This window comes from Archangium violaceum (genome assembly GCF_016887565.1).
GTDB lineage: Bacteria > Myxococcota > Myxococcia > Myxococcales > Myxococcaceae > Archangium > Archangium violaceum_B.
In genome coordinates, this window is the sequence record NZ_CP069396.1 from 10,912,867 (window position 1) to 10,970,189 (window position 57,323).

Sequence of the window (57,323 nt, forward strand, 5' to 3'; positions counted from 1 at the left end):
GAACCTGCGGCAGGTGAGCCTGCGCGGGGCGAACCTGCGGGGCGCCAACCTGGAGAACATCAACCTGGCCGGTGCCAACCTCCACGAGGCCAACCTGCGCGGCGCGAACCTGGAGAACGCCGACATGCACGAGGTCGTCCTGGCCGGCGCCAACCTCGAGGGATGCAACCTGGAGAATGCCCGGCTCATCGGCGCCAACCTCGTCGGCGCCAATGCCCAGGGGGCGAACCTGGAGGGCGTGGACCTGATCCGCGCGAACCTGGAGGGCGCCAACCTCGAGGGCTGCAACCTGGAGGATGCACGGATGAGCGAGGCCACCCTGACTCGCGTGAACCTCCGGCGCGCCAACCTCGAGGGCGTCGACCTCGATCGCGCGAACCTGACGTACGCGAACTTCCGCTCCGCCAACGTCGAGAAGGCCGACCTGCGCGACGCCATCCTCGAGGGCGCCAACTTCCGGAGCGCCAACCTCGAGCGGGTTCAGTTCGACCGGGCGAACCTGACGAATGCCTGCTTCGACGGCGCCAACCTCGAGCGCTCGAGCTTCTCGGCCGCGACGCTCACCGGCGCCACCTTCCACGACGCGAACCTCCACCGGGTGAAGGATCTGCGGATACCGACACCCGGTTGAGGCCGCCTACCACCGGGGACCGGGCGGGCCATGACACGCGCCCGCCCGGCCCGCTCCATCATGTAGAGCGGTATCTCGTGCGGTGGAGCGCGCGCAAGATGAGGAGCAAGACGCACGCTCCCACGAAGGCGACGATGATGGTGGACACGATGCCACTTCCGGGAGCGCCGACTCCAAGTGCCCGGAAGAGCCAGCCACCCAGGAACGCGCCGACGATGCCGACGACGATGTCTCCGACGATTCCGTAGCCGCCCCCCACCACCGCCGAGGCGAGCCACCCCGCGATGAGTCCGACGAAAAGCCAGATGATGAGTGTTTCCACTGACATGTGTGTTACCCCCAGGAAGGAGTCCCCCAACAGGTAAGCACCCGGGTAGGAGAGGCCGAGGGAACAGGCAGGCAGGAGAGCGCCGCATCGTCCGCCTGGCGGGACTCAAACCGGCCGGCGGTGCTCCACCCCCTCTGGGCTGGCCACCACCAGTTCCGAAGTAAGGCCAATGAACAGTCCATGCGCCACGATGCCGGCCCGCGCCTCCAGCTTCGCGGCCAGTTCCTCCGGGCGCTCGATGGGGCCGAAGGCACAGTCGAAGATGAGGTTGCCCTGGTCGGTCCGATAGGGCGTTCCCCCCGGGCCTTCGCGCCGGGTGATGCGCGCGCCCAGCCCCTCCAGGAAGAGCGCCTGCGAGCGCCAACCGAAGGGCAGCACCTCCACGGGGACGGGCCAGCGCGTCCCCAACCGGGGTGACAGCTTGCCCGCGTCCACCACGATGATCTCCCGCCGGCTCGCCTGGGCGACGATCTTCTCCCGCAGCAGCGCCCCGCCCCCACCCTTGATGAGGCGCAGCTGGGGATCCACCTCGTCCGCCCCGTCGATGGTGAGATCCACCACCGGGTGCTCCTCCAGGGTGGTGAGGGGCACTCCCAGCGAGCGCGCCAGCACCTCCGTCTCCACCGAGGTGGGCACGCCCACCACGTCGGTCAGCCTGCCCTCCGCGCGCAGGGCGGCGAGCCGGCGCACCACGAAGGCCGCGGTGCTGCCCGAGCCAAGCCCCACCACCATGCCCGGCTGGATGGAGTCCACCGCGCGCTCGGCGGCGAGACGCTTGAAGCGGACGACCTCACTCTCATCGGATGCGGACGTCACGGGACCGGGTGATCCTCCTTCAGCGCCTCGCTCTTCGCGTCGATGCAGGCCAGCAGATCATGCCAGGACTTCGAGAAGGAGTCCGCGCCTTCGCGCTGGAGCTGCTCGGCCAGCCCGTCCAGCTCCACGCCGGCGAGCTTGAACTCCTCCAACACCTCGTCGCTCTCCCACTCCTCGTTCGTGAGCAGGGAGCCCACCCGTCCGTGGTCCGCGAAGGCCAGCAGAGTCTTCTCCGGCATCGTGTTGATGGTGTCCGGCGCGGCGAGCGCCTCCACATAGAGCGTGTCTGGCGCGGTGGGGTCCTTGGAGCTGGTGCTCGCCCAGAGCAGCCGTTGTATCCGAGCGCCCTCGGAGACCAGGCGGCAGACACGTGCGCTCTCACACAACTCGCGGTAGGTCCGGTAGGTGCGCTCTCCCACCGCGATGCCCAATCGGTTGCGGAGCGACTCGGGCACCTGTCCCTCCACGGCCTTGTCCCATCGGCTGACGAAGAGGGAGGCCACCGACGGCACCTCCGGCGAGAGCCCCGCCTCCAGCCGCCGCTCGAGCCCCTTCAGGTATGCATCCGCGGCCGCCAGGTACTGTTCGGACGAGAAGAGGAGCGTCACGTTGATGGGGACGCCCGCGAAGATGGCCTCCTCGATGGCTCGCAGGCCCGGGCGTGTTCCCGGAATCTTGATGAAGAGGTTGGGCAGGCCGGCCTGCTCGTGCAGGGAGATGACTTGGTCGAGGGTGGGCATCGACTGGAAGGCCAGCAGGGGCGACACCTCCAATGACACCCAACCATCCAGGCCCCGGGTGCGCTGGTGGATGGGGAGGAAGAGGGCCGCCGCGCGGGACAGGTCCTCCAAGGCGACCCGGAAGAAGAGCTCCTCCCCCAGCCGCCCGCGCGATCGCTCAGCGAGGATGGAGGCGTCGTAGGCATCGCCGCGCCGGATGGCCTGGTCGAAGATGGTGGGGTTGGAGGTGAGCCCGGTGACGGACAGGTCGCGGATGTAGTGCTCCAACCGTCCCTCGTCGAGCATCTGCCGGGTGATGTTGTCCAGCCAGAGCCGCTGGCCGGCCTCGTGCAATGTCTGGGTCGCGAGCATGGCCCTGGACTCCTGTCATGAGGCGCGGGCGGCCCGCGCCCCTGTCCAACATTCAAGGTGTGCACCTCACCATGGGAACGCAGGGCGAGGACGGAGGGCGGGCGCGGGAGAAGGCGCTCGACGCGCGGCAACTACGGCATGGCGAAGCGGCGGAAGAAGCTCTGCTCGTTCCAGCGCGGGCGCTCGGGCGCATCCGCCACGGCGCGGGTGAGCGCGGTGAACATCCGGACGAACTTCGCCGCGCCCTCCTTATCCACCGGCTGCGAGAGGTCATCCGCGGGCCCGTGGTAGCGCTCGCTGTACCACTGCTTCTGGAGCTTCTCCTCCTTGGAGCCCGGCTCGAAGCCGAACTTGAAGGCCAGCGCGGGCACGCCCTCGCGGATGAAGGAGTACTGGTCGCTGCGGATGAAGCCCATGCGGTTGGGCTGCGGATCCGCCAGCACCTTCACGCCCTGGGCCCCGGCCACCTGCCGCAGCGGCGCGGCGAGGGTGGACTCGTCCATGCCGAAGGCCACCACGTGGGTGAAGGGGAAGAGGGGCAGGAACATGTCCAGGTTGAGGTCCGCCACCAGGCTCTCGCGCGGCACGGTGGGGCGGGCCGCGAAGTACTTCGAGCCCAGCAGGCCCTTCTCCTCGCCCGTCACCAGGGCGAAGAGCACCGAGCGCCTGGGCTTCGTCTCCGAGGCCTGGAGCGCCCGCGCCAGCTCGAGCACCGCCGCCACGCCCGAGGCATTGTCCATGGCGCCGTTGTAGATGCGGTCCCCCTTCACCGGCTCGCCCACACCCACGTGGTCCAGGTGCGCGGAGACGACCACGTACTCCCGGGCGAGCGTGGGGTCGCTCCCGGGCAGCACGCCCACCACGTTGGCGGACTTCACCGGCTCGGTCTCGAAAGCGAGCTCGGCCTTCAGGCGCGAGGGAAGCGCGAACCCCGGCAGCGGCTTGTCCGCGTTGGCCAGCGCGACCAGCGCCTCATAGGTGTGCGGTGCGCCCGCGAACAGCTTCTGGGCGCGCGCCGTGTTGACGACGACGCTCACCTTCAGCCCCTGGTCATCGTTGAGGGTCGGGTCGGCGAACATCATCGAGGCCATCTTGCGAGACCCCGCGGTGCGCTCCCAGGGCACCTCCATGAGCTTGGGGTTCTGCAGCATGACGAGCCCCATCGCACCCGCCTTCTTCAGCGCCTTCACCCGCTCGCTCATGGAGCCATGGTGGGCCCGCAGCGTGCCCGGAATCTTCTCCGGGCCACCCTGGAGGATGACCGCGACCTTGCCCTGGAGGTCCACCCCGGCGAGCTCATCGTGGCCCGCCTCGGGGATGGAGAGGCCGTAGCCCACGAACACCATCGGGGCGTCGACCTTGCCCGACTCCCCCATGCGGGCGGAGATGATGGCGTCCTGGCCCAAGGTCAGCGGCAATTCCTTGCCCCCGCGCACCAGCACCAGACGCGAGCGCTCCTCCACCAGCCGGCGCGACACCAGGTCCATCTCCTGGAGGTAGCCCTCGCCAGCCCCCGGCTTCACCCCGGCGGCGGCGAGCTGCTCGGCGACGTAGGCCGCGGCCTTGCGGTAGCCCTCACTGCCCGTGTTCCGCCCCTCCAGTGCGTCACTGGCGAGGAACTCCACGTGCTTCCACCACCGCGCCCCCTCCGACACGGGCGCATCGGCGGCATGGGCGGCGGGGACGGAGAGGAGGGAGAGCACTGCGAGGAGAGAGGCGGAGGTACGGGGCATGGAGGACTCGTGTCGGGTCGGGCAGCGGCCCCCCAACGCCAGATGGGCGCGTTCATTCCAGGCGCGGTGGCGTGCTATCGCGCACGCAGCTGGGCGAGGAGCGCGTGGGCCTGCTCCCTCGTGGAGACGAAGTGGATCTTCGCCAGGACATTCACATCCGCCATCTCGGTCAGCTGGGACGCGAGGACGATGCCCCGGGCCAACGCTTTGTGCACGAGCCGCGCGCCGATGTAGACGATGCCCTGGATCCACTCAGTGCGGACGTGCTCGCTGATGTAGCGCCCGGTCTCCGGGTCGAGCGGTTCGGCCGCCTGCATCTCCGCCACCATGAAGAAGGGTCGTGATTCGCCCAGCTCCCGGTAGAGCGCCACGAGGCGGGTGGCCCCCTCCAGGGAGAGCGCTCCCCGGAACTCCGCCCAGAGGAGATCAGGCGGCTCGAAGCGGAGCGCATTGTTTCCAATCGTCCACTCGCGATGGATGGGCGTCATGGCTGCCTCCCGGAGCCACCAGCCTACGCGAGCCCGTCACGAGTCCGTGGCCCGCCCCCCGACAGACATCCCCCTCGCATGTGACCGGGACACACACCCGGAGCGCCAATCCCTGTCGTTTGACAAGCCCCCTCTCAACCTCTTAGAGCTCGTTTCAAAAATGGACCAGGGAGCCTAGGTCATCTGACCTGCCTCCCCGGGATTGTTTCATAAATGAACCGCAGAGGTATCCAGACTTCCCTCTACGTACCTGGTGCTCATCCTCGCAAGCATGAGGCGCGAACTGGTCCCGGACGAGCTGTGGGCGAGGGTGGAGCCGCTGCTGCCACGACATCGCCGCAAAGGGAGAAGAGGTCGTCCATTGCGCGACGATAGGGCGTGCCTGCGGGGCATTATCTTCGTGCTCAGGACGGGCATCGCCTGGAGAGACCTGCCAGCCGAGGTGTTCGGGTGCAGCGGGGCGACGTGCTGGAGGAGGCTGCGAAAGTGGAGCCGAGCAGGAGTCTTCGAGAAGCTCCAGCGGGTGTTGCTGAACGAGTTGGGGCACAAGGGGCTCATTGACTGGAGCCGGGCCTCGTTCGACTCCAGCAGCCTACGGGCGATAAAAGGGGGGCCCAAACAGGCCCGAATCCAACGGACAGAGGAAAGGCGGGCAGCAAGCACCACCTGGTCGTAGACCGCCGGGGCCTGCCGCTGGCCACCTTGCTGTCGGCCGCCAACGTGCACGACAAGCGCGAGGCGCTGCCGCTCCTCGACGCCATCCTCCCCATCAAGGGGCCACGAGGCAGGCCACGCAGGCGTCCGGCGAAAGGGCACGGCGACAAGGGGTACGATTATGCCGATACCCGCCGGGGATTACGGAAGCGCCACATCGTTCCCCGCATCGCCCGCCGAGGCGTGGAGTCGAAGGAGCGTTTGGGACGCCATCGCTGGGTGGTGGAGCGCTCCCTGGACTGGTTCCACCAGATGAAACGCCTGCGGATTCGCGAAGAGCGGAACCCACAGATGCACCTGGCACTCCTTCGCCTTGGCCACTGCCTCCTTCTCTATCGCGTGCTTGAGCGCCATTTACGAAATGGCCCTGAATAGGCAGGGCATGTTACCTGACCTCTCAGGTCCATTTTTGAAACGAGCTCTTAGGGTGCAATAATCCTTTCAGAGGGGAATTTTCGTGCGACTTTGGAATCTCGGTGCGTGTGTACTCGCGCTCCTGGTGGTGTCCTGTGGCGGGGAAGTCGGAGGGGTGGAGCAGCAGGAGGCGGGTACGCTGCAACTGCCGCTGACGTCGTCGTCTCCGGACGGCAGGACCTATCGGCTGGTGGGGGCGACGTTCACCATCAAGGGGCCGCAGACGGTCACCCTCACGGACACGTCGGCGGACACCGTGCATGCGACGCTCACGGCCGGGCCCTACACCGTCCAGCTGGGCGGCGAGTGGCACCTGGAGGCCACGGATGCACCCGGGACGGCCGTGTCGGCCCAGTTGCTGTCGCCCAATCCCCTGCCCTTCTCCGTGACCCGGGGAGAGCTCACCCAGGTGCGCTTCCAGTTCAAGCTGCCCGGGAGTGGCGACGCGGACGTGGGCATCAAGGTGGACAACGGCGGTTGGATCGCCGGCACCCTCCAGTTCACCGAGCGCGAGAACCCCTCGAGCGGCGTGAGCCCCTTCGATGAGCTGGTGGGCAAGAGCGTGCCCTTCCTGATCAGCTACGAGTCGTCCTCGCTCTCGCGGGAGGGCTACTCGGGGAAGATGCTGCTCGTGCAGACCAGCCCTGTCACCGTCCAGTTCGGAGGCGCGCCTTCCGAGATCCTGGAGCGCGTCGCTCTGACCATGACGGGCTCGCCGCTCTTCTTCGGCCTGCGGGCGGACTCGAATGGCTTCATCCAGTTCGATGGCCTCCGCATCAGGGACTATGCGAACACCTTCGAGCTCGATCTGTCCCCGAGCATGCCCTTCGTGGGAGCGGTGGACCGCGAGGGCTTCCCCGCGGCGCGGGCCTTCCAGGTCGAGGTCACCGGCGCGCTCCGGGGCACCTACTCCACCGCCGGCTATGACGGGGTGCGGGGCCCGGCGAACGTGAACGGCCTGCCCTGATCCATCTCGTGGTGACGGCCCCGCCGTGCTCAACGTCGTGCGAGTGCCGACAGCCTCACAGCCCCGCCAGGAACTCGAGGAGCGCCGCGTTCACCTCCGCGGGGCGCTCCTGCTGGGTCCAGTGGCCGCATCCCGGAAGCATCAGGGTACGGCGCAGCCCGGGAACGTTCTGCCGCAGGGCATCGAGGGAGCCGGGCTGCATGGCCAGCACCGGCTCGCGCTCTCCCGCGATGAAGAGCGCCGGCTGCTCGATACGCCTGTCATCCCACGCGCGAGACAACTCCCAGGTCGTATCCGCGCAGCGGTACCAGTTCAACCCGCCGCGGAAGCCCGTGCGCTCGTACTCGGCCGTGTAGAAGTCGAGGTCCTCCTGGGTGAGCCAGGACGGGAGCACTTCCGGCTGAAGCAGGTGCTCGAGCATGGTGCCGTTCCTGGGCCCTCCCGCCAGGCCCCGCAGCACCTGGAACGGCGGATCGCCCGAGAGCGAATAGAAGAAGCCGCGCAGGAACGTGCGCACGTTCGCATCCAGCTCGGCCTCGGCCTTGCCGGGCTGCTGGAAGTAGAGGAAGTAGAACCACTGGTCGCCGACAGCCTGCTTCAGGACCCGCGTCATCGGCATGGGTGCACGAGGTGTCCAAGGCACGCCCAGCACGGCCACGGCGCGGAAGCGCTCGGGCCGCCACAGCGCCGCGTTCCAGGCCACCGGGCTGCCCCAGTCATGGCCCACCACCACGGCCTTGTCCACGCCGAGCGCGTCGAGCACGCCCACCATGTCTCCCACGTGGTGGAACTGCGTATAGGCATGCACCTCCGCTGGCGCCTGCGTCTGCCCGTAGCCTCGCATGTCCGGCGCCACCACCCTGTAGCCCGCCGCGGCCAGTGCCGGGAGTTGGTGGCGCCACGAGTACCAGCTCTCGGGGAAGCCGTGGCAGAGCAGCACGACGGGGCCCTTCTCGGGTCCCGCCTCCACGAGGTGCACCCGAAGACCCTTCGCATCGACGAAACGGTGGCGTAGCTCGGTCATGCGGGGAAGTGCAGGCGGTGTCCACCCCACTTGTCAACGCCAGACAAGAAGAGCTCATGCCGGTCCGACTGTTTCAATGCTTGCCATCCAGGAGCCAGTCGCGCACGGCGAGGAAGCGCGCCGTGGGAGCCGCGGCCCGGCGCCATGCGAGCCACAGCGTGCCTCGAGGGCGCCGCAGGGAGCGCCGGCCGGACTCCGGCGCGAGCGTCACCACCCTGCCCGCGCGCACCGCGGACTCCACCAGGTAGTCGGGCAACACGGATAGACCCGCCCCCGCCTCCACCAGTGCCAGCATCTCGTCCAGGTTCGTGATGCGGCACACCACCCGCTCGGGGAGCGACTCCTTCGGACCGAAGGCCACCCGCCACCAGGGAGCGAGCATGGCCAGGTCGGAGTCGAACGCGATGAAGCGATGGGCCGCGAACTCTCGGGCGCTCCGGGGCGTTCCCCACCTTCGAAGGTAGGCGGGCGCGGCCACCGCCACGAACTCCTCCTGCGCCACGGGCCGCACCTCCAACCCCGTGGCCTCGGGTAACAGGCCCATGATGGCCAGATCCACTTCGCCCGACAGGAGCCGGCGCACGAGCAGGCTCGGCACGTCGAAGCGGACGCTCAGCCGCAGCTCCGGATGGCGCTCCAGGAGCGCGGGCATGCGCGGGCGGAGCCAGAACCGGAAGAAGGGCCAGGGACCGCCCAGGGACACCTCGCCGCGCACGGCGCGTTGGGCCTCGGACGCCTCCTCGAGCGCCGCGTCCAGGGCGGGCAGGTGCTCCCTCAAGCGCTCGACGAGGGCCGCTCCCGCGGGGGTGAGCCGGGCCCGGCGCCCCACCCGCTCGAAGAGCGCCACGCCCACGCGCCGCTCCAGCGCCTTGAGTTGCTGACCCACGGCGGAGGCCGTGATTCCCAACCGCGCGGCCGCGGCGGCATGGGTCCCCGCGCGGCTCACTTCCCAGAGCGTCCACAGTGCCTCGTGATTGCCAAGCATGGCTTCACATTATGCGAAGACCCTCCTGGTTTTCTTGAGTCCGGGCGGGCGGTACTCCTTCGCCCATCGCCGCCACGCGCGGCGCTCACGAAGGAGCACACACCATGAAGGCACTGACTGCCGTGAAGATCCTCCTGATCGTCACCAGCCACTCGCAGTTCGGAAACACGGGAGAGCAGACGGGATTCTGGATGGAGGAGCTGGCGGCCCCCTACGAGGAGTTCACCCGGGCCGGCGCTCAGGTGGACATCGCCTCGCCTCTCGGAGGCAAGGCCCCGGCGGACCCTCGCAGCCAGAAGGAGGAGTCCGAGGCCACACGCGCCTTCCTCGCCGATGCCCAGGCGACGAAGAAGCTCGCGAACACGCTGGTGCTCGGGAAGGTGAAGGACACCTACGACGCCTACTTCGTGGTGGGCGGACACGGCGTGATGTGGGACCTGGCGACGCACTCGCCGCTGCACCAGTTGCTGTCGGCGGCGTACGCGCGCGGCGCGGTGGTCTCGGCCGTCTGCCACGGACCGGCGGCGCTGGTGGGCGTCAAGGGTCCGGATGGCAAGCCGCTCGTGGCGGGCAAGCGCGTGGCGGCCTTCTCCAACGCGGAGGAAAAAGCCGCGAAGTTCGACACGATCGTTCCCTTCCCCCTGGAGACGCGGCTGCGGGAGCTGGGCGCCCGCTACGAGTCCGGCCCGCTGTGGGGCAGCTTCGTGGTACGCGACGGGCGGCTCGTCACCGGGCAGAACCCGGCGTCGTCGGCGGCCGCCGCGCGTGAAGTGCTCTCGGCTCTGCGCGAGAAGTAGCAGGACGCACGCTGAACCTCGTCGGCACGAGAGGGTTCGACTCAAGGCGGCGGGAATCGACCGCCGCATTCCGTCCCGTGCCTCTGGATGTCCACAAAACCGGGGCAGGCCTGTGCCCCTGGCCCATGAAAGAGCGCCCGCCCTCCCGCCAGCGGGGGTGGCATCCGTGGAGGGCATCCAGAGGCCCCGCTCGCGGGTTCGAACCGAGTGTTTCCGCACCAACACACGCTCCATGTGAGCCTGTGGACTACCCGGCAGAGGATGCGCACCCTCGCTGTTATTGCGTCGACGAAGCCCGCCACTGCGTCACCGGTTCTCACCCGATGAGTCAGAGTCCCCCTGAATCCAAGGCGCCCACCGCCGCCACGGAAGTGCTCGCGGGCGGAGGGGAGATGGGCGCGCTCATGCGCGACATCGACTGGTCTCGCACGGAGCTCGGGCCCGTGGAGACGTGGCCCGCCTCCCTGCGCACCATGGTGGGCGTGGTGCTGGGCAGCAGATTCCCCATGCTGATGTGGTGGGGAGAGCGCATGGTCCAGGTCTACAACGACGGCTACCGGCCCATCCTGGGGGACAAACACCCCGCGTCCATGGGCGCGCGGGGGGCGGACGTCTGGAAGGAGATCTGGTCCACCATCGGTCCCATGGCCAAGGGCGTCCTCCGGGGCGGCCCGTCCACCTGGTCCGAGCACCTGCTGCTCATGCACCGCAAGGGATTCTTCGAGGAGGCCTACTTCACCTTCTCGTACAGCCCCATTCCCGACGACACCGGAGGGCGTGGGGGCGTGCTCGTCACCGTCCAGGAGACCACCAGCCAGGTCCTGGGCGAGCGGCGGCTGAACACCCTGCAGCGGGTGGCGGCCGACTCGTTCCAGGCCCGGAGCGTCGAGGAAGCCGCCCGGCTGGCGATGCGGGCGCTCGACGGCAACCCGAATGATCTACCCTTCGCGCTCCTGTACCTGTGCGACGCGGACGGTGGACACGCGTCGCTGGTGGCGACCCGAGGGCTCCGGGAGGAGCGCCTCTCCTCGCTCCCGCCCCTCCTGGACCTCGCCGCGGCCCAGGACGACTGGCCGTTGCACGAGGTGCTCGCGACACGCCGGCCCGTCCAGGTGGCGGCACTGCCCCAGCGCCTGCGCCTGGCGCTCGCGAGCGAGGACGCTCCGGCGCCCACCCGGGCCCAGGTGCTGCCCGTGGAGGGCGAGGCTGGCGGCGCCCTGGCGGGCTTTCTCATGGTCGGCCTCAGCCCCCGGCTCGAGCTCGACGACAAGTACCAGGGCTTCCTGCGGCTCGTGGCGGGGCACCTCTCCACGGCGCTCGCCCACGCGCGGGCCTACGCGGAGCAGAAGCAGCGCGCGGAGGCCCTCGCCGAGCTGGACCGGGCGAAGACGGCCTTCTTCAGCAACGTCAGCCACGAGTTCCGCACGCCCCTGACGCTGATGCTCGGACCGGTGGAGGACCTGCTGGCCAGGGGCCAGCTGCCGGACACGGCGCGCGAGGCGCTCGAGCTCGTCCACCGCAACGGCCTGCGCCTCTTCAAGCTCGTCAACACGCTCCTGGACTTCAGCCGCCTGGAGGCGGGCCGCGTCCAGGCCAGCTACCAGCCCACGGACCTCGCCGTCCTCACCGCGGGGCTCGCCAGCTCGTTCGACTCGGCCATGGCGAAGGCGGGGCTGCGCCTCGTGGTGGAGTGCGAGCCCCTGCCGGAGCCCATCTGGGTGGACCGGGAGATGTGGGAGAAGGTTGTCCTCAACCTCGTCTCCAACGCGTTCAAGTTCACCTTCGAGGGGGAGATCGCCGTGCGCCTGCGGTGGCGGGGTGACCACGTGGAGCTGTCCGTGCGCGACACCGGCACGGGCATCCCTCCCGAGGAGCAGCCGCGCATCTTCGAGCGCTTCCACCAGGTGCGGGGCGCGCGGGGCCGCAACCATGAGGGCAGCGGCATTGGCCTCTCCCTGGTGCAGGAGCTCGTGAAGCTGCATGGCGGCACCGTGCGGGTGGACAGCGCGCCGGGCCAGGGCAGCACCTTCACCGTGTGCATTCCCACCGGCTGCTCCCACCTGCCGCGCGAACGGCTCGACGCTCCGCGCACGCAGGCCTCGACGGGGCTCGGCGCAGCGCCCTTCGTCAACGAGGCCTCCAGCTGGCTCGCCACCCCTCCCCCGGTGCCCTCCGGCCCCACCGCCGCGCCGGAGGCTCCGCCCGCGCGAGCCCTGGCACCGGGCGGCCATATCCTGCTCGTCGACGACAACGCGGACATGCGGGACTACGTGCGCCGCCTGTTGGAGACGCGCTTCACGGTCGACGCGGTGGCGGATGGGTTGGCGGCGCTCGCGGCGGTCGAGGCCCGGGTGCCGGACCTCGTCCTCTCGGATGTGATGATGCCGGGGCTGGACGGCCTGGAACTGCTGCGCGAGCTTCGGGCCAACCCCCGCACCTCGGCCATTCCCATCATCCTCCTGTCCGCGCGAGCAGGCGAGGAGGCCACGGTGGAGGGCCTCCGGTCCGGAGCGGATGACTACCTCGTGAAGCCCTTCAGTGCCCGCGAGCTGCTGGCGCGCGTGGAAGGCGCCCTGCGTCTGGCGCGCGAGCGGGCCGAGCGCGAGCGGCTGGCCGTGGACCGCGCCGAGTTCGAGCAACACCTCATCGGCATCGTCAGCCATGACCTGCGCAACCCGCTGGCCGCCATCTCCGTGTCGGCCGCGACGCTGCTGCGCGGAGCGGAAATGGAGGAGCGGCAGCGCAAGTCGCTCGGGCGCATCCTCACGTCGGCGGAGCGCGCCCACCGGATGATCCGGGATCTGCTCGACTTCACGAAGGCCCGCCTGGGTGGGGGCCTGCCCATCCAGCGCGTGCCGCTCGACTTCCACGCCCTCAGCCGGCAGGTGGTGGACGAGCTTCAGGCCTCACACCCCGAGCGCGTCATCCTGCTCGAGCAGCACGGCGACGGACAGGCCGTCTGGGACGGAGACCGGATGGCGCAGGTCCTCATCAACCTCATTGGCAATGCCGTGCACTACAGCCCCCCGGGACCCCCGTCCGGGTGAAGACCCACGGGGAAGTGGAGGACGGGGTGTTCGAGGTCCACAACGAGGGAGCCCCCATCTCGGAGGAGCTCCTCCCCCGGCTCTTCCAGCCCATGCAGCGCGGGGAGACGGCGGGGGACAACGCGAGCCGCAACGTGGGGTTGGGGCTCTACATCGTGGACCACATCGTGCGGGCGCATGGCGGCAGCGTCGAGGTGCGTTCGCGGGAGGGAGAGGGGACGACCTTCCGGGTGCGCCTGCCACGCGGGGACTTCGAGCCCGCCGCCCAGGAGAACGCGCGGCCTTGAGCTAGAACCCCAGCCGCTCCCCCAGGTAGTGGTCGAGCTGCCGGTACCAGGTGGGCCAGTCGTGGGGCATGTCGTGGCCCCAGATGTCCAGGTTGTGGGGGATGCCACGCTGGTGCAACAGGTGGCTGAGGTGCTCGGAATACCCGGGGTTCTCCCACGCGCCGCGGCTCGTCACCAGGTGGATCTGGCTGTGGTGCCGCAGGAGGTCCATCCCAGACCCCTCGGGCAGATTGGGAACGTAGGAGACGGGGTTGTTGAAGTAGACCTCGTCGCTCCAGTAGCCGTGGAGGAACTCCGGCTGGAGGTCGTAGAAGCCGCCCAGCCCGAGCAGCAGTTCGAACTGGTCCGGGCGCCGGAAGAAGGCGTTGGCGGCGTGGAAGGCTCCGAAGCTGGCTCCCACCGCGCCAATGCGTGCGTGGTCGTTCCCCAGGCAGCGGCGGATATGCGGGACGACTTCCTGCTCGACATAGTCCGAGTAGCGCACCTGGTTGTGGGCCTTCTCGTGGATGGGCATGCCAGGGTTCATCCACGCCCAGGGATTGATGCTGTTGATGCTGAAGATCTGCACCCGGCCGGCGAACAGGTGGTGCGCGACGGACTGGATGAGCCCCATGCGCTCGGCCTCGAGGAAGTCGCCTCCGGCGGTGGGGAAGAGCAACAGGGCCGGGCCCCAGTGGCCATAGCGCACGATGGGCATGTCCATGCCCACCCGGGGGCTGAACCAACCGAAGAGCTCACGACGCAGATTCGGATCGACGTTCGACATGAGGGGCAGATTCCAGAAGAACCTCCGGGCTGTAAAGGCGATTCATTGGGAACCGCCCCTCTCGGTCGGCGCGACCAGGCTCCCGCCGCGCTACGCGGCGATGGCCACCGGCAGGGTGGCGATGTATCCCGCCGTGGTGCTGCCCGTGACGCTCGCCATCTGGAGGGTCGTTCCGTCCCTGAAGACGTTGTCCTGGGCGTAGCTCATCCTGGAGAGGTTGCTCGCGCTCGTGGAGTACCCGGTGGTGGCGTACACCGTCTTGCACGCGTCCACCGGCAGGGCGAGCTGCGAGGTCTTCAGCTTGTTCGCGGCCGAGGTGGCCTTCGCGAGGCTGGGGTAGACCTCGAAATGGATGTGAGGCATTCGTCCGGCGTAACAACCGGGGAAGATGGTGGTGAAGGTCGCCACCCCGCTGCTGTCCGTCGCCTGCACGCCACGCAGGTAGTTCTGGGCGGGGAGGTCATACATCGAGTACTTGCCGTCACGATCGCAATGCCAGAGGTAGATGGCATATCCCGACAGGGGAGCGCAGCTGCGCGTGCTGCTCACCAGGGTGAGCTTGAGCGTGAGCACGATGCCCGCCGCGGTGCCGGTCGCACTGCCGATGCTGGAGCGGATGTCACTGCGTACGATGCCCGACAACGCGAGCGCGTTGGGCCCGTTGGAACCATCACCCGGGTACGGCCCCTGCGTCTCCTCCGGGATTGTCGAGCAGGTGGCCAGCGCGTCGGTGCCGACACCCTCGGTGCCGATGCCCTCCGTGCCAACGCCACAACCCACCAGGAGCGTGGCACCCGCCATCCACTGCAAGAGTTGTCTGCGGTCCTGTCGCAGCGCCAGGACTCTCAGATCGTGCTGGAGACCTTTATCGTGACTGTGGTTGTCGCTACTCATGTCGCCTCCCTGTGAAGAGGCGGACGAGAGTAGGGGGCATTTCTTAAGAACGTCTTAAGCCGACAAACACATTAATTCAACTTTATTTGAAAAATCCGCTTTCCGTGCAAGGTGGCCCGGTCCACGGCCCTCCCCTGCCTCCTCCCAGGGCCCGTGCACCGGGCTCGAGCCGAGGGTGCCCGTCGGCCTCCGCTATTTGATAGGAAACCCCCATGACCGAACACCGCTCCATCGCCGAAGGCTTCATCACGCACCAGGTCACCAACCAGGCCCCGCCGCTCACCTATGACGCCTGGGCGACCGATACGGTGTTGCGTGAAGCCGTGACCCGGGAAGGGGGCGCCTGGGCGGAAGCCGAGCTCGCGAAGTACGGTCCCCTCGTGGGCGGTGAGATGATGCAGCTCGGGTTCGTCGCCAACGAGAACAAGCCGAAGCTCAGGACGTTCGACCGGTACGGCAACCGCCTGGACGAGGTGGAGTTCCATCCCGCCTACCACCGCCTCATGGAGCTGGCCATCGCCCATGGCGTGCCGAACTTCTCCTGGCGCCACGAGGACAGGCCCGGTGCACACGTGGCCCGCATGGCGCTGTTCTATCTGCACAACCAGGCCGATCAGGGCACGAGCTGCCCCCTGACGATGACGTACGCCAGCGTGCCCGCGCTGCGCCGCCAGCCCGAGCTCGCCCGGGAATGGCTGCCACGCGTGAGCTCGGCCACCTATGACTCGCGGTTCATCCCCGCGGCCCAGAAGCGGGGTGCCACCCTCGGCATGGGCATGACCGAGAAGCAGGGCGGCTCGGATGTGCGGACGAACACCACGCGCGCCCATCAGCTCGGGAGCCGGGGGCCCGGGCAGCCCTATGCGCTCGTCGGCCACAAGTGGTTCTTCTCGGCCCCCATGAGCGACGCGTTCCTCGTGCTCGCGCAGGCCGAGGGGGGATTGTCGTGCTTCCTGCTGCCGCGCTTCACGCCGGACGGCGAGCGCAATGCCATCCGCATCCAGCGCCTCAAGGACAAGCTCGGGGACTGGAGCAACGCCAGCTCCGAGGTCGAGTTCCACGGCGCCACCGCCTGGATGGTGGGCGAGGAGGGCCGCGGCATCGCCACCATTCTCGAGATGGTGGCCCTGACGCGCCAGGACTGCATGATCGGTTCGAGCGGTCAGATGCGCCAGGCGCTCGTGCAGGCCATCCACCATGCACGGCACCGCAAGACCTTCGGCAAGTGGCTGAGCGAGCAACCGCTGATGCTCAATGTGCTCGCCGACCTGGCGCTCGAATCGGAAGCGCATACCGTGCTCACCGCGCGCGTGGCCCGGGCCGTGGATGCGAGCCACCGGGATGCCCGGGAAGCGGCCTTTGGCCGTATCGCCACGGCCATCGGCAAGTACTGGGTGTGCAAGCGCGCTCCCGCCTTCATCAACGAAGCGCAGGAGTGCCTCGGCGGTGTCGGCTATGTCGAGGAGTCGAATCTCGCGCGGCTGTACCGGCAGGCCCCGCTCAACTCCATCTGGGAAGGCAGCGGCAACATCCAGTGTCTGGACATGCTGCGCGCGGCCACGCGCGAGCCGGCCAGCCGCGATGCCCTGTTCGAGGAGCTCCTCGCCGCCCGGGGTGGTCATCCGGCGCTCGACGCCGAGGCCGCGCGCCTGACCAGGGAGTTCGACGACCTGAGCACGCTCGAGTCGCGCTCGCGGTTCATCGTCGAGCGGCTCGCGTTGGCGCTGCAAGCCTCCCTCCTCATCCGCGCTGGCAACACCCAGGTCGCGGACACCTTCTGCGAGTCACGTCTGGCCGGTGCACACGGACAGACGTTCGGCACGCTCCCGGCCCACGCCCCGATGCATGCGCTCATCCAGCGCGCCTTCGCGGAAGGAGCCGAGACCCCTCGGTGAGTGGTGGCCTTCCATCCGAGGTCGCCGCGCCAACGCGGCGGCTCGGCTCACGGGCAATACGGGCACGACACCGTCGCCTCGAGCGAATCGTAGACGAGGCAGTTCTGGTCCGCGGCGCTGTTGTTCTTCTGCTGGCATCGGTAGTTCCACACGGATGCGCACTGCGTGTAGACCTGAGCATCGCCGGTGGGCCCCTGGTAGGTGGACGTGCACACGCCGGAGCCGCCCGAGCTTCCACCCGGGACGGTGCAGCTGTTGGGATCGGTGCTGCTCGAGCAGTTGAAGCCGGAACAGGTGGTGCCGCTGCCCATCCACTTGCCCGAACAGCTGGAGGCCCCCGAGCGCTGCTCGCAGAGCACACGGTTCAGGTTCGACGCGTAGTAGGCGCACGCGCCGGAGCCGCCGCCGGACGAGCCCGTTCCTCCCGAGGGCGTTCCCCAGCTCCACTCGGGCGTCCTCGGCTCCGAGTAGGTATCTTGGGAGGACGTGCCGTCCGGAAAGCCGACGTCCTCACACGTGTCGCCCGCGAAGTAGCCGCAGTAGTCCCAGTCCTCGCACCAGAAGTCGCGGCACTGGTCCTCGCTGTCCTCCGAGCAGAAGTACACGTTCGAGCCGTGGACGCACGCGCCCTGCTCGAAGACGCCGCACCCCGGCAGGAGTACGATGCCGACGACCGCGAGGGACACGGCGAGTGCGGATGCGATGACCGGGAGATGGTGGGGTGATTGGCTCATGCGGCGGAATGGTACTCCATCCGGAGCTCAACGCTTCCGAAGCTCGGTCAGCTACGGCGTCTGTCCGCCCGCCCGCGAGAGACTCCAGTCCCAGCCCACGACCGCCCACTCGTCCGTCTCATCCCTGTAGGTGTGGAGGGTCTGGAAGCCGACCCGCTCATGCGCCCGCAGCGAGCGGTGATTGCGGACGGAGACCTCTGTCACGATGAGGTCGAACCGCTGCTGATAGAGCTCGCGGTGCTCGTGGTAGAGCCGCTCGAACAGCCCCCTGCCACGGTGGGCCTTGTCGATGCAGATCTGCCCCATCACGTAGAAGCGGTGCTCCTTCAGGGGCTTGCCCCGGTACTCGAGCCGGTCCAGGAGCTCGAACATGGGCACCAGCACGGGCATCAAGTCACGGCACTCGCGCGGCATCATCAGGGCATAGGCCACGAGCTCATGGCCCTGATGGGCGACGATGCTGGGAGCCAGGGCATGCATCCGCTCCAGCTCCGGCAGCTCGTGCCGCACGGTCACGAAGCCTTGCGAGCGCATCTCCTCCGCCGCCAGCTCCTGCTTCAGGTTCTTCCGCTGCAAGACCAGGATCTGCTCGAGCTCCGCTCGGTGTTGCACGGCGGAGACGCTGTAGGGGCTTTGCATGCCCTGAAGATATACCAAAAAGGCATGCGTCGTCCCCGTCGGGAACTCAGCACTGCATCCAGTGGTCCCGAACACCAACGAACCATCGCGGGAGATGCGCATGCGCCCATTTCGCTCCAGCCCTCTCGGGCAGCCCGGCGTTGGGAAGAATGCAACCTCGGACCGATTTGCCCAGGGGGGAAACACATGCCGTGGAATGACACGGGCCGCGGCCGGCACCCAAACCTAGATTCCGCTTCGCGGCCCTCAGTCATCACCCCGCCAGACACGATGAACTACAATCTCGCGCTCCCGCTCCATCGCAACAGCATCGAGTCCCCGGACAGACTGGCGCTCTCGGCCGATGGCGAAGAGCTGACCTATCGCGAGCTGGCGACACTGGCCCGGCGGGTCGCGTGCGTCCTGGCCACCACGCTCGCTCCTGGTATCCAACATGAGCGGCAATGGCGTGTCGGAATCCTGGCATCGCGCAGCATCGAGGCCTGTATCGGTGTCCTCGGTGCGGCATGGTCTGGCGCGACGTATGTCCCCCTGGGTTCGAGACTTCCGGAAGAGCGGCTGCGGACCGTGCTCTCGCTGTGCCACCTCGATGCCCTGATCACCGACGCCGAAGGCGCACGCCTGTTGTCGGAGCGCGTGCTCGAGGCCTGTCCCAACCTGCTCCTCGTGCCGGATCCGGCCGTCCTGAAGAAGACACCCGCGATGCGCGGCAAGTGGCTCCATGGGCTCCGGGCGTTGCCGGATGCCAGGGCGCTCGATGCCCCCGCCCACGTGTCGGCGGACGATCTGGCCTACATCGAGTTCACCTCGGGAACGACCGGTGTTCCGAAAGGGGTGATGATCTCCGCGGGAGCCGTCCATCACTACCTGACGATGATGATGGACCGCTACCGGTTCACGCCCGAAGACCGTCTCCCCGAGACCTGCGAGCTGAACTTCGACGTCTCGGTCCACGACATGTTCCTGACCTGGGGCGCTGGCGCGTCGCTGCATGTGCTGCCGCGCAACCAGATCATGAACTCGGTCAGATTCATCCGTGACAAGCAATTGACCGTCTGGGTCTCCGTTCCATCGATCATCGGGTTGGCGCAGCGGACACGGGCGCTGCGCCCGGGCGTGCTCCCCAGCCTCCGCTGCTCGATGTTTGGCGGTGAATCCCTGTCGGTGGCCGCCGCGAGGGCGTGGGCGGAAGCGGCGCCCAACAGTGTGATTGACAACCTATACGGGCCGACCGAAGCCACCGTCACCTGCACGGCACTGTGCTACAGCACGCATCCCATCCAGACCCCCGGGCGCGATGTGATCGCGATCGGCATGCCCCTGCCCGGTACGCAAGTGGCGATCGTCGACGAGTCACTGAACTTCCTCGCCCCCGGCCAGGATGGAGAGCTGGCGATTAGCGGGCCACAGCTCGCGCGAGGCTACCTGGGAGAGCCCGAGCTCACGGAGTCCCGGTTTCCGACGATCAATGGCAAACGTTGGTACCTGACGGGCGACCTTGCCCGCCGCGACGAAGCCGGTTGCCTGCATCACCTTGGCCGGGTCGACCATCAGGTCAAGATCCTGGGCCACCGGGTGGAGTTGGAGGAAGTCGAGGCGCACCTGCGCGTCGTCACCCAGGCCGGGTTCGTGGCCGCGCTGGCCTGGCCCATCCAAGGAGCCGCCCAGGGAATCGTCGCTTTCGTCAGCGGCGAGATGCCTCCCGTGCGGGATGTCCTCGCCCGGATGGCGCAGCGGCTGCCGGAGTACATGGTTCCTCATCGCATCGAGCGGCTCTCCGACATGCCGCTCAGCCCGAACGGGAAGGTCGATCGCAAACAACTGCGGGGCCTGCTCGAGGAGGAGAGCCGATGAGCGCCACCCTGACTTCCGGCGCGGCCGTTCCGGCGAAGGCACTGGAGAGCGGGCAATCCGGCATCCGGCGCCTCTTCGCGGTGGAGGCCCAGCCCCGGATCGTCGAGCTCTCGCGGACGACCCTCGGCCGCCTGCTGATCATCCTGGGCTTCGGGACGCTGCTGTCCCTTCAATACTCCTGGCGGTACTGGCTTCCGGTGATGCTCGGCGCCGCCGCATGCGCGTATGTCGCGGAGCATCGGATGAAGCTGGTCGCGTTATCGACCTTCGCCGTGCTCGCACTCGGTCCCTTGTGGTTCAACTCGCTCGACGCCGTGGGGGGGCTGGCGAAGAACGCGGGCATCGAACATCCGAAGGCCGTTCTCTTCCTGGGGTATGGCGCCACGCTCGCGGTCTTCGGGCTCGCGACCGCGCTGCTAGCGCTCCACCGGCGGTTCATCGACTCGAAGCTCGCGCATTGGCCGGTACTCCTGTTGCTGGGCATTTTCTCGCTCCTCGTGGCGGCCGCGACCGCCACCACGGGCCGTGTCGAAGGAATCGCGTTGTGGGCGCTGGCCATGACGCTGGGGGCCTACTTCTGGTTCATCTGCTACGCGCTACGCGACCAGGGCTCCAGGAAACCGGTCTCCGTGGTCGAGCACCTCGGACTGTTCCGGCCGTTCTGGGGCTCGACCAGCGTTTCCTTTGGAAAGGGCGCGGCCTATCTGGCGAGATTCGAGGCCAGGACCGCCGAGGAGCTGGCGGTGACCCAGCTCAAGGGCCTCAAGCTGCTGCTCTGGGCGCGCGTGCTCCTGTACGCCCGGGAGGCATGGAGCACCCTTGTCCACCAGGAGCTGGGTATTCCCTGGTTCGCCGAGGCCATCGCCTGGCTCACCGGGGGAAGGAGCTTCAGTCCATGGACCGGCTGGGCGAGCCTGGTGCTCTCCAGCGTCGACCTCGCCCTGGGGATGGCGATCTTCAGCCATACGATCATCGGCTCGGCCCGGATCGCGGGATTCCGGCTGCCGCGGAACATGTGGCGTCCCCTGGAGGCACGCTCGCTCGCGGAGTTCTGGAACCGGTATTACTTCTACTTCAAGGAGTTGCTGGCCGACTTCTTCTTCTATCCGACCTTCCTGCGGTGCTTCAAACGTCACCCCCGGTTGCGGATGTTCTTCGCCACCTTCATGGCCGCCGGAGTGGGCAACGCGCTCTTCCACTTCATGCGGGAGATCGACGAGGTCATCAAACACGGCTGGTATGGCGCGGTGGCCGGATACCAGAGCTACCTGTTCTATTGTCTGGTTCTGGCGCTGGGGGTGGGGATTTCACAGAGCCGCCAGAGGAAGAGTCGACCCGGCGGTTCGTTCGTCAGGCATTGGGTGCTTCCTTGCACCGGAGTCTGGCTCTTCTTCCTGGTTCTGTATGTCTTCGGACATGAAGACAGAACGCTCTCCCTGTCGGAACGCTTCAGATTCCTGTTCTTCATTTGTGGAGGGGCGACATGAGCGGTGATGCGAAACAGAAAATCCGGGGCTTCATCGCCGGACTGCTGGAGGGGCATGCCGGCAACACGGACTTCTCGGACTCCGAATCGCTGTTCCAGAGCGGACGACTGGACTCGATGTCGGCCGTGGAGCTGGTGACGTTCCTCGAAACGGAGTTCGGAATCGATTTCGCCTACGTCGACTTCGACATCGCGATGTTCGATTCGGTCGATTTGATCGAAGGATTCGTCGCCCCGATGCCGCGTCCAGCGGCGGGAGGCATGTCGGCCAGGCGTTGAGGGGGAGCGACGCGGAGACGCTACGCGCCGATTGCCGCGCCGGGATTCAGCCGCTGAAGGAGAGGACGCCGCGAGTCGAGGGCGGCCTCATCACCACGCTCGGCTAGACAGGCCCTTCTGCCGTGCCTAGTCGTCCTGGGTGAGGTACTTCAGCAGTTCGTCCTCGTCCTTGGAGATCATCCGTTCGAAGCCATCGGTCCGGGCGTGGCGTTGGATCTGCATCAGTCCCACGTTGCTGCGCACGAGCACGCCGACCTTCCGGAAGCCGCCGGTCCAGCGAGGGCGGTGGTGGCGCTCCATGACGGCTTCGAACTCGGGATCGTTCCGGCCGGGGCCAGCCCGGAGATCGGCGAGCAGTGCGTACCGCGAGCGCCCCAGTGCATCCAGGGCGGCACCGAGCCGCGCGAAGATGCCGTCGAGCTCCTCGAGTGAGGCGAAGGGTGTGCTGCTGCGAACGGTGCGGACGATGCTCCTCCGCTCGTCGACGAGGACGGTGAAGTACGCGTCCTGGAAGACCTGCTTGTCTGTCATGGGGCTTGCTCCGGTTACGTGGACAGTAGGGTTCACCGTAGCTCGCGCTCACGGAGCGAGGCCTGGACGAAGGCATCGAGGAAGCCCAGGTGCCGGTGATCGGCATTCAGCGGGAGCACGAGCGCGGTCCGCTCGCACCTCGAACAGACGACCCGCAACTCGTCGAGGAAGGTGCCCCACCACTGCCCGGCGGCCTGGAAACGTTCCTTCTGGGTCTGTGTGTGCATGGTGGGCTCGAACACTCCCCCTGCCCTCAATCCATCCAGCGCCGGAGCCCGTGCGGAGTGGCATCGCAGAGCGGACTATACTGAGTCCTCCCTGGAATGCACCAGCCAGTCCATTCACAATCGAAGACGGCGATGCGGCATGCTCGGACTCCGAGAATCTTGGGAAGGTCTTCACAGGCCGCACGGCCAGGGAGAGTGCTTGCCGGGGTTGACGCGGCTGTGTTCTTTTGAGTGCCCGGCGGACCGGGACAATGCACCGCCGCGATGGGCAAGGAGAGCAAGAGCCATGCTGATACTCCCCGGCGGTCGCGTCATTCGCGTGCCAAGCGCCACGATTCCGTTCGAGCTCTTCGGGATGAAGATCTCCGTCACCACCACGGGAGGCGGCGCGAAGGTCAGCGTCAAGCTCGATGATGTCGGCAAATACATCGCGCGAGAGTACCTCGGCCGGATCTTCCCAACTTCGGCGTTGACCGATCTGATCAATTCCTATCTGGATATCAAATTCAAATGCAACGCCTCGCTCAGCTATAATTTCAAGAAGCCCAAGCGGGAAGGGGTGGGCGGTCTGCTATCCACCATGGTGAACAACGGCCTGGGGGAACTCCAGGACGCGATGTGGGGAGAGTATACGGGAGCCCAGCTGGAGATCTGGAACACGAAGGATGACCTGACTGGCGGCGTGCGTCCGTGGCGGCCGACCGATCCGATCCGGACCTGTGCGATGAAGCTCGTCGGTACGTTGGCCATCACGCCCAAGACCGGATGGGTGCCCTTCAACGGCCAGCTCAAGATCCTCTACTCGGCCGTTTACGAAGAGTACATCGACCGCATCGAGATTCACCTCGCCGATATCTCGATCGCCGGCGGCCTCAAGTTCAGCCCTGACTGGAGCATACCGTTCACCCGGCCCACGACGGTACTGGAGGGCCAGGATCCCTTCGCCCTCCAGTATCCCACGAGCGGTACGATGGCCCTGCCCTCACGTCCTCCGCAGAAGCGCCGCGGCGATGACATCCAATCCGCCATTCCAGTGAAAGGCAGCGTCAAGCTCAAGCAGGTGTCGCTGAAGGAAGAGCTCAACGCCGCCACGTTCACCTACAATCGCCGAACCGGCACCTATGGCTTCTCCAGCATCGGTGAGCAGCAGTTCCGGGTCCTGGTGTCGCTCGTGCTGCTGTTCTTCTTCCACTTCACGTGCTCGTACACGAATCTCTCCAAGGATCGTGAGTGGTAGGGGCCACCGGAAGGCAGCGAGGCCCCGCTCAGAAGCTCAGGATGGGGGGCGGGAAGCCCACCGCCGCTCCCCGCACCAGGCTCGGCGAGCCGGCTGAGGGCATTTCCCCTCCCTTCGGTGGGGGCGATGTCGCGGCGTGGCTTGGTACTCCCCATCCGTTGCGGTTCTGACTGCAACGCTGACTCGTCCTGAGGAGGTCCGACCATGGCTACCCTGCAAGTGGGCGCGAGCCTGAACCGATGGTGCGCTCGAGCCGTTTCGTTGTTCGCCGCCGTATCGATGTGGGTCTCATTCAGTGCCGCCGCCCAGACGCCGATGCGCGACGTCCTGCTGGTCGGCAACAACTGGGACGGGACCGCCGACGTCATTGACGTGCAGACCTACCAGCGGCTTCGCCGCATCAACGTGGTTCCGGACCATGGCGAGCGGATGACGGAAATCATGCTCGACCCCGCGCGCCTGACGTACTTCCTGCTCATCCGCGAGCAAGTGGGCGAGGGCCACGATCAGTTCGTGGATGACATGTTCGCCTCGAAGGACGGGCAGGTCATCTACGTCTCGCGACCCAGCTTCGCGGACGTCGTTGCCATCAATCTGAGCACCGGCAAGATCCGCTGGCGGACGCGGGTCGACGGTCAGCGCGCCGACCACATGGCCATCTCGCCGGATGGTACCCGGCTCGCCGTCTCGGCCTCGACGGCGAACCGCGTGAACATCATCGACACCGCCACGGGGAACATCGTCGGCTCCTTCTCCGCGGGGGACAGCCCGCACGAGAACAACTACTCCCGCGACGGCAGCAAGATCTTCAATGCCAGCATCGGCTTCGTCTACACGCCGTTCGATACCCCAGAGATGGACGGCACCAAGGGTAATCGCATCTTCCAGATCGTCGATGCGAACACGCTGCAGGTCCTCAAGAGGCTGAACATGCGCCAGAAGCTTGCCGCGATCGGGATGCCCGACATGAGCGCGGCGGTCCGGCCGATGGCGCTGTCCCCCGACGAGCGGTTCCTCTACTTCCAGGTGTCGTTCTTCCACGGTTTCGTGGAGTACGACCTGGAGGAGGATCGCGTGACGCGGCTTGCCCACCTGCCGGTCTCCGAGGAGGCCCAAGCGCTGCGCCGCGACCAGTACATCCTCGACTCCGCCCACCACGGACTCGCGATGAGCGGCGATGGGACCAAGCTCTGCGTGGCGGGAACGATGTCCAACTACGCGGCGATCGTCTCACGCGAGACGCTCCGCTACCGCATCCACCCGCTCGGCGCGCGGACCTACTGGGCGACGAGCAGCACCGACGGAAACTACTGCTATGTCTCGGTGGCTGGCGACGACACCGTGTCGGTCATCTCCTACGCGACCGAGCAGGAGGTGGCCCGCATCCCCGTCGGCGACCACCCGCAGCGTGCGCGCACCGCGAAACTCGCGGCGTCGCTCTTCCCCTGAAGAACTGGCAGAAGAGGGCCCGGACCGGTGAGTGGTCGGGTAGGCCAGGGAGGTCACCCTCCCCGGCCCCCCACGGGTCGACCCTGTGCAATGGGAGCGAGCCGCGGCAGGGCAACTGCGACTCCTGGGTGACCGGGTATGAGCAGGCGGGCGCCTACGTCATCACGGCCACGAGCGCCGACGGCCAGCGCGCCGCGCGGCAATCCGTCTCGGTGGACGATGGCAAGTGCCACGTCCAGTCCCAGAGCGTGACGCTCACCCTTCCGGACTGAGCCACCGCCGCCCCTTCTTCCGTCTCGGTGAACTCGAACTTCACGTCGAGCCCTCCTTCGCGAAGAAGGCCGCTGCTTTTTTCAGGAAGTCGCGCTCCATCTGCAGCTGGGGTTATCCTTGGACACTACCTCTCGTGTAGCCGACTTATTGGGTGTGTCCACAAAATCGGGGCAGGCTCATCCGCCGCCGGGTCTGATCAAAAGGTCACACCACCCCTTCCGCGGAGCTGATGCAAGGGGGCACGAGGAGTCATGCTGCTCCCCCCGGAGGAACGACCATGAGGGCAGCGGATCAGGCGAGCCCGCGCGGAAACGTGATGCTCCCGGTGCGCATCCTGGGCACGGCCAGCGTGCTCCCGGAACGAGTGGTGACCACGGCGGAGCTGGCACGGGAAGTGGGGCGAGATCCCGAGGCGCTGGAGCAGAAGACCGGGATTCGCACCCGCCGCTGGGCCCCACCCGGCACGCGCATGGCTGACCTGGGCGCCCAGGCCCTCCGCCTCGCCCTGGAGCAGGCCGGGCTGGCCGCGACCGAACTCCGCCGCATCCTCTTCGTCTCCTCGTCCGGCGGAGACACCCTCGTGCCCGCCACCGCGAACCGGGTGGCCGCTGCGCTCGGGCTGTCCGGCTCGTGTGACGCGTTCGACCTCAACAACGCCTGCATGGGCTTCCTGTCCGCCTTCGATGTCGCCGCGCGCTCGGTGGCGACCGGACTGGGTCCCGTCGGCATCGTCACGGTGGAGTACAACTCGAGGGCCATCTCCCCCACCGAGCCGCGCCCCTATCTCATCTTCGGGGACGTAGCCTCGGCTGTGGTGCTGGGGCCCGGGCCATGGCCCGGTGAGGGAGTCCTCGCGGCGGCGTTCGGGAACGATGGCAGCCAGCCGCCCGATACAGTGCTCGAACATCCCCTGCGCACCGGGCGCGTGGAGGGTGTCCGGTTCCACACCGTCCCCCGCGACATGCTCCGCGTGGTCTTCGAGGCCCTGGACCGCGCCACCTCCCAGGTGTTGGAGCGCTCTGGCTTCCAGCTCGGTGACATCGAGTGGGTGCTGCCACACCAGCCCAACGGCACCATGCTCCTCGGCATCATCGAGCGGTATGCCATCGAGCCGGCCAGGGTCGTGCCGGTGGTGGAGGAGATCGGCAGCGTGGCGGCGGCCTCCATCCCCTTCAGCCTCGATCGCCTCCTGCGCACCCGCCCCGTGCGCCCGGGTGACCGGCTCCTCATGCTCGGCGTGGGAGCCGGAATCTCCTACGGGGCCATCCTCTACCAGGTGGGTGGATGAAACGTGATGGGAGCACCCTCCGAACGGCCTGGCTGGCCACTTTCGGGCTGCTGCGTAGGTACCACCGCTACCGGATCCTGGGCCTGGAGACCCTGCTCGAGCCGGGCACCCGGCTCATCGTCGCCTACCACGGCCGTCCCCTGGCGTTCGACCAGTGCATGCTCACCACCGTCCTCCACGAGCGGCTGGGCTACCTGCCCCATGGCATCATCCATGAAGCCTTCGACCAGCATCCTGCGCTCCGCTGGCTGAAGGAGGGCCTCGGCTTCGTCACGCGGGACGGGCCAGAGCTGGCAGCGGCGGTGGCGCGCGGCGAGCACATCCTCGTCCAGCCGGGAGGGACGCGCGAGGGCTGCCGGAGCTTCCGTCACCGCTACCGGGTGGATTGGGGCGAGCGGCTGGGCTACCTGCGCCTGGCCATCCGCTACGGCCTGCCCATCGTCCCCGTCGCCGGGCATGGGATGGACGACGCCTTCATCGGGCTCAACGATGGATACCAGCTCGGCCGTCGGCTCGGCGCGCCCTGGGGGCTGCCGGTCTGGTTGGGTCTCGGCGCCACCGGGCTCTGGCCCCTCTCGCTCCCGCTCCCGGTGCGGATGACCCAGTGCGTGGGCCAGCCCATCCACCAGCACCTCGGCGGGCGGGTCGACCCCAATGACCGCGCGGCGCTGATGGAGCTGCATCGAGAGGTGGGCGGAGCGGTCCAGTCCCTGCTGAACCGTGCACGCACGATGGGAGATGACACATGAGTCAGGAGCAGTGGGCCATCATCCTGGGCGCCTCTTCGGGGACGGGCGCCGCCATCGCCCACCAGGTGGCCAGGCAGCCCGGACTGCACGTCTTCGGCATGCACCGGGGCCGCTACCTCGAACAGGCCGCCGAGGTGGAGCGCCAGGTGCTCGCCACCGGCAGACGCATGCTGATGGTCCGCGCGGATGCCGGCACTCCAGAGGGAGCGGCGCAGGGAACCGAGACCCTGCTCGCCACCGCGGGACCCCGCTCCATCAAGCTCTTCGTCCATTCGCTCGCCAGTGGCTCGGTGGGGCGCTTCGTCTCCGACGGGAAGAATCAGCTCCACCCCCGCCAGCTCGCGCGCACCTTCGAGGCCATGGCCCACTCCTTCGTCTACTGGGCCCAGGCCCTGGTAGCGAAGGATCTCCTCGCGCCTTCTGCCCGGCTGCTGGGACTGACCAACCCGCTCACCGAATCCCTCCTGCACAACTGCGGTGCCATCACCGCGGCCAAGGCCGCGCTGGAAATCTACGTGCGCCATCTGGCTCTGGAGCTCGGCCCCCTGGGGCACCGCGTGAATCTGCTCAAGTTCGGGACGGTGATGACGCCCGCCATCCGCCACGTCTATGCCCCGGACGTCCTGGCCCGGCTGGAAGAGGCCCACTGCCAGATGAATCCGGCCGGACGCATGTGCACCCTCGAGGAGGTGGCCCGCTTCGTCTCCACGCTCGTGGGGGACGAGACGGAGTGGTTCAACGGGGCCACCATCGACTTCACCGGCGGAATGACGCTGCGTCTTCTCGACCTCCTGCTCAACGAGCGCAGGTGACCGGCTCCTCCGGCCGCATCCGGAAGGAGAGACAGAAGTAGAAGCGGCTGAGCTGCTCCTCGACGATATCCACCGCCGCCGGAGGCAGCAGCTCCCGCGGGCAGTGGGGCTCCCGCGTGTAGAAGGTGAGCAGCCGGAAGGCCACCCTGTCTCGGAGGGAGCGCGCCCCCGCGTCGAGCTGCTCGTCCACCACCACCAGGGGAGTGCCAGGACGAGCCACCCGCGCCATCTCCGCGAGCGCACGCCCCGGATTCCGGTAGCCGTTGATCCCACCGATCTCGAACACCCGGTCGAAGGTATGGTCCGCGAACGGCAGGGCATGGGCATCCGCCAGGAGCAGGCGCACGCCCCAGTGGCCCTCCCGAGCCAGGCGCTCGCGGCAACAACCGAGCATGCCTGTACTGAGATCCACCCCCCACACCTCCACCTCGAGCCCGGGGGGCAAGGCCCGGGTGAGGAGCGGAAGATTGGCGCCGGCGCCGATCCCCACCTCCAGGATGCGCAAGGGCTGCCCCCGAGGTCGCGGCACCAGGGCGTCCAGCTCGAACCGGGACACATAGCGCTCGCGGAGCTCCGCCTCCGAGCGGCCCTGCAGCAGGGGTGTCAGGAGGGTGGTGAGCGGATCATGCAGCGAAGGGAGCCCGTCGTAGATGGCGCGCAGGAGGCGATCCTTTCCACGAACCTCCTGCTCCCGGAACAGCCGGGGCAGGCCCTCCACCACCGGCCAGCAGGAGCCGCACCCCGAGCAGAACAGCCAGCCCTCCTCGAGCAGCCCTCCGCTCGCCCTCCCCTCCCGCGCGAGCTTCCCCAGGCAGGCGGGACAGGCCAGCACCTCGACGTCACCCACCGGCACCGTACAGGTCATCGGGCCAGCTCGGCCTCGACTCGGGTCAGATCATCGGCGGCCTCGAGCTCAGCGAAGAGCTCCCGCGCACGCAGCAACTGGGCGCGCCGGGCCGGAGCCTCGCGGGGAAGATGGCGCCCCAGCTCGAAGCGACCGCGGCCTTCCTCGTAGGGCATCCCCAGTGCCACGGCGCGCTGAACGCAGCGCCTCCAGGCGCGGTGCGCGGCCTCGGAACGCCCGGAGAGCCAGGCCTCGAGCCCGTTGCACAGCAGAGCGAACGGCTGTCCGAAGGGGAAGGCGCGGGCGAACGCCCTCATGGCCTTGCAGGCCTCACGCGCCGCACGCACCAGTTCCTCCTGGCCCGGCGGAGTCCCGCCACCCCGCTGCGCCCAGACCGTCAGGTAGACCTCGGCCACCTGACTCACCCCGGTGTGCATCCAGTACGCCACCGGTCGCATGCCCCGCAGCAGGTCCAGGCCCCGCTTCGCCACCTCGAGTGCTTGTGCTTCCTGGCCTCGCCGCAGCAGTGCCAGGGCCAGCACCCCCTGCATCACCACCTTCTCCGAGACACCAGCGTGGGCTTCCATCCAGGGCAGCTCCACATCCAGCTCCTGGAGCGGCTCCTCGGAGCGGCCGAGGCGGACCAGGGCACCCGCCCGAACCAGCACACCCCAGAGCCGCGTCTGCATGGCGCCCCTCCGCCGCGCGGAAGCCTCCAGCTCATCCGCAAGCTGGATGCAGCGCCGGAAACGCCCCTGGTACTGCACCGCCATCGACATCACCACGCGGCTCTCCTCCGACTGCCGGAAGTCCCGGGCCTCATCCGCGAGCCGCCGGGCCCGTTCCACCCACACCTCCACCTCTCTCCACCGGGCCGGCCCGATCCCGCAGACGGCGCTGCGCACCAGGGTGAAGGCGAGGTCGGCGGGGGTCCCCACGCGCTCGGCCATCTGCACGGCGCGCGCGCACCAGGACTCGACCACCGGACGCAGCACCGGCAGGCTGCTCAACACCGTCGCCATGGAGATGTAACCCCGTGCCAGGCACGGCGACGGACCATTGGGCTCCAGGACGTTGAGCATCCGAAAACCCGACCAGAGGAGGTGGTCCGGCTCCTGGAGGTAGAAGAAGAGCTCGCATATCCGCACCATCAGGTGCCCCGCCTCGCGGCGCTTCAGACGCTCCTCGCTCGACTTCACCGTGAATGCCCAGGGGGTGGCGAACTGGAGGACCCGCTCGAGCACCTGAAGGGGGAAACCCAGCCGCCAGCCCCTCTGGCTCCGAGGGAGCGGCCAGCCCAGATGCCGCAGGGCACGCTCAGCATGGACGCGGCATTGCTGCAGGTCTCCGACGAGGAACCAGGTCTCCGCCAACCTCCCCTCGAGCTGACCGAGCCGCAGGGCCCCCTCCCCCCTGGACCCGGCGAAGGCGAGGGCTCGCTGGAAGTACGGGATGGCCACCGCGCAGGCATACACGGACATGGCCTGCTCGCCCGCCAGCTCGGAGTAGTGCGCCTCGCGGGTCTCGTCACCCGCCTGCCCCCAATGGTGGGCGAGCGCGGCCACCCACTCCGCCGCGTCCCGGTGCACCGCGCTGATCACCTCCGCGGCCTTACGGTGCAGCGCGCGCGTGAGCTCCGGGGAGAGGCTGTCCACCAGACCTTCCCGCAGCTTGTCATGCGCGAAGCGCCATCGGTTTCCGGTCACCTCGAGCACTGCGGCGTCGGCGCACTCGCCCAGCCAGGCCGGCAGATCCACCGAGGGTTCGGCCGCACGCAGCAGGTCCTCGTGAATGTCCCGCCCGATGATGGCTGCCAGTTGGAGCAGTTCGCGCGCGCCGGGTGGGACCTTTCCGAGCCGCCGCTGGACGATGGAGCGCATCCCGCCGACGAAGGCCCTGTCGGGCAGGGGCTCGTGGCCAATGCGGTTCAACATCCCGCTCTGCTCCGCCAGGGCGCGGATCACCTCGACGAGGAAGAAGGGATTACCCTCCGTCTCCCGCTCGAGCAGGGAGAGCACGCGGGGCGACTGCCCGCCCGGCCCCACCATGGACTCACTCAGCGCCGCTATCTCCGCGGACGAGAGCCGCGGCAGCTTCAGCACCTGGATCGAGGGCAACTCCCGGAGCAGCGTGGGCCGCTCGTCATCCCGGTAGCTGGCCAGCAGGAGCAGCCGCGCCTTCGGGGCCGAGCTGGCGAGCCGGGACAGCAAGGACAGGGTGGCACTGTCCGCCCACTGGAGATCCTCCAGGATGATCACCGTGGGATGGGGCAGCCGACTGAAGATCTCCTCTACCGTGGCGAGCAGGCGATGGTGGGCCACTTCCGCACTGAGGGGCTCGGGCTCGGGAACCTCGCGCTGGAGCAGCGCGCCGATGTCCGGCACGAGCGGCTTGAAGATGCTGGCCTCCCGCCCCTCGAGGACGGAGAGGAGGGCCAGTTGCCGCAACACCTCCCGCCAGGGCTGATAGGGATTGCCTCCTCGGTTGATGGCCTGCCCGCGCAGGACCGGCACGCCCCGGACCAGCGCCAGGATGCGGAACTCGGCCAGCAAGCGGGACTTGCCCACGCCGCTCTCTCCGGCTACCAACCACGCACTCCCCCGGTGCTCCCCCTCCGCGGCGTCGAGCGCCTGCCCCAACCGCGACAGCTCATGCTGCCGTCCGATGAAGCGAGCCGCTTGCAGGAAACTCTCCCGGGTGGCGACCGTCTCCACGGGGAGAGCCTGCCCCACGGATTCACAGAGCGCGGCAATCGCCACCTCGGCGCTCTGGAACCGGTCATGCGGTGCGAACGCCAGCAGCTTGCGGAGGAACCTCGCCAACTCCGGCTCGAGCGCATCAACAGCATCCGAATCCTGGTGGAGAGTCATCTCGAGCGCCGCCTCGAATTCCTGCGTGAGAGAATGAGCTGCGAACCAGGCGAGGTCCGACTCGAGGCTCCCATCGTCCACTTCACGGGGGAGCCCTCGCCGTTCGTCCGGATGCCTTCCCAAGAAGAGCTCATGGGCGATCACCCCGACGGCATAGAGATCCGACAGCACGGAGGGAGGCTCCCCCCGGAGGAGCTCTGGAGCGAGGTAACCCCGTGTTCCCGAGCGCAACGAGCGGGCCCGCTGTTCCGGGCCAATCGCCAACCCGAAGTCGAGCAGTTTGACCTGCCCATCGACCACCAGGACATTGCCGGGCTTGAGGTCGCGGTGGATGATGCCGCGCCTGTGCAGGTAGAGGAGCGCTTGGAGCATCTGGTTCAGCAGCTCCGCCTGCACCTTCCTCGGCAGTTCCCAGGCCGCTTCGGTGATGGTCTGGGCGCCCTCGAGGAACTCCAGGACCAGATAGGGCCGCCGCTGACCGTCGAAGCCATAGTCCAGCACGCTGATGATGTTCGGATGCCTCAACGAGGCGAGGAGCTCGAACTCGCGCGCCAGTTGAAGGGCTCGTCTGTACGGACCTGGATGGAGCTGCTTGAGGGCCACCAGACCGCCGAGCCGATCCCTCGCCAGATAGACGGACCCGAATCCACCGTGTCCCAGCTCCATGAGCAGCCGATACCGGTTGCCCACCTCGAGGGGCCGAGGAATGGACGGAGGGCCCCATTTCTCATTCCCCGCGGAAGGCGAATCCAACGGCACGGCGTGTCCAGCCATCTCGGTCTTCCCTCAACCCAAACTCCCTCTCAATGAATTGACGGAGAACGGACTCGATTCCTGCCGAGTCCGCCGGGCTGAAAGGTGCCATCCCCTACGTTCAGTGCTCTGACTGCGTACGAGGAGGCGGCGTCACTCACAAAAAACGATCTCGTGTCCCTCCCTATTGAGAGGTGACTTGATGAACTTGACGAGATTCACCCGAGCACGCCGTCCGTCACGAGAGAGACTCCACAGGACGAATGTGAGCGAGTTGCTGCTGGCCCATGCGAAGTCACTGGCCGCACTGAATCACTCCGATCTATCAGGTCTTGGCCCCTCGTTGCTGTTGCAACTGTTGCGCTCGAGCCAGACCCGGCCATGCCAGCCAGGAGAACGGCTCTGCGAGGTGGGAGAGAAGCTCTCCGGTTTCTGGGTGGTGCTGGATGGGCTGCTGGAGCTGCGGTCTCGCTCCGGAACCAGGATCGCCACCCTGGGAAGAAGCTCCGTCTTCGGAGTGGAGGAGAGCCTGGAAGAGGCCACGGCGCCTCTGTCCCTATATGGCGGATCGCCAGACGGGGCGCAGGTGCTCTTCGTCAGGTGTGAGGACGCCCATCACCTGTTCGCGCAAGCCATCCCCCGATGTGCCGCCCTGGGGGAGCGTCTCCAGGTCGCCCTCGCCGAGCATCCCGAGCAGTTCGATGTGCTCCGGCTGACCGGCCCGAGGGGGTTGAACCTCCCGGCGCTGACGGAGCTCCTGGCAAGAACCATCGCCGCCGATTTCGGGGACAGGGTCCTGCTGGTGAGAAAGGGCAACCGCCGGGGTCTCACGCCCAGGGGGAACACGCGCCCAGGTCTGCTCCAGGTCTGGATGGTGGATGAGCGCCTGCCCTTCGATCCCAGCGCCTTCGACTACATCTTCGCCGACGAGGACTCCGCCCAGCTCCTCGCGCGCCATCCAGCGGCCCACCCACTCACCATCCAACTCACCCGCGAGCTGCCGTCACGGTCCGAGCGGGACAACGGGCAGGACACCCTCGTCACCATGCTCATGCCGATGTCCCAGAGACCCTTGCATGCCGGGCTGGAGGGAGCGTACAGCCCAGAAGAGCTGCTGCTGCATCAGCGCGGCTGCTGGCTGCATCTTCCGAACGAGGTCCTCCAAGGGAGCGACACCGATCCGGATGAGCTCGAGGGCCAGGCGCGGGAGGAGCTCTCCCGGTGGGCCCGGGCGGTCACCCACCGCCGCGTGGGCCTCGGCCTGAGTGGAGGAGGAGCCTGGGGTTTCTACCACTATGTCATCCTCGAAGAGCTGACGCGCAGGAAGGTCCCCATCGACGTCATCACCGGCAGCAGCATCGGCTCGGTGATGGGGGCGTACTACAGCGTGCGCGGAGCAGCCGGGCTGCGGCTCTTCCGGGAGCGGTGCACGCAAGGGCAGGTCAGCCTGCTCGTGCTCCTCAACATCCTCACCACCCTGCCCATCGAGTACCTCCTCGAGAAGGATCTGGGCCCGGTCCAGTTGGATCAACTGCCGGTGCGCCTGCACCCGGTGGCCACGGACATCACCTCCGGCAAGGCCATGGCCTTCACCCGGGGGCCGGTGTCCCTGGCGGTCCGCGCCAGCAGCTCCGCACCCGGCATGTGGGGACCCACCCTCCTGCCGCCACGGCACTTCGTGGACGGAGGCACCGCGGACAATCTACCTGCCCTGTGGCTCCCCTACTTCGGAGCGGATCTGACCTTCTCCTGTAATTGCTACCCGGCGCAGATCCGCCGCTACCGTCAGCTCATCCCCGGCCCCATCGGACGATTCATCAAGGGGATCAATCCCATGGGCCGATGGCAGGATCTGCTCTCCAGCGGGAGCCAGATGCTCCATGCGAACGGTGGGCTCGGGGCCAGGATGAGCACCAGTGCCTACCAGATCTCGCCGCACGAATCCTCCCCGCTCCGGGCCACCGAGTTCCTCAGACCGGATGAGTTCATCCAGCAGGCCCAGAGGGATGAAGCACTGCTCGCGAAGGTCGAGGAGTTCGCGGCGCACTGGGAGGCACTTCGCAGTACCCACGGTCAGGTCCGCGGGGCTGACTCCCGGCCCTCGGTTTCTTGAGAAGAACGAGGTGAGGTGTGTTGTTGGAAGAGCAGATGGAAAGGACGATGTGATGTTTGGAGAGAGCGGATTCGATGCTGCGATGGAGCGTGTAGCCTTGCAAAAGAATGGAGACAAGTCACTCAAGGCCATTCTCAATAACGACGACCTCAAGAAGCTCCGCCAGGACTTCAAGGAGCAGACCCTGCTAGACAGCGCACGCACGGGAATCGGGCAGAAGCTCCCGGACTCGATGGGGTTCATCAACACCCTCGAGGAGCAATTCTACAAGCCGGCGAACCAGAGCCAGGAGCAGTACAGGGAGCTCGCACGCCAACGCGAATCCCAGCTCATCACCCTCTTCCTGGTCTACGCCCGAGGCCAGGGCTTCTTCCTGGGCATCCACTTCTACTGGGGCCTGATGATGGGCTTGAGTCTTTCGGATGTCGCCAGGCAGGTCCTGCTCGCTGGCATGTATGGCGGCATCCAGGTCCTCAATGCCGGGCAGATGACCCTGGAGCGCACGCTCCTCTATTTGAAGAGGATGGTGGATGACGGGAAGACCACCACGCTCGACATCCTGAGTGGAATCACCACGGAGCTCCCCACCCCACTGCCTGCACCCCGTTAGCGCGAGGACGAAGCCGCGGAGAGCACCTCCGCCGGCTTCATCTAGAAGGGTGCAGGTGTCTGGGAGGAGAACAGTTCCGCCTCCCGGGCAAGCTCGCGGAGGCGGTCCTTGATGCGCTGGAACTGCTGGCGTAGGACGGCGGCCCTGCGGTTGAGATCCACAGGCGATAGCTGCTCGTCCGGAGTGGCCAGGGTCCGCGCCACGTCGAGCCAGGACATCCGGCGATCCAACCGGAGCATCAGGATGGTCTGCTCATGCGGGGTGAGCTGCTCACGGAGCGCCCGGAAACGGGCCTTGACCGTGGTCTGGAGCCAGGGGCTCGTCTGACTCCGCTCGGGTTGCACCTCCTTTTGGAAGGCGCCATGGCTCACCGGCTCCTCCCGGCCAGCCGACGAGGCGGCCATGCGATAGCCGATGTGCCTCGCCACCTGGTAGGCCCAGGTCCTGAAGGAGCACTCCCAGCGGAAGTCTGGGAGGTCGAGCAGCAGGCGCTCACTGAAGGCACCGTAAGCATCCCTCGCCAGCTCCCGGTCGTGCAGGATCGAGCCGAGCAACCGCAGGAACTCCGGCCCATGGCCTTCCAGGGCAATCTTGACGGCCTGCTCGGTGTCTCCGCGCTGGCAGCACTCACGGATCCGCTGCTCCAAGGCCTGACGTGCGCTCGGGTCCATGCCGCCCCTCCAGGCAAGGTGGGGATGTCCCCCCAGGGAGATTTAGACATCTCCGTGCGAATTGACGAGTACCGCACGGATTCTCGTTCACATCGGCGATCTCGCGAACCGATCCATTTGTAAGCCGGGCAGCCCCCCAGCTGCTCATTCGAAGCGAGAGAGCATGAAGAGCATCCTTTTGGTCGACGATGACCTGGACCTGATCGAGATCTACACCGAGCTCCTGGAGCAGCTGGGCTTCTCCATCACCAGCGCACCGGATGGACAAGAGGCACTGGAACTCGCTCCGCGGCTTCAGCCGGATCTCATCATCACGGACGTGTCGATGCCTCGAATGAACGGGCTCGAGCTCTGCCGGAGGCTGCGCTCGGACGAGCAGCTCCGAGACATCCCCCTCATCATCCACAGCAGTGAGGTGGATCTCCTGGTTCCGCACGGCGAGGTGTTCCTGCCCAAGCCCTGTGAGCTTTCGGCCCTGATCACCCGGATCGATCAGTTGCTCGCGAACTCCCAGGATGACCCGGTGCTGGCCTCGGTAGCGTGAATCACCGGGAGCCGAAGCCACCGAGCCAGGCCGATCCCGGCATGCTATCTCTCCCTGGAGCGGCGTCATGCCCCGGAGGAGGGACTCGGATTGGATATCAGGTTTCTGTCTCCCACAGCCATCGAGCAGCACCCGGTCGACGCGCTTGCCGCTCTGCTCGGCCGCGACGACGGGTTGGTCTGGGTGGACATCCCTACCTGGGATGCCGAGGCGGAGCGAGTCCTGGCGGAGGTGTTCAAGTTCCATCCGTTGGCCGTCCGTGACTGCAGGGAGCGCAACCCGGTTCCCAAGGTGCACGTGTATGCCGACCACGTGTTCGTCGTCCTGCATGCTCCAGAGTTGGGAGCGAGGGGACATGTGCACTACGTCGAGCTCGACCAGTTCATCGGCCGCAACTACCTCGTCACCGTCCACGGTCCGCTGAACCCGGCGGTCAGCCTCGACGCCGCCATGGTCGAAGTCCGGGCCGTGCGGGGGCGCATCGAAGCGGGCCGGCTGCGCCCGACATCCGCGTACCGGCTGTCGCACGCCATCGTCTCCGCGCTGACGGCCCGGCTGCGTGAGCACACGGTGGCGCTCACCCGGGATGTCTGGAAGCTGGAGCAGCGGGTCACTGCGGGGCAGCTCGGAGATCCCGAGCAGTTCCTCGAAGAGATGTTCAGGACCCGCCACGGCCTGCTGGCCGCCCGAACGATGTGCGCGCTCAGCCGGGAAGTGTATGGCCGGATGGCAGCCCTCGCTGTCTTCCAGGAGGCGGGCCAGTCGTATGTCGAGGACATCGTCGATCAGTTCGATCGCCTGCGCGCCATGGCCGACGCACAGAAGGATTACCTGCAGGGAACCATCGAGTTCTACCAGGCACGCACCAATACCAAGATGACCATCGCCGCCGAACGGCTGGCCGTCATCGCCGCGGTCACCCTGCCAATCACGGCCCTGTCGTCGATCCTCGGGATGAACGTCATCGTCAGCGAGAGCACCCACTTCGGGTTCCTGCTGATGGCGCTGTTGGTCATGCTGGCGATGTCCGCCACCCTGCTCGTCTGGGCCAGGCGCAAAGGATGGTGGTAGCCATCCGGGCCGAGAAGGGTGGTCGGGTCGAAGTTCGCTCCCCGTTCGGGTTCAGGGGAACTCCGCGTAGGCGGCCTTGACCGCCCACTCCAGACGAAGCGGGTCGGGGTAGCGGCCCGACAGCTCGGCCGAGATCTCCGCGACGGCCTGGTCCACGGTGCGTCCCGCCTTCCTGGCGGCGGCGGTGCGCTCCTGGATGGCCGTGAGGAAGGTCCGAGCGCCCGCCACGAAGTCCAGGCCGCCCACGGGCCCGTGACTGGGGACGATGATGGAAGGCGCGAGGGCCTCCACCTGTTCGAGCGTCTGCCTCCAATGGGCGAAGGTGGACGAGGGGCTGGCGAACGCGGGCGGGGACTGCATCGCCACGTCGCCGGAGAAGAGCACCCGGTCGGCCTCGATCCAGACCCCGGTATCGCCCCGCGTGTGGTTGGCACCAAAGGCCAGCAGGCGCACGCGCAGCGAGCCCAGGTCCAGGTCGAGGGTATTCGCGAAGGTCATGTCCGCCTTGCGGAACCGGGCGCCCTGGAGCAGCTCGGCATTGACCTTGGACATGCCCGAGAACATCTCCGCCAACGACAGGCCGTACTCCGCGATGTCCTGCTCCTCCCCCGCCGAGCGAATCATCGTGATGTTCGCCGGAAACGCCTCGGCGCCGAGGTCGTGCTCGGGGTGGGCGTGGGTGGTCACCAGGTAGATCCGGCGCTTGCCGGCGAGCCGTGCCGCCACCCGGGCCACCGCGGCCCCATTGCGTGAGCCCATTCCCGTGTCCACGACGAGGAGCGCCTTGTCTCCGAGGATGAAGCCGACATTGGGAACGAAGCTGACGCCGCCGTCCGGAATGATGAACACGTGCTCGCTGATCTTCTCGAGCCGATCGACCCGCACGAGTGGATCCGCATGCCGCGCAGCCGGCTCCGACCGTGCGGGCAGCGCCAGCAGCAGGGACGTGAGGGCGAGGACGAAGAGGGTTCTGGGAGGGACGCTGGTTACTTTCATGTGCCTGGTTCCTTTTCGGAAGCGGCGCCATCTTGCGTACCCGGGCACCCCGCCACAAGGAGGCACATGGAAGTCACCAGGGAACAGCAACACCTTCGCGCGGTCGCGTGCGGCCTCGGGTGCCTCGCCCATGGTTACTTCCAAGTACCTGGTTACCTGACGGAAGCCGGGCTATCTTGCGTGCCCCGGCACCACCGGCGCAGGAGGCACATTGAAGTCGCTAGGGAACGGCAAGATGACCGGGAGATTCGACGCGGAGTGCCTGGCGACGCGCGAGATCCTCAACCGCGTCGGCGACAAGTGGAGCGTCCTCGTGATCGTCATCCTCGGAGACGGTACGAAGCGCTTCAGCGAGCTGAAGCGCACCATCCAGGGCATCTCACAGCGCATGCTGACCCTCACGCTGCGGGGCCTGGAGCGCGACGGCCTGGTGAAGCGCACCGTCCTTCCGACGAATCCGCCGCGCGTCGACTACGACCTCACGCCCTTCGGACGAACCCTGCTCGCGCCCGTGGCCGAGCTCGCCCTGTGGGCCCAACGCCATCGTCCCGAGGTGATGCGCGCCCGCGGCGCGTTCGATCGCGCGAAGAAGGAGACCGGGCGCCAGGAGACGTGAGGGAAAGCCATGGATTTTCGAGCTCGACTGGAGGCGCTCTCCGAGTTGCTCGGGCCCTGGTCCGAGCTCTGGTCTCGCTCCATCCTCCAGAACTGGCCGGAGTCTGGCGCCGCCTATCCCGACTCCTGGATGTCCTATGCGGAATCCCTCGATGAAACGGGCGAACGGAGGCTGGACCAGGGGGAACTTCCCGGAGACCCACCGGCGTCGCTGCGCGCGCTCCTGCGCGCGCTTCATCCGCTGACCGGGCTGCCCTGGCACCAGGGTGTCCATGGGCTGACCACGGCGGAGGCCCAGGGGCTCAACGCCAAGAAGCTCCACGAGATCGAGCGGGTCCTCGCCCTGCTCGCGCCGAGGACGCGGGCCATCCGCCAGGCGGTCGACATCGGTGGAGGAATGGGACATCTCGCTCGGCTCTGTGTGAGGACCTTCGACTGGACCTTCCACAGCATCGATCGCGATGCCGCGCTGCAGGAGAAGGGCCGGGACTGGCTGCGAAGAGACCGGAGCCTGCCGCGGGACAAGCTGGGCTTCCTCCACGCCTCCGTCGAGGATGGGCCGCAGAGCGAGCTCGACCCGTTCTTCCGCGGCCGGGACCGGGCCTCGATCGGCCTGCACACCTGCGGGCCGCTCGCCCTCACGCAGATTCGCAAGAGCCAGGACGCGGGCTTCCTCCTGAACGTGGGCTGCTGCTACGACAAGCTGGACGCCGCACGGGACTACCCGGTCTCCCGCTTCGGGGAAGCCCACCGCCTCCCCTTCACACGGTACGCCCTGGCGCTGGCGACGCGGGAACGGCACCACAAGAGCGAGGCCGAGTTCGCGCTGATGAAGCGGGTGTATGCGCACCGCTTCGCGTTCGAGCTCCTAGCGAGGAGGGAGTTTCCCGAGCACGGTTTCGTGCGGGCGGGAGATGCGCCCAGGGCGCTCTATGCCAGGAGCTTCGCCGTCTATGCGAGGAACCGGCTGGAGCGCCTGGGGCTCGAGACCGGCATGACGGACGCCGGGCTGGAGGCCTTCGAGGTGTCCGTCCGCCCCGAGACGCGGCGCCTCCTCCTCTGTCATCTGCTGCGGGACCGGTTCTCGAGGGCGCTGGAGGTCGTGCTCCTGCTCGACCGCGCGATCCTCCTGGAGGAGATGGGCTTCCAGGTCGAGCTCCTGCAGGTCTTCGACCCGCGCCTGTCCCCCCGCAACATCGCCCTCATCGCACGGGCATAGCTGGATGCCAGGAGTGACCGTCCACTGGCAGCTGGAACCCGCTGTTGCTGGGCCTTTGACATGTCCTCGAACCACGGGCCCCCGAGCGGACCTTCACGGGGGCGGCGTGTTGAAGCGCCGCAAGAGCTCAGCGAAGGTCGCGAGCTCTTCGTTGCTCCAGTGCTGGGTCCTCTGGAGGAACACCTGCCCCTTCTGCTCGAAGACCTTCTTCATCTGCTTCTCGCCCAGTGGTGTCAGGGACAGGATCGTCGCGCGGCGATCATTCGGATCCGGTGCCGCTTGAAGAATGCCCACCGCCTTGAGGTCGCGTATCAGTCGGCTCACGGCGCTCTTGTCCATGGCAACGCCCTCGGCGATCGCTCCAGCGTGGGCCGGACCGAACGCACTGAGCCATCGCACGACGTGAAACGCAGCGGGCTGCAGGTCAGGGTGGAACCTCGCGGCCGAGGCAGCCGTCAATGCCCTGGCGGCGGAGAGTAGCGTACCGAGTTGCTCTCCCACGGAGGCGAGGAGTTGTTCGCGAATGGCATCGACACCACGTTCCTGCTTCACACCCGTCACGCCCCGAACATACCCCATGCGTGGAGACACGTCGCGCGTGTCTGGCAGGCGGATGGAGCGGCCTGGGAGGTGGGAGCTCAGCTCCTTCCAACCAGTTCGGCGGTGGCCCGCCACAGACGTCGTTGCAGTTCGGCATCGCGGCAAATGGGCGCCGGAGGCAGGGAGCGGAAGCGGCGTGTGGTGGAGAAGAATCCACCCGACACCTCCTTGAATTCCGGGTCGCTCGCCAGACGGACGAGGATGCGGGCGCCCCGCGCGGGGCTCAGGATCCCCAACCGGGAGAAAAGACCCGCCAACCCGTTGAATACCTTCGATTCCCGCCCGAGCCCGCTGGCGTTGAGCCCGGGGCAGCAACTGTTGGCCGTGACCCCGGTGCCGGCGAGCCGGCGGGCCAGCTCCTGGGTAAACAGGATGTCCATCAGCTTCGTGCGAGCATAGAGCTCGAACGACTCCGCCATGCTGAAGTCCTCGGTGGAACGCAGGTGTCGCTCCGGCTCGAGTGTACGGACCTGCCGATGGGCGTCGGATGCGACATTGACGACGCGGGACGGAGCCGAGGCGATCAGCTTGTCGCGCAGCAGGTCGGTCAGCAGCCAGGGAGCAACATAATTCACGGCGACCATTTCCGGGAGCCCGTCCACTGTCACCCGCTGGGTGAAGGCGTGCAGACCGGCATTGTTCACCAACACGTCGATGCGGGCGTAGTGCTCGTCGAGCTGTCTGGCCACGCGGCGAACGTCGTCGAGCACGGAGAGATCAGCGAGGAAGACATCCACCGCGACACCGGGTGCCTCGCGTTGGATGTCTGCCCGGGTCTGGGCTGCCTTGGCCTCACTGCGGACGACGAGGCCCAGGTGCGCGCCGCGGCGAGCCAGCTCGATGGCGGCAGCACGGCCGATGCCATGGGTGGCACCGGTGATGATGTACACGGGAGCGTCCGACATGCGCAGCTCCTCCTCGCGCAGATACCGGCCACAGGAATTGTGGATGGATATCCACTACTCCTGTATGTTGATATTTGTCAACGATGTTGGACGGAGATGAGCGAGGGTGGAGCCGACGAAGGAGCGGACGCCGCGAGTGGATGGGGCGGCTGCTTCGCCTGTTCCCGATGAGGCGGCAGGCGCCGGGTCCTTGACCCTGGGTGGCGCAGCGCTCCAAAGTGGGCTCCACGCTGTCGACTGGTGGCCAAGCGAGAGGAGATAGCGTGGAATACTACCTGGCGGTCCTGGCCGCAGTGCCGTACTTTGGGAGCCGTCCCCTGGTGGCCTCCGCAGCCGCCGTTCTGCTCGTGGCCTTTGGCTCATTCGAGGCGGGCGCGGGTGGCCGGGGCGCTCCACCCTATTCCACGTTCCTGGCGACGGTGGTGATTGGAACCCTCTTCGCCGTCTGGTCGGCGCAGCGTTTCGTGTGGGGCCACGTCGAAGCGGTGTGGCCGCGCTTGAGCCCGTGGCGCTGGCGCGCCGCCGTCGCGACAGCCACGGTGTCCGGGATGGTTTTCGCGGGCTACCAGGTGGGGGCTTTCGCCTCCCCAGCCGAGCGTCCCGCCTCGGCGCTCCTCCTCGGGGGTGTGGTGGTGGGCGCGATGGGCGCGCTGACGCTCGCGTTCGCACAGGCGCGCACACGGATTCGCCAGGGTCTGGAAGCCATCCCTGGCGCGGATGAGCTGGGCGTCCTCCTGGTGCTGGACGCGGGAGAGATGCTCTTCGTCATCGGTGGGATTGCACTGAGCGCCTTCGCGCCGACGGCCGCGACCCTCGCCGTGCTGCCGATCACCGGACTGGTCACCTGTGCCTATTTCATCCTCCGTGCGCGGGAGGAGTCGGAGCGTATCGCGTGCCCTGCCTGTGCCACGTCAACGCATCGCGCGGCGCCGTGCTGTCCAGGTTGTGGTGCGGTGCGCGAGCCGACTGCACTGGATGTGATTGGCCGCACCGCGCGCACACCGGCCGCGGACACGCAGGCCCACGTCTTCGCGCTGCTCGCCCGCTGCCGCTGCCGCGCATGCGCCGAGCCACTCGAAGCGGGCGGGCCTGATGCATTCTGTGCGCGGTGCGGCGCCAGGGCCTTCCCAACTCCGGACGACATCCGGATGTTCCTGCGGGCGGCGGATCGTGCGCTGATGCGGATCCTGCCCCTGCTCGCGCTCATCGGCGCGGTGCCGGTCATCGGACTGGTGGCGGGGCTCTGCGTGCTGCGTCTCTCCAGCGCCAACGCGGTGGCCGCGCACGGGCGATGGAAGCACCGGCTCGTGGCGCGCGCCGTTCGCGTCGGCTTGCTGCTGACATTCTCGCTGTTGCAGGTGATTCCCTTCGTGGGCGCCGCCGTGGTGCCGCTCATCGCCGTTGCGTCGCACCTGTCGAATCGAAGGCCGCTCCAGCGCGCGGCGGCGTCGGCAGCCAGCACAGCACCGGTAGAACCGGTCCCTCCTGCCCCGGCGTAGAGGGCGTTGGGAAGCTGGGGGGACCCAGGAGGAGCCCTCGGGTGCGTCTCCTAGGGCTGAGCGGGCAGAAGCAATGCGTCCCGGACCTCTGCTGGCGGGTTCGCGCTGAGAGCCAGATAGATCTCGAACCACGCCAGATAGGAGCGCCAGGAAGGATCACGCCGGTCGATGAGGGAGCGTTGCGCCTGATCCAGACGCCTGGGTACGTCGAAAGGCACCTGCGTGTTCCCATCCGAGTGCAGCTGCGCCGCGAACCAGAGCACGTCGAGCTGACCGGCATCGACCGGTGCGTGGGTGCGCTCCATCAGGGTGTCGGCGTGCTCGATCGCCTTGCCCAACCAGAGGGCCGCCCGCGCCGTGTCCTGGCGATCCACGGCATTTTCGGCCAGCCGCATCTCCGCCAGCGTCACCGCGCGGATGTCCTCATCGCGATCCGACTCGGCGAACTGTTCCAGGAACAGCGCGCGCCGCTGCTCGAGCGCGCGGGCGGCGGCGTCCAGGTGCCCGAGGCGGGTCTCCGCATTGGCGCGCAGTCCCGCGGCGATGATGCGATAGGAGCGCTGAACGTGCTGGGGGGTGGCGTGTGCCCACTTCAGCGTGGCTTGCATGGCTGGGGTCGCCAGGTCGCGCTCCACCCTGTCCAGATCCTCCAATGCCCGCTGGGGGTGACCCGCCCCCAACGCCGCGGCGCAGCGGGCCAGCCGCACCACGAACCGGTTGCGCAGACCCTCCGCGTCGCTGGGGCCCGTTTCCACGGTGGGCAGCTCGCGATCGTAGAGCGCCAACGCGCGCTCGAATCGGCCCGCGGCGAGGTTGTAGAGCGCCGCGCGATCCAGCGCCAGGGTGAGGAACCTGGCCAGCTTCGGTGTGGCGTCCACCATGGCCAGGGCCTGATCCGCCGCCTGCGCTGACTCTTCCTCGCGGCCGACGTGCAAGAGCGCCCGGGCGCGGGCCAGGGACACCGCCAGTCCCGCCGCGTTGTCCACGTAGGGCAACTTGTCCCGTTGCTCGAGGTAGCCCAGGGCGATGTGGAAGTTGCCCACCTGGGTGTGCAACAGCCCCAACGCACCGAGGATCATCGCCCGGTAGCGGACGTTGTTGCGCACCAGGTCCAGGGCGATCAAGTAGTGCCGGTTGGCGCGCTCGGCGGCGGAAGGAGCGCGGCCACGGAGGAAGTCCTCGTGCTGAATGGCACCGTAGAGGGCATGCACCGCGCGCTGGTTCTTGAGCTCCTGCCACGATGCGCGCAGCTCCTTCACGGCCGCCGCCACCGCCTGGGCGTGGGCGCGGTCATCCAGCTTGGGCAACTGGCGCGCCGTGAGGTAGGCCTTCACGAAGTGCGCGAGCGGCCTGGCCATACTCGCGGAGGTGGTGGTGACTTCCTTCTCCACCACCTCGGGGCTGACGCCGGCACGCAACCGCAGGCTCATGGATTCGACAGCACTCTCCAGTGAGCCAGTCCGTTGAGTCACGAGGTCGAAGTCGGCACGGGCTTCGTCCAGGCGCTGCCTCCCCAACCGGCGATAGGCGCGGCCCAGCATCGCGCGGCGAAACAACCGTTCGGCCCGGCGGCGTTCCTCGGTGCCGGGCGGAGCGTCGTCGACGTAGACCGTCGCCAACGCCTCCAGCACGCCGTCGGCGCCGAGGCCCGCCGCGCGCTCGACGGCGTCTTGCACCAGTGCGCGCCGGCGAAGGGGATCCTTCTGCTGGCGGTAGAACGCAATCAAGGCATCCCGGACGGGGCGCGGGGGACGCTCTTCGTGCAACGCGTTGACGTGCCGGCCCAGCTCCAAGGCGAACGCATAGGCCGAGCCGGCGGGTGCCGAGGCGAGTGCCTGGACCATGGCGGCATCCGCCTCGGCATAGGGGCGCCCCCGGTACAGGGCGCGGACGGCCGCGCGAGCGAAGTCGAGCTGGTCGTCGTCGCGAAAAGCCTTGTTCATGGAGAGCCGGCGGCCGGCTTCGACCAGGGCCTCCCGATCGTCGAGCTTGCGGTACAGCGCATCCGCTTGTTCGAAGTAGGCTTCCAGCACCGCGCGCGGCGTGGTGTCGGTCACCTGGGCGGCCTCCAGTTCCTGACGCGCCAGCGTGAAGTCGCCGGCGGCCTCCGCCAGTTCACTGCGCACCACGTGTTGGAAGACGGCGGAGGGCGGGCTGGGAGCAGCGGCGGGCTCCAACGCGGCCATGCGTTGCCGTTCGGCGTCGATCAGCTCGTCCACCATGCGGCCACGTTCGTGCTCCTTCATGGCGCGCCGGTGGTCGATGAGGAGTTGCAGCGGCTCCGCCAGTCCCGCCGTGGCGGGATCGTTCACCGAACACATGTGGCGGGCGTAGAACTCCGCCGCATCGAAGTCCTCGAAAGCCAGGTGGAGCTGGCTCAGGCGCATCATCAGCAGACGGCGGGGTTTGGGCCGGGCTTCGCGCAGCAGGCGTTGGCGGTAGAGCAGGAGTAGATCCGCGCGCCTGCCGACCATTTTCAATTCCTCGTTGAGACGAGGAACGTCCCAGCTGCTGGGAACCTGGCCATCCAGCGGCAGCTGATACACATCCAGCGATCGATCGCGCGAACAGGTCGCGATGAGTGACGCGGCCGCGGGCGCCGGGTACTCGCAGTTCCAGGACTCACTGGTGAGTTGGTCCGGACTGGAGGCGGCGGCCAATTCGGGCGCGTCCTCGCGCTCGGCGGAGAAAGGCACCCGGAACAGCACCCCGCTGTCGCTGGCGTCGATCACCCCGTCCTCATTGGAGTCGGTGAAGAACTGCACCACGTACAGGGAGCGCCCATCGAGCGCGAACACCGGCTGCCCGGTCTGTCCCGGAAGATCGAGCGCCAGCGGGATGGGAGCAGCACCGGGGAGATCCAGCCGGAGTGCCTCCAGATGGGGCGAGGCGCGCGCGGCGAAGCCGGGGCCCACCTGCTGCACGGAGCGTTCGACCGGGACGTACACCAGCCAGCGCCCATCGGGTGAGATGGTGGGACTGGTCAGGTTGCGCTCGAGCAGGGGCCTCACGCTCAACTCACGCTCCACCGCGACCCGCGACAATCGCAGATCGCCCTGGATGGTCGCCCGGCTCACCAGCGCGATATGCGAGGCATCGATCCATTCCGCCTGCAGCGCGCTGGTTTCTTCCTCGAGGCAGCGGCGGCCCTCCGCACCCGGCAGCTCCCGCACACACAGCTGGCCGCTGGCCTGGTTTCGGAACGAGATGTAGAGCAGGTGTTTGCCGTCGGGACTGATCCGCGGCCAGGTCACGTCGGCGCCTTCGTCGAAGAGGCGGCGCTCGCGGCCCTGTTCCACGTCCTGAACGTAGATCTCCGTCGCGATGTTGCGGTTGGACACGAAGATCAGCGTGTTTCCATCGGGCGCCAACTGCCCCAGGAATTGATCTCCCACGCCCACGGTGAGCCGTGAGGGCGTGCGCAAGCCCGCGTCGTTCTCATCGTCCTGCGCCCAGGCGCCGCCCGCGAGGAGAACGGCCAGGGCCAGCAAGCACCGGCCACGGAGCGTCAGCACTTCTTTTCTCCCCAGGTGCCGTCATCGGATTCGACCCAGCCGCCGCAGATCACCCCTTCCGCGTGCACCTGTTGCCAGCTTCGGCGCAGCGACTCCTCTGGCACGCCGGGGCGGACCGTCCGCATCCACTGCCACAGGTGCAGCCGCGCCCGGTTCACCCGCTCCACCAGGGCGACGTCATCGGCCGACAAGCGTCCGGCCTGGCACTGGCGCCGGGTGTCCACCAGCAGCCCGTCCCGCCCTTCGCCCACGCAGTGTCGCCGCAGCAGCTCGTCGACGCGGTCCGCCTGCGTCTTGCCGATGTTCTCGACCAACGGCGTGGGTTGGATGCCCAGGTCCTCCAGTTGGTTGGGCGTGAGCGGCACCGGCGTCGGGCTCATTCCCGCGCGAGCGAGACGCTGTTCCACGTCCTTGAACGAACCCGACGCCTGTTCTTCGAGCGCCGTCGCGCGATCGACCATGACGATCTCCGGGGCGCGGAGGCACCCGGGAGAAGCGAGAGCGGCGAGGAGCAGCAACCCGCGGCGTTTCATGGCGTGGCCTCCGGAGGGGACAAGGAGTTGATGACACGGTCGACGATGGGGCCCATGGGGATGCCCCGGATCTCATCGATGCTGAGCAGCCTGGCCAGGCCGCCCATGGTGATGCTCAGCCTTCCGAAGCCGTGGTTGAAGCTCAGCCGCACGTGTTCCGGGTAGCCCACCCCCAACGCGTAGCGGATGCGGTTGGTGGCGGGATCGGTGTGGTGTGGGTCCTCGAGATCGAGCAGGTCGAGCAGGTGGCGATTGCCAATGCGCAGGATCTCCGCGCGTCCGTTGACGCTGCGATCCTTGCCGGAGATGACCACGGCGGCATTGCCGTCAAAGGGCTCGCCGCGGGACGATTTCACGCCGGTCGCCCGCACGTGGGCCTCCAGGTTGGAGTGCCTCCCCTGCCAGTCCAACACGCACTGTCCGGTGACACGCCCACCTCGGACGCCCATCTCCAGCTGACGCATGGAAACCACGTTCTGGTCGATGGACAGGTTTCCGGCCAGGGGCGCGATGGAGATGCGCGGCGTGGTGATGCTGGCCACCGATATGAATCCGTTGCGCGAGAGCAAGGGGTGTTGGTCGGCGAAACGAAGCATCGAGTATGGATTCACGTCGATGTCGCTCAGCAGCCGCACCTGGCCTTCGGTGAGCTCCACGTTTTCGGTCAGCGGCACGTTGCCATCGAGCGATTCGATCGTGACCCCCTCTTCGGGCAACCGCAGGTTCACGTTCTGGAGGAGGACGTTGGAGAGCGTTCGGAAGACCACCAGGTTGGGCGAGGCCAACCGGAAATCGACCGAGACCTTGCCGCTGCTCTCGAGGAGGCCGGGCCGCGCGAGCCTGGACAAGTCCTGCTCCAGCTCCCCCCGGAGCGCCAGGCGGCGCCGGTCATCGCCGAGATCGAGCCGGCCCTTGACGTTCAGCTGGGTACTGGTCCCCGCGTTGAACACTCGCAGGTCGGGGATGTGAATGACGCCATTGGGCTCACGGCGAGCGGAGAACGACCCTTCCAGGTCCTGAACCGGATAGGGCAGCGCTGGCCTCTGTTCGAGCGAGCGGACCTTCAAGAGTTGTTTCAGCTCGATTTCGTCCGCTTCCCACTTCTCGGTGAAGGTGGCGGTGGTGTCGCTGGACACGTCGGCGAATGACAGCCGGCGCTCACTCATGCCCACGGTGAGTTTCTCCACCGTCAGGTTGCTGTGGACGGTTCGCCGTGGCCCATCGGCGTGCGACTCGACCTGCCAGTGCAGCGCGGGGAGGTTGATCGACTGGCCCTCCTGTCTCCAGCGGATGCCGCGCGCGTCCACCACCGCCGTTCCCTCGAAGCTGGCGGTACGCAGAGGGACGGGGGCCAGGCTCGGGGTTCCGTCGGCGGCGATGTCCGTGAGCACGCCGAGCAGCGTGCCATGCAGCTCGACATTCAGCGCGAGCCGCGAGGAATCCAGTTCCGCGGGCACCCCAGCCCTGGCCAGGAGCGGAGACAGCGCACCGATGGGCGGGAGGTCGCCCTTGACGTCACAGCGAAGCGCGCGGGCTTTCCGGTCGAACGCCAGTGCGGCATCGAGCGCGATCTTCAGCCCCGCATGGCTGGTGAGCCCCAGCCGGAGCGACGGCTTTCGGCGATCGAGGTCCAGCGTCAAGGTCTGGTGCTGAGAACCCACGTCGTTCTCACCGGCGCGCAGCCCTTCGATCTGGAGATCCAGTTCGCCCTTGTGCCGCCAGGCATCTCCTCGCGAACGCATCACGACGGCGATGTTGCTCGCCGACACGTCGTCCCATCCCGGCCGCTGCAGGCGCAGTTCCGTTCGGTGATCCAACCGTGGCGAGGAGGAAAAGAGCGCCGCCAGTTTGCCCGTGGAGGCCAGGTTCACGGCCAGGTGCTTCCAGGGAACGCGTGTGGCGATCGACTCGGGGATGAAGGGCCGAGCGGCGGCGAGGTCCGGGGTCTGGACGGCCAGGGTGTACGCCACATCGTCGGCCCCCTTGGTGGCATCCATCGACGCGTGCATCGTGCCAACGTCGAGTTCCAGACGAGCGCGGGCCCGGCTGAGTCGCGGCTCGTCCAACCGGGGGAACACCTCCGACGCGTCGAGCTTCACGTGCACGGGGCCCTTCAACACCTCGCGGCCATCCGCCGTGACCACCTGGAGCGTCCCCACGGGCACGTCCGCTTTCAGTACGAACGGCGGCTCACCCGCCAAGGGGGCATGGAGATGGAATCCCAAACGTTCCGCGGTCGCACGGAGCCCGGATGCACGGACGTCCAATGCATCCACCATTCCGGACAGGGCAGCATCCCCCGCGACCTTGATGGGCGAGGAGAGGTCTGGCCGCAGCTGGTAACCCTTCAGTTCGCCGGAGGCCTTCGGAACACGAAGCGTGGTGGGCCCTCCGACATCGAGCCCCTGGAGCGCGAATGCGAGTCGAGCGGCCAGCCCCTTCTGGGGATCCGGGGTCGCCACCAGGGAGACGCGTCCACCGCCGAGTGCCACCCGAAGCTCGTCTTGAACGAGCCGCAGCGCCGCGACGTCGACGTCCAGCCCGAGTCTGCCCTGGGCTCCCAGCTGCGGCATGGCGCTGAGCGTGACCTCCTGGGCATCCAGATGCACCTTGCCGCGCTCGATCGAGAACGGACGCCAATCGGCGGGGACCCATTGCAGCAGCCGTCCGAGATCAACATCCGCCAAGGCCCGCGTCACCACTGGTGGAACATCCGCTGCATCCGGAAGCACCAACCGGGCTTGCACTTCGGCGCTGTCGGTCAGCTGGGCGCGGTCCAGCTCGATGGCGATGTGCCGCTTCTCACCATCGAACTTCGCGGAGGCCGTGCCGTGCAGCAGGGTGCGGACCGTGAACCGCGGATCGAAAGTCTGCCGCGCGACATCGAGGTCCACTTGCGCGCGGGCAGCCGACGCCCCCGCCTCCGCCGAGAGGGTCAGTTCCAGCCAGGCCTGGGCCGACGGAATGGCCGGGCCTTCACGGCTCAACTCCAGGGGAAGCGGCGTACCGGTCTGGCCCATCCGCGCGAAGACCTTCCATCCATCGTCCTGATGCTTCGCTTCGACCGCGGCCGCGAGCCCACGCAAGGACCAGCGATCGATCACTTCACCGTTCCGAACGCGGATGTAACTCAACGACACGCCCGACACCTCGACCTTCCCGACGGGAGGCGCGGAGGCCAGGAGGGCAGCGACCCGCTGGGAGGCTCCGAGTGGCGCTTCAACGGGCGGCGGCTCAGGGGCTTCCGGCCCCATCAATCCCGTGAGAGACGTGGGCCCCGCCTCGTCGGCCACCAGGGCAAGGGCCACGTCCCGCACCGCCACCCGCTCGACCAGGGTGGTCCCGCTCAGCAAGGAGCCGGGCGACCAGTGCGCCTCCAGGGTGCCGACGCGCAGCAGCTCGGGCGCGACGCCTTGAAACGGCGGCGGGGTACGCACCACCAGCCCTTCCAGTCGCAGACCCGAGAGCACGGCGACCCGGGCTGTCTGGTAGTCCAGCCGCAGGCCCGTGGCCGATTCCACCCGGGAGACGATGCGCCGTTTCAGCCAGGGGTGGTCGAGGAGGTGCAGAGCGGCCACCGCCATGGCCAGCACCAGCGCGAGGGTCGCCGCTGGAATCAGGAGCACGCCTGTGATGATTCGAGCCAACCGCCGACGAGGTCGTCCAGCTCCGGGGGATTCCATGGTGTTCAGTCGGGAGCGAGCGGCCCCCCTCGTCCTACCATGCGGCGGAATCGGGTTTCAATCGCCGGGACCCGGCGGACCCGGCACCCGACGTGTGCCCCAAGGGGACCGCGGCCCGGGGCTTTGCGACACCCCGTGGAGGCGGCGGGAATCGAACCTGCCGCCTGGCACTCTTGACGCGCTTCCATGGCGACTTCTCCCCAGGGGCGAAGGGCGCCGTCATCCGGCGCATTCTCCGCCACCTTCAGCTGCCTGAGTTGCCTGCTGTCCTGGCTCCGGCCTGGGGGCCAGCGCAGCAGCAGCTCTGGGAGTAACTCACAGCCGAGGGACGCACCCTCTCGAGCAGCCCGAGGCGACCGCTCGCCCACGCAGGGCAGCGGTGCGCCTGGAGCGCGCCAAGAACCTCGATTCCGGCGCTGGTTGGAAGGCACCTGCGGGAGTGGTGGGTGCCTTTGAAACATGTTTGTCACCTGTCCTCGAGGTGGGCGTTGGACATGAAGATTTCCGAGGGTAGCGGCAAGGACACGTACATCAGTGCACTGAATCGACGTGTCAGCTGACATGTCGACATGGGATCCTGGCATCCACGGCCCAGCCTGAATCCTGTCCCGTTGAGAGGGAGGGCGCGTGCATCCGGCGCTGGCCCTGTTCCTGCAATTGTCGCCAGGGACGTCCCCCATCCTTGAGCAATCCAGAGGTCGCCATGACAAGCCCTCGGTCTTCCACGCCCCTTTCAGCAGGAAGTCCTTCTTCAATGGCTCGGAAGCATTCTCGTTCTCCGTCCCGGTCCGCCCTTGGCGCGAATCTGGGACGCGTCGGTCTCCTCATCGGCCTCTCCGGGGCACTCACCGGAGCGCGTGTGCAGGCCGCAGCGCCGCAGCCCGCCGGCAAGGCTCGGCCCAGCGCGGCCATCGCCACCCCAATGCCTTACGACGTGGACCCGTCGCAAGTGCAGCCGTTGGTGAACACGGGACAGATCGCCCAGGCCCAATCCCTGTTCGACACCTTCGCCTGGGAGACCTTCCTGGCCCTGAACTCGCCCGCAGACGCCAACGGCAACCCGGACACCAGCGTGCAGACGGACGACCCCCAGCAGCCCCGTGTCTGGGAGTTCTTCCGGGAGAGCGGCAGCGTGTTCCTCCCGGATGGTGCCCAACCGGAGCCTTGGAACAGCGCCTCCTTCAAGACGCTCGCCGCCCAGGTGAAGCGCGGCGAGGCACCCAAGCGTCGCCTATGGATGACGAGCCTCGGCAGTCGGAAGTCCGCCAACGAGGCCAACCAGCTCGATGAGAGCTTCCAGGCCTTCACCGGCCCGCTGGTGGACCTCAATGGCAACTGGGTCCGCTACGAGGTCCTCATCAACAAGACCGAGTTCGACTACATCTACCAGAACGAGCTGTACAACCTGGATGGCCAGGCCACCTTCACGGCCAAGGGTCCCATCAACTTCCCCGCCAACGACGGCACCAACCAACCCGGCTCGATGGAGATCAAGCTGGCCTGGAAGCAACTGGCCGGCAATGACGACCCCAGCCGCTTCTTCGTGCGCCAGGGACAGGTGGTTCATTACGACGCCGGTCCGGACGGAGTGCAGACGGTCGGTCGCGTCACGACCGAGACGATGGGACTGGTGGGCATGCACATCGCCGTGCGTACCCAGTCCTCCCCCACCTGGTTGTGGGCCACCTTCGAGCACGTGGACAACGTCAACGTCAACTCGCTGGATCTCGACAGCAAGGGCCGCACGCGGCGCCCGAACTTCTACAATCCAGAGACGCCCGTCGCCCCCGTCAACCAGCTTCCACCCCAGAACGCGCGCCTCGCCTCGGGCGCGCCGCTCACCACGTGGGCGGAGAACCTCACCACCACGCCCACCCAGGTGCTCCAGGTGCTCCCGGTTCCCGGCGGCACCGAGGCCATCAACGCCAAGTTCCAGGCCATGCTGCTGAGCCAGGGCTCCGTCTTCAAGAACTACAAGCTCATCGGTACCCAGTGGCCCACCGCGCCCAACTTCCCGGCCTTCCCGGGCGGAATGCTCTTCGGCACCAACAACTCCTCGTCTCCCGAGAGCATCATCTACAAGACGCCGGGCAAGATGGTGCCCACCTACCTCATCAACACCACCATGGAGACGTTCTTCCAGCTCGGCAACCAGAAGGCCGGGCCGCTCGAGGAGGATGATCGGCTCCCGTCCGGCACGGTGAGCGACTCGCAGATCGTCTTCGGCACCGAGAGCTGCGTGGGCTGCCACTACTCCGCTGGCGCCTGCATTGGCTTCAAGACGGACCTCCAGGGTCGCCTGGTGCTGGACGCCAATGGCAAGCGCATCCCCATCTTCGGCAAGAACGCCAACTCCGGCCTCACTGGCAGTGCCAACTACAGCTGGCTCCTGCAGATGCGCGCCCAGGCCAAGCCCTATCCCCCCGCGCTCAACCAGGTGAAGCGCTCCAAACCGACGCCGTAAGCCAACGTCCCTCCCATCCACTCAACCCATCTCTCTCGTTGCTCTCGATCGCCATGAGCCAACCTCTTCCCAAATCCAGCCAGCTCCCGACGGATCGCGCTCGCGCCACCCCCCAGGCCTCCGATTCCACCGACAGCTACCAGTTCGTCAACGTCAACGAGTTCACGCCCAACAACGACGGCTGGACGTCGATCGGCAACATCGTCACCCACTCGCGCAGCGGGAACGTCTTCACGCTCACCGCGGTGGAGAACGCCGTCTCGTTCCAGATCTCCTTCCTGTCCGCCACCTGCTTCCGGGTGCGGTTCAACCCCGCCAGGAACTTCGACTACTCGGTGGAGACGTCGGTGGCGGTGGTCAACCGGAACCTGGGTCAGGTCGACCTGAACATCCTCCAGGATGACGATCAGGCCATCGTGGTGGATACCGGGAAGATCAAGGTGGAGATCCAGCTCCAGCCCTACCGGATCCTCGTGTACCGGGGGAACCAGCTGATCAACGCCGATCAGCCGGGCAAGAACCTCGTCTACATCCCCGGCAAGGAGGTGATCGCCAACTTCAAGGTCTATCCCGGCGGCGCCCGCTACTTCGGCTTCGGGGAGAAGGCCGGGGAGAAGCTGTTGAAGAACGAGTACACCCTGACGTTCTTCAACTTCGACAACTACATATATTCGACCGGCCCCATTCCCGCGAACAACGGGGGCGGTCCGCTCAACCCCAGCGAGGCGCTGTACTGCTCGGTGCCGCTGCTGATGGAGAACAACCCCACGCCCCAGGGGGACTACGCCGGCGCCCCGTATAGCTACGGGCTCTTCTTCGATAATCCCGCCCAGTCGTACATCAACATCGGCACGAACGACTACTCGGACATGACGGGGAAGTACTACTTCGGCGCCCTGTACGGGGACATGGATTACTACTTCATGGCGGGTGACGACACCGCCGAGGTGATCCAACAGTACACCGCGCTCACCGGGCGGCCTCCGATGCCGCCGAAGTATGTCTTTGGCTACCACCAGGGCTGCTACGGCTACTACAGCCGCGACATCCTGGAGGGGGTGGCCAATGCCTTCCGCGACGCCCGTATCCCGATCGATGGGCTGCACATCGACGTGGACTTCCAGGACAACTACCGCACCTTCACCAGCAGCGAGAAGAAGTTCCCCGACGTAGCGGGGATGATGGCCCAGCTGCATGAGAACGGGTTCAAGTGCAGCACCAACATCACGCCGCTGCTGACCGACAACGAGTACGACGAGAACGGGAACAAGGCCCCCTACACCCAGCGCGACGCGCTGCTGTCCATCAATCCGACCCCGGGGCTCATCTACGACACCCTGGCCGGGCAAGGGCCCAATCCAAATCTGTACCAGGGGCAGGTCAGCTACGGCACCAATAACGGAAACAATCCCTACCTCGCCTACCCTCCGATCCAGCAGGGGGACGGCTACGCGCTCAATGCGTATGGCAACTACCCGGACTTCGGCCGTGCGGACGTGCGCCAGGTCTGGGGCGCGCAGTACTCGCATCTCCTCAAGGAAGTGGGAATGGACATGATCTGGCAGGACATGACCTGCCCGGCCATCGCCCCGAGCGGCGACTCGCCGTACAAAACGTTCCCGCTCGCCATCGAGACGAACAACGGCACCGCGTACGTGCCCAACGCGCAGATGCACAACGCCTACGTGCTGATGCTGCTCCGGGCCACCTGGGAGGGAATCAACATCCTCCGTCCGGACAAGCGCAACTTCATCATCGCACGCGGCGGTTACGCCGGCATGCAGCGCTACGCCGGCCTGTGGACGGGTGACTCCGCCTCCAGCTGGGACTTCCTGCGGATCAACATCCCCGAGGTGCTCAACCTGGGCCTGTCCGGCATCCCCATCTCGGGCTGCGACATCGGCGGGTTCGCCACGGGCGATGGCACCACCTCCAAGGCGGAGATCGTCGGCGACAAGTTCAAGGACGCCAAGGTGGTGGGCGGCATCACCGACTACGAGCTCCTCACCCGCTGGATGACGCTCGGCTCGTTCCTGCCCTGGTACCGCAACCACTACGACGGCTACAACAAGCAGTTCCAGGAGCCGTACGCCTACGGCGAGCCCGTCCCCACCAACTGCCGCAAGTTCGTGGAGCTGCGCTACCGCATGCTGCAGCTCTACTACGACGCCATGTACCAGGCGACGCAGACCGGACTGCCGATCGCCCGGGCGCTCTTCCTCAACGATCCCCAGGATCCGCGAGTCTACGACTACCTGGATGATCAGTTCTTCATCGGCCGCGACTTCCTGGTGGCGCCGATCACCCAGCCGGGCTCTGGCAATCCGCCGGTGGCCACCCGGTCCGTGTACCTGCCCGCTGGGAGTCAGTGGTACGCCTTCAAGGACAACCAGAACCCGCTCGACGCGCCGGTGGAAGGCGGCACCCTGATCGACAGCTGGGTGGCGGCGCTCGACCAGGCCCCCATCTACGTCCGCGCCGGGGCCATCCTGCCCTTCCGCGAGCTGGAGCAGTACGTGGGCGAGCTGTCCGAGAATCCGCTCACCTTCAACATCTACCCGGGGCAGGACAGCACGTACTCGCTGTACCAGGATGACGGCGTCACCACCCAGGCCGAGCTCCATCAGACCTACCGGCTCACCGAGCTCAGCCACCAGGGCATCCCCGGCGGCCAGAACATCCGGGTGCGGCGCGTGTTCGACCAGTACACGCCTCCAGAGAAGTTCTACTACATCGCCCTGCTCGGGACCCGGGCGCCCTCCTCCGTCAAGCTCGGCAACACGGCGCTTCCCAACGTCGGGAGTCCGGACAGCCTCGCCGCGTCCCAGAGCAACGCCTACTACTGGAACGAGAGCATCCAGATCACCTTCATCAAGGTCTTCGACACCCAGCCCGATCTCACGGTCACGGCGATGTACCAGTGAATCGATCGATCCCACACACGAGGGTTTCCATGATTTCGCGACACGGACTCGGCAAAGCCGCCACCATCTACTTCACCCATGTCTGGACCCAACGGCTCGAGGGTGAGCTCAAGCCGGGCGGCAGGCTCAGCATCTATTATGATCCGCACCGGATGCCGCTGGCTCCCGGCTATCTCTTCGGATCTCCCGACCAGCCCATCACCGTGCACGTGAAGTTCTCCGAGAACGGCCCGGTGCACGACAAGGTGCTGTGGTCGCCCGCCGGCATCCTCCGGCACGTCGACAAGGATCCGACGGGCTACGGCTCGATGCTCTTCCAGGACTTCGCCATCCCCGCGGATGCCGAGGAGCTCGTCGTCTGGTTCGACTACCGGAGCAGCGATGGACGGGTGCATTACGACAGCGACTACGGCCGGAACTTCCGGTTCCGGTTCCTGACCCGGGACGTCCGGGTGCACC

At 67.3% G+C, this 57,323-nt stretch carries 49 protein-coding genes (2 of these 49 only partly in view); 25 read left to right on the top strand and 24 right to left on the bottom strand.

Annotated elements, in window-relative coordinates; translation table 11 throughout:
• Positions 1-631: the 3' portion of a pentapeptide repeat-containing protein gene (locus JRI60_RS43395; protein ID WP_204221936.1), read on the top strand. It extends 155 nt beyond the left edge of the window; only the last 631 of its 786 coding nucleotides appear in the window; its start codon lies beyond the left edge, outside the window; it ends in the stop codon at positions 629-631.
• Positions 632-689: 58 nt separating this feature from the next.
• Here the strand turns inward: JRI60_RS43395 and JRI60_RS43400 are convergent, their stop codons facing one another.
• From JRI60_RS43400 to JRI60_RS43420, 5 genes are all read right to left on the bottom strand, one after another.
• Positions 690-959 (bottom strand): GlsB/YeaQ/YmgE family stress response membrane protein, encoded by a 270-nt coding sequence (locus JRI60_RS43400; RefSeq protein ID WP_204221937.1) that lies wholly within the window; start codon positions 957-959, stop codon positions 690-692.
• Positions 960-1,064: 105 nt separating this feature from the next.
• Positions 1,065-1,775: a ribose-5-phosphate isomerase RpiA gene (gene rpiA, locus JRI60_RS43405; protein ID WP_204221938.1), complete on the bottom strand. Its 711-nt coding sequence runs from the start codon at positions 1,773-1,775 to the stop codon at positions 1,065-1,067.
• Positions 1,772-2,866, bottom strand: a complete 1,095-nt coding sequence (tal, locus tag JRI60_RS43410; RefSeq protein ID WP_204221939.1) for a transaldolase — start codon at positions 2,864-2,866, stop codon at positions 1,772-1,774. Before tal ends, rpiA begins: the two co-directional genes overlap by 4 nt.
• 131 nt (positions 2,867-2,997) lie before the next feature.
• On the bottom strand, positions 2,998-4,599 hold the full coding sequence (locus tag JRI60_RS43415; protein WP_204221940.1) for a M20/M25/M40 family metallo-hydrolase: 1,602 nt from the start codon (positions 4,597-4,599) through the stop codon (positions 2,998-3,000).
• Positions 4,600-4,673: 74 nt separating this feature from the next.
• Positions 4,674-5,087, bottom strand: coding sequence for a hypothetical protein (locus JRI60_RS43420; protein ID WP_204221941.1), 414 nt, complete (start codon positions 5,085-5,087; stop codon positions 4,674-4,676).
• Positions 5,088-5,358: 271 nt separating this feature from the next.
• On the opposite strand from JRI60_RS43420, the gene JRI60_RS43425 reads away from it, so the two are divergent.
• A protein-coding gene (locus JRI60_RS43425; RefSeq protein ID WP_430384330.1) for an IS5 family transposase occupies positions 5,359-6,176 on the top strand; the annotation gives its coding sequence in 2 pieces (ribosomal slippage) (positions 5,359-5,701 and positions 5,701-6,176; 819 coding nt in all).
• A gap of 82 nt (positions 6,177-6,258) precedes the next feature.
• Positions 6,259-7,182 carry a hypothetical protein gene (locus JRI60_RS43430; protein ID WP_204221942.1) on the top strand — a complete coding sequence of 308 codons (924 nt, stop codon included), beginning with the start codon at positions 6,259-6,261 and terminating at the stop codon, positions 7,180-7,182.
• A gap of 55 nt (positions 7,183-7,237) precedes the next feature.
• Here the strand turns inward: JRI60_RS43430 and JRI60_RS43435 are convergent, their stop codons facing one another.
• Positions 7,238-8,206: an alpha/beta fold hydrolase gene (locus tag JRI60_RS43435; RefSeq protein WP_204221943.1), complete on the bottom strand. Its 969-nt coding sequence runs from the start codon at positions 8,204-8,206 to the stop codon at positions 7,238-7,240.
• 73 nt (positions 8,207-8,279) lie between these two features.
• Positions 8,280-9,191, bottom strand: a complete 912-nt coding sequence (locus tag JRI60_RS43440) for a LysR family transcriptional regulator (protein ID WP_204221944.1) — start codon at positions 9,189-9,191, stop codon at positions 8,280-8,282.
• 104 nt (positions 9,192-9,295) lie between these two features.
• Here JRI60_RS43440 and JRI60_RS43445 point away from each other — a divergent pair, with 104 nt between their 5' ends.
• From JRI60_RS43445 to JRI60_RS54990, 3 genes are all read left to right on the top strand, one after another.
• A complete protein-coding gene (locus JRI60_RS43445) occupies positions 9,296-9,988 on the top strand; it encodes a type 1 glutamine amidotransferase domain-containing protein (RefSeq protein WP_204221945.1) in 693 nt (230 codons plus the stop codon).
• Positions 9,989-10,311: 323 nt separating this feature from the next.
• Positions 10,312-13,035, top strand: a complete 2,724-nt coding sequence (locus tag JRI60_RS43450; protein WP_343213363.1) for an ATP-binding protein — start codon at positions 10,312-10,314, stop codon at positions 13,033-13,035.
• A 26-nt stretch (positions 13,036-13,061) separates the two neighbouring features.
• Positions 13,062-13,322, top strand: coding sequence for a sensor histidine kinase (locus JRI60_RS54990; RefSeq protein ID WP_343213364.1), 261 nt, complete (start codon positions 13,062-13,064; stop codon positions 13,320-13,322).
• Position 13,323: 1 nt separating this feature from the next.
• Here JRI60_RS54990 and JRI60_RS43455 read toward each other — a convergent pair whose 3' ends face one another.
• Both JRI60_RS43455 and JRI60_RS43460 read right to left on the bottom strand, forming a co-directional pair.
• Positions 13,324-14,088, bottom strand: coding sequence for an esterase family protein (locus JRI60_RS43455; protein WP_204221946.1), 765 nt, complete (start codon positions 14,086-14,088; stop codon positions 13,324-13,326).
• Positions 14,089-14,178: 90 nt separating this feature from the next.
• Complete coding sequence (locus JRI60_RS43460) at positions 14,179-14,982, bottom strand: intradiol ring-cleavage dioxygenase (protein WP_204221947.1); 804 nt, start codon at positions 14,980-14,982, stop codon at positions 14,179-14,181.
• Between the two features lie 212 nt (positions 14,983-15,194).
• Between JRI60_RS43460 and JRI60_RS43465 the strand changes: the two genes are divergently transcribed.
• Entirely contained in the window at positions 15,195-16,877 is a 1,683-nt protein-coding gene (locus tag JRI60_RS43465) for an isovaleryl-CoA dehydrogenase (protein ID WP_204221948.1), read from the top strand.
• 47 nt (positions 16,878-16,924) lie between these two features.
• Here the strand turns inward: JRI60_RS43465 and JRI60_RS43470 are convergent, their stop codons facing one another.
• On the bottom strand, positions 16,925-17,611 hold the full coding sequence (locus tag JRI60_RS43470; RefSeq protein WP_204221949.1) for a hypothetical protein: 687 nt from the start codon (positions 17,609-17,611) through the stop codon (positions 16,925-16,927).
• Between the two features lie 51 nt (positions 17,612-17,662).
• Positions 17,663-18,250, bottom strand: coding sequence for a GNAT family N-acetyltransferase (locus tag JRI60_RS43475; RefSeq protein ID WP_204221950.1), 588 nt, complete (start codon positions 18,248-18,250; stop codon positions 17,663-17,665).
• A 270-nt stretch (positions 18,251-18,520) separates the two neighbouring features.
• Here JRI60_RS43475 and JRI60_RS43480 point away from each other — a divergent pair, with 270 nt between their 5' ends.
• Genes JRI60_RS43480 through JRI60_RS43490 form a run of 3 tightly spaced genes read left to right on the top strand, consistent with a single transcriptional unit; the run spans position 18,521 to position 21,869 of the window.
• Positions 18,521-20,104 (top strand): amino acid adenylation domain-containing protein, encoded by a 1,584-nt coding sequence (locus JRI60_RS43480; RefSeq protein ID WP_204221951.1) that lies wholly within the window; start codon positions 18,521-18,523, stop codon positions 20,102-20,104.
• Positions 20,101-21,591, top strand: coding sequence for a hypothetical protein (locus JRI60_RS43485; protein ID WP_204221952.1), 1,491 nt, complete (start codon positions 20,101-20,103; stop codon positions 21,589-21,591). Before JRI60_RS43480 ends, JRI60_RS43485 begins: the two co-directional genes overlap by 4 nt.
• Positions 21,588-21,869 carry an acyl carrier protein gene (locus tag JRI60_RS43490; RefSeq protein WP_204221953.1) on the top strand — a complete coding sequence of 94 codons (282 nt, stop codon included), beginning with the start codon at positions 21,588-21,590 and terminating at the stop codon, positions 21,867-21,869. Before JRI60_RS43485 ends, JRI60_RS43490 begins: the two co-directional genes overlap by 4 nt.
• A gap of 126 nt (positions 21,870-21,995) precedes the next feature.
• Here JRI60_RS43490 and JRI60_RS43495 read toward each other — a convergent pair whose 3' ends face one another.
• Both JRI60_RS43495 and JRI60_RS43500 read right to left on the bottom strand, forming a co-directional pair.
• Positions 21,996-22,400, bottom strand: a complete 405-nt coding sequence (locus tag JRI60_RS43495; protein WP_204221954.1) for a hypothetical protein — start codon at positions 22,398-22,400, stop codon at positions 21,996-21,998.
• Between the two features lie 32 nt (positions 22,401-22,432).
• Positions 22,433-22,627 carry a hypothetical protein gene (locus tag JRI60_RS43500; RefSeq protein WP_204221955.1) on the bottom strand — a complete coding sequence of 65 codons (195 nt, stop codon included), beginning with the start codon at positions 22,625-22,627 and terminating at the stop codon, positions 22,433-22,435.
• Between the two features lie 286 nt (positions 22,628-22,913).
• Here JRI60_RS43500 and JRI60_RS43505 point away from each other — a divergent pair, with 286 nt between their 5' ends.
• Together JRI60_RS43505 and JRI60_RS43510 are read left to right on the top strand one after the other, a co-directional pair.
• Positions 22,914-23,864, top strand: a complete 951-nt coding sequence (locus tag JRI60_RS43505; RefSeq protein WP_204221956.1) for a hypothetical protein — start codon at positions 22,914-22,916, stop codon at positions 23,862-23,864.
• Between the two features lie 204 nt (positions 23,865-24,068).
• The gene (locus tag JRI60_RS43510) at positions 24,069-25,313 is read left to right on the top strand and encodes a YncE family protein (RefSeq protein ID WP_204221957.1); all 1,245 of its coding nucleotides are present in this window, start codon (positions 24,069-24,071) and stop codon (positions 25,311-25,313) included.
• 154 nt (positions 25,314-25,467) lie between these two features.
• Here JRI60_RS43510 and JRI60_RS43515 read toward each other — a convergent pair whose 3' ends face one another.
• Entirely contained in the window at positions 25,468-25,629 is a 162-nt protein-coding gene (locus tag JRI60_RS43515) for a hypothetical protein (RefSeq protein ID WP_204221958.1), read from the bottom strand.
• Between the two features lie 273 nt (positions 25,630-25,902).
• Between JRI60_RS43515 and JRI60_RS43520 the strand changes: the two genes are divergently transcribed.
• From JRI60_RS43520 to JRI60_RS43530, 3 genes are read left to right on the top strand one after another with little or no spacing between them, the layout of a single operon-like run.
• Positions 25,903-26,874, top strand: coding sequence for a 3-oxoacyl-ACP synthase III family protein (locus JRI60_RS43520; protein ID WP_204229347.1), 972 nt, complete (start codon positions 25,903-25,905; stop codon positions 26,872-26,874).
• Positions 26,871-27,623 carry a lysophospholipid acyltransferase family protein gene (locus tag JRI60_RS43525; RefSeq protein ID WP_204221959.1) on the top strand — a complete coding sequence of 251 codons (753 nt, stop codon included), beginning with the start codon at positions 26,871-26,873 and terminating at the stop codon, positions 27,621-27,623. Before JRI60_RS43520 ends, JRI60_RS43525 begins: the two co-directional genes overlap by 4 nt.
• The gene (locus JRI60_RS43530) at positions 27,620-28,435 is read left to right on the top strand and encodes an SDR family oxidoreductase (protein ID WP_204221960.1); all 816 of its coding nucleotides are present in this window, start codon (positions 27,620-27,622) and stop codon (positions 28,433-28,435) included. The genes JRI60_RS43525 and JRI60_RS43530 overlap by 4 nt, the downstream gene beginning before the upstream one ends.
• On the opposite strand, the gene JRI60_RS43535 is transcribed toward JRI60_RS43530, so the two are convergent.
• Positions 28,419-29,300, bottom strand: a complete 882-nt coding sequence (locus tag JRI60_RS43535; RefSeq protein ID WP_204221961.1) for a methyltransferase domain-containing protein — start codon at positions 29,298-29,300, stop codon at positions 28,419-28,421. The genes JRI60_RS43530 and JRI60_RS43535 overlap by 17 nt on opposite strands.
• Positions 29,297-32,815, bottom strand: coding sequence for a serine/threonine-protein kinase (locus tag JRI60_RS54800; RefSeq protein WP_204221962.1), 3,519 nt, complete (start codon positions 32,813-32,815; stop codon positions 29,297-29,299). The genes JRI60_RS43535 and JRI60_RS54800 overlap by 4 nt, the downstream gene beginning before the upstream one ends.
• Before the next feature lie 352 nt (positions 32,816-33,167).
• Between JRI60_RS54800 and JRI60_RS43545 the strand changes: the two genes are divergently transcribed.
• Positions 33,168-35,015, top strand: a complete 1,848-nt coding sequence (locus JRI60_RS43545; RefSeq protein WP_204221963.1) for a patatin-like phospholipase family protein — start codon at positions 33,168-33,170, stop codon at positions 35,013-35,015.
• A gap of 97 nt (positions 35,016-35,112) precedes the next feature.
• The gene (locus JRI60_RS43550) at positions 35,113-35,625 is read left to right on the top strand and encodes a hypothetical protein (RefSeq protein ID WP_204221964.1); all 513 of its coding nucleotides are present in this window, start codon (positions 35,113-35,115) and stop codon (positions 35,623-35,625) included.
• A 41-nt stretch (positions 35,626-35,666) separates the two neighbouring features.
• On the opposite strand, the gene JRI60_RS43555 is transcribed toward JRI60_RS43550, so the two are convergent.
• Entirely contained in the window at positions 35,667-36,296 is a 630-nt protein-coding gene (locus JRI60_RS43555; protein WP_204221965.1) for an RNA polymerase sigma factor, read from the bottom strand.
• Between the two features lie 163 nt (positions 36,297-36,459).
• Here JRI60_RS43555 and JRI60_RS43560 point away from each other — a divergent pair, with 163 nt between their 5' ends.
• Together JRI60_RS43560 and JRI60_RS43565 are read left to right on the top strand one after the other, a co-directional pair.
• A complete protein-coding gene (locus JRI60_RS43560; RefSeq protein WP_204221966.1) occupies positions 36,460-36,840 on the top strand; it encodes a response regulator in 381 nt (126 codons plus the stop codon).
• A 90-nt stretch (positions 36,841-36,930) separates the two neighbouring features.
• The gene (locus JRI60_RS43565; RefSeq protein ID WP_204221967.1) at positions 36,931-37,911 is read left to right on the top strand and encodes a magnesium transporter CorA family protein; all 981 of its coding nucleotides are present in this window, start codon (positions 36,931-36,933) and stop codon (positions 37,909-37,911) included.
• A 51-nt stretch (positions 37,912-37,962) separates the two neighbouring features.
• On the opposite strand, the gene JRI60_RS43570 is transcribed toward JRI60_RS43565, so the two are convergent.
• The gene (locus tag JRI60_RS43570) at positions 37,963-38,907 is read right to left on the bottom strand and encodes an MBL fold metallo-hydrolase (protein ID WP_204221968.1); all 945 of its coding nucleotides are present in this window, start codon (positions 38,905-38,907) and stop codon (positions 37,963-37,965) included.
• 211 nt (positions 38,908-39,118) lie between these two features.
• Between JRI60_RS43570 and JRI60_RS43575 the strand changes: the two genes are divergently transcribed.
• Both JRI60_RS43575 and JRI60_RS43580 read left to right on the top strand, forming a co-directional pair.
• On the top strand, positions 39,119-39,523 hold the full coding sequence (locus JRI60_RS43575) for a winged helix-turn-helix transcriptional regulator (protein WP_204221969.1): 405 nt from the start codon (positions 39,119-39,121) through the stop codon (positions 39,521-39,523).
• Positions 39,524-39,532: 9 nt separating this feature from the next.
• Positions 39,533-40,741: a methyltransferase gene (locus JRI60_RS43580; RefSeq protein WP_204221970.1), complete on the top strand. Its 1,209-nt coding sequence runs from the start codon at positions 39,533-39,535 to the stop codon at positions 40,739-40,741.
• Between the two features lie 93 nt (positions 40,742-40,834).
• Here the strand turns inward: JRI60_RS43580 and JRI60_RS43585 are convergent, their stop codons facing one another.
• Together JRI60_RS43585 and JRI60_RS43590 are read right to left on the bottom strand one after the other, a co-directional pair.
• Entirely contained in the window at positions 40,835-41,302 is a 468-nt protein-coding gene (locus JRI60_RS43585; protein WP_204221971.1) for a MarR family winged helix-turn-helix transcriptional regulator, read from the bottom strand.
• Between the two features lie 77 nt (positions 41,303-41,379).
• On the bottom strand, positions 41,380-42,246 hold the full coding sequence (locus JRI60_RS43590) for an SDR family NAD(P)-dependent oxidoreductase (RefSeq protein ID WP_204221972.1): 867 nt from the start codon (positions 42,244-42,246) through the stop codon (positions 41,380-41,382).
• A gap of 263 nt (positions 42,247-42,509) precedes the next feature.
• On the opposite strand from JRI60_RS43590, the gene JRI60_RS43595 reads away from it, so the two are divergent.
• Entirely contained in the window at positions 42,510-43,745 is a 1,236-nt protein-coding gene (locus tag JRI60_RS43595; RefSeq protein ID WP_204221973.1) for a hypothetical protein, read from the top strand.
• Positions 43,746-43,795: 50 nt separating this feature from the next.
• Here JRI60_RS43595 and JRI60_RS43600 read toward each other — a convergent pair whose 3' ends face one another.
• The 3 genes from JRI60_RS43600 to JRI60_RS43610 are packed head-to-tail and all read right to left on the bottom strand — an operon-like array spanning position 43,796 to position 51,476.
• A complete protein-coding gene (locus tag JRI60_RS43600; RefSeq protein WP_204221974.1) occupies positions 43,796-47,260 on the bottom strand; it encodes a PD40 domain-containing protein in 3,465 nt (1,154 codons plus the stop codon).
• Positions 47,254-47,793 carry a DUF1318 domain-containing protein gene (locus JRI60_RS43605; RefSeq protein WP_204221975.1) on the bottom strand — a complete coding sequence of 180 codons (540 nt, stop codon included), beginning with the start codon at positions 47,791-47,793 and terminating at the stop codon, positions 47,254-47,256. The genes JRI60_RS43600 and JRI60_RS43605 overlap by 7 nt, the downstream gene beginning before the upstream one ends.
• Complete coding sequence (locus JRI60_RS43610; protein WP_204221976.1) at positions 47,790-51,476, bottom strand: hypothetical protein; 3,687 nt, start codon at positions 51,474-51,476, stop codon at positions 47,790-47,792. Before JRI60_RS43610 ends, JRI60_RS43605 begins: the two co-directional genes overlap by 4 nt.
• Positions 51,477-52,410: 934 nt before the next feature.
• Here JRI60_RS43610 and JRI60_RS43615 point away from each other — a divergent pair.
• Positions 52,411-53,940, top strand: a complete 1,530-nt coding sequence (locus tag JRI60_RS43615; protein WP_204221977.1) for a hypothetical protein — start codon at positions 52,411-52,413, stop codon at positions 53,938-53,940.
• A 136-nt stretch (positions 53,941-54,076) separates the two neighbouring features.
• On the opposite strand, the gene JRI60_RS53910 is transcribed toward JRI60_RS43615, so the two are convergent.
• Positions 54,077-54,250: a hypothetical protein gene (locus JRI60_RS53910; protein ID WP_239470945.1), complete on the bottom strand. Its 174-nt coding sequence runs from the start codon at positions 54,248-54,250 to the stop codon at positions 54,077-54,079.
• Between JRI60_RS53910 and JRI60_RS43620 the strand changes: the two genes are divergently transcribed.
• The gene (locus tag JRI60_RS43620) at positions 54,240-56,864 is read left to right on the top strand and encodes a TIM-barrel domain-containing protein (RefSeq protein WP_343213435.1); all 2,625 of its coding nucleotides are present in this window, start codon (positions 54,240-54,242) and stop codon (positions 56,862-56,864) included. The genes JRI60_RS53910 and JRI60_RS43620 overlap by 11 nt on opposite strands.
• A gap of 29 nt (positions 56,865-56,893) precedes the next feature.
• Positions 56,894-57,323, top strand: the 5' portion of a protein-coding gene (locus JRI60_RS43625) for a DUF6209 family protein (protein WP_204221979.1). Its footprint extends 290 nt past the window's final position; the window shows 430 of its 720 coding nt (coding positions 1-430); the start codon lies at positions 56,894-56,896; the stop codon falls past the right edge of the window.

What these genes read in the sequence shown, in the direction of transcription:
- JRI60_RS54800 (WP_204221962.1), bottom strand. Translation starts at nt 32,815, where the DNA reads ATGGAGCTGGGACACGGTGGATTCGGGTCCGTCTATCTGGCGAGGGAT.
- JRI60_RS43525 (WP_204221959.1), top strand. Translation starts at nt 26,871, where the DNA reads ATGAAACGTGATGGGAGCACCCTCCGAACGGCCTGGCTGGCCACTTTC.
- JRI60_RS43530 (WP_204221960.1), top strand. Translation starts at nt 27,620, where the DNA reads ATGAGTCAGGAGCAGTGGGCCATCATCCTGGGCGCCTCTTCGGGGACG.
- JRI60_RS43415 (WP_204221940.1), bottom strand. Translation starts at nt 4,599, where the DNA reads ATGCCCCGTACCTCCGCCTCTCTCCTCGCAGTGCTCTCCCTCCTCTCC.
- JRI60_RS43570 (WP_204221968.1), bottom strand. Translation starts at nt 38,907, where the DNA reads ATGAAAGTAACCAGCGTCCCTCCCAGAACCCTCTTCGTCCTCGCCCTC.
- JRI60_RS43435 (WP_204221943.1), bottom strand. Translation starts at nt 8,206, where the DNA reads ATGACCGAGCTACGCCACCGTTTCGTCGATGCGAAGGGTCTTCGGGTG.
- JRI60_RS43520 (WP_204229347.1), top strand. Translation starts at nt 25,903, where the DNA reads ATGCTCCCGGTGCGCATCCTGGGCACGGCCAGCGTGCTCCCGGAACGA.
- JRI60_RS43495 (WP_204221954.1), bottom strand. Translation starts at nt 22,400, where the DNA reads ATGACAGACAAGCAGGTCTTCCAGGACGCGTACTTCACCGTCCTCGTC.
- JRI60_RS43560 (WP_204221966.1), top strand. Translation starts at nt 36,460, where the DNA reads ATGAAGAGCATCCTTTTGGTCGACGATGACCTGGACCTGATCGAGATC.
- tal (WP_204221939.1), bottom strand. Translation starts at nt 2,866, where the DNA reads ATGCTCGCGACCCAGACATTGCACGAGGCCGGCCAGCGGCTCTGGCTG.
- JRI60_RS43500 (WP_204221955.1), bottom strand. Translation starts at nt 22,627, where the DNA reads ATGCACACACAGACCCAGAAGGAACGTTTCCAGGCCGCCGGGCAGTGG.
- JRI60_RS43535 (WP_204221961.1), bottom strand. Translation starts at nt 29,300, where the DNA reads ATGACCTGTACGGTGCCGGTGGGTGACGTCGAGGTGCTGGCCTGTCCC.
- JRI60_RS43475 (WP_204221950.1), bottom strand. Translation starts at nt 18,250, where the DNA reads ATGCAAAGCCCCTACAGCGTCTCCGCCGTGCAACACCGAGCGGAGCTC.
- JRI60_RS43480 (WP_204221951.1), top strand. Translation starts at nt 18,521, where the DNA reads ATGAACTACAATCTCGCGCTCCCGCTCCATCGCAACAGCATCGAGTCC.
- JRI60_RS43455 (WP_204221946.1), bottom strand. Translation starts at nt 14,088, where the DNA reads ATGTCGAACGTCGATCCGAATCTGCGTCGTGAGCTCTTCGGTTGGTTC.
- JRI60_RS43470 (WP_204221949.1), bottom strand. Translation starts at nt 17,611, where the DNA reads ATGAGCCAATCACCCCACCATCTCCCGGTCATCGCATCCGCACTCGCC.
- JRI60_RS43490 (WP_204221953.1), top strand. Translation starts at nt 21,588, where the DNA reads ATGAGCGGTGATGCGAAACAGAAAATCCGGGGCTTCATCGCCGGACTG.
- JRI60_RS43465 (WP_204221948.1), top strand. Translation starts at nt 15,195, where the DNA reads ATGACCGAACACCGCTCCATCGCCGAAGGCTTCATCACGCACCAGGTC.
- JRI60_RS43485 (WP_204221952.1), top strand. Translation starts at nt 20,101, where the DNA reads ATGAGCGCCACCCTGACTTCCGGCGCGGCCGTTCCGGCGAAGGCACTG.
- JRI60_RS43450 (WP_343213363.1), top strand. Translation starts at nt 10,312, where the DNA reads ATGAGTCAGAGTCCCCCTGAATCCAAGGCGCCCACCGCCGCCACGGAA.
- JRI60_RS43505 (WP_204221956.1), top strand. Translation starts at nt 22,914, where the DNA reads ATGCTGATACTCCCCGGCGGTCGCGTCATTCGCGTGCCAAGCGCCACG.
- JRI60_RS43400 (WP_204221937.1), bottom strand. Translation starts at nt 959, where the DNA reads ATGTCAGTGGAAACACTCATCATCTGGCTTTTCGTCGGACTCATCGCG.
- JRI60_RS43580 (WP_204221970.1), top strand. Translation starts at nt 39,533, where the DNA reads ATGGATTTTCGAGCTCGACTGGAGGCGCTCTCCGAGTTGCTCGGGCCC.
- JRI60_RS43460 (WP_204221947.1), bottom strand. Translation starts at nt 14,982, where the DNA reads ATGAGTAGCGACAACCACAGTCACGATAAAGGTCTCCAGCACGATCTG.
- JRI60_RS43590 (WP_204221972.1), bottom strand. Translation starts at nt 42,246, where the DNA reads ATGTCGGACGCTCCCGTGTACATCATCACCGGTGCCACCCATGGCATC.
- JRI60_RS43440 (WP_204221944.1), bottom strand. Translation starts at nt 9,191, where the DNA reads ATGCTTGGCAATCACGAGGCACTGTGGACGCTCTGGGAAGTGAGCCGC.
- JRI60_RS43555 (WP_204221965.1), bottom strand. Translation starts at nt 36,296, where the DNA reads ATGGACCCGAGCGCACGTCAGGCCTTGGAGCAGCGGATCCGTGAGTGC.
- JRI60_RS43420 (WP_204221941.1), bottom strand. Translation starts at nt 5,087, where the DNA reads ATGACGCCCATCCATCGCGAGTGGACGATTGGAAACAATGCGCTCCGC.
- JRI60_RS43605 (WP_204221975.1), bottom strand. Translation starts at nt 47,793, where the DNA reads ATGAAACGCCGCGGGTTGCTGCTCCTCGCCGCTCTCGCTTCTCCCGGG.
- JRI60_RS43445 (WP_204221945.1), top strand. Translation starts at nt 9,296, where the DNA reads ATGAAGGCACTGACTGCCGTGAAGATCCTCCTGATCGTCACCAGCCAC.
- JRI60_RS43610 (WP_204221976.1), bottom strand. Translation starts at nt 51,476, where the DNA reads ATGGAATCCCCCGGAGCTGGACGACCTCGTCGGCGGTTGGCTCGAATC.
- JRI60_RS43510 (WP_204221957.1), top strand. Translation starts at nt 24,069, where the DNA reads ATGGCTACCCTGCAAGTGGGCGCGAGCCTGAACCGATGGTGCGCTCGA.